The sequence below is a fragment of the Niveispirillum sp. FG156 genome, assembly GCF_057809555.1.
On the sequence record NZ_JBMDKE010000008.1, the window covers coordinates 57,672 to 115,342 of the forward strand.

General features: G+C 64.1%; 50 protein-coding genes (2 of these 50 cut by a window edge). 24 read left to right on the forward strand and 26 right to left on the reverse strand.

What is annotated here, in order from left to right; translation table 11 throughout:
• The 4 genes from ACODSP_RS06720 to ACODSP_RS06735 all read left to right on the forward strand — a co-directional run.
• Window positions 1-363 carry the 3' end of an SDR family NAD(P)-dependent oxidoreductase gene (locus ACODSP_RS06720; RefSeq protein WP_488964850.1) on the forward strand. It extends 423 nt beyond the left edge of the window, so the window shows 363 of its 786 coding nt (coding positions 424-786); its start codon lies beyond the left edge, outside the window; it ends in the stop codon at window positions 361-363.
• 20 nt (window positions 364-383) lie between these two features.
• The gene (locus ACODSP_RS06725; RefSeq protein WP_488964851.1) at window positions 384-1,295 is read left to right on the forward strand and encodes an NAD-dependent epimerase/dehydratase family protein; all 912 of its coding nucleotides are present in this window, start codon (window positions 384-386) and stop codon (window positions 1,293-1,295) included.
• Between the two features lie 85 nt (window positions 1,296-1,380).
• Window positions 1,381-2,553 carry a family 43 glycosylhydrolase gene (locus tag ACODSP_RS06730; protein ID WP_488964852.1) on the forward strand — a complete coding sequence of 391 codons (1,173 nt, stop codon included), beginning with the start codon at window positions 1,381-1,383 and terminating at the stop codon, window positions 2,551-2,553.
• A complete protein-coding gene (locus ACODSP_RS06735; RefSeq protein ID WP_488964853.1) occupies window positions 2,531-2,965 on the forward strand; it encodes a beta-xylosidase family glycoside hydrolase in 435 nt (144 codons plus the stop codon). The genes ACODSP_RS06730 and ACODSP_RS06735 overlap by 23 nt, the downstream gene beginning before the upstream one ends.
• A 66-nt stretch (window positions 2,966-3,031) precedes the next feature.
• On the opposite strand, the gene ACODSP_RS06740 is transcribed toward ACODSP_RS06735, so the two are convergent.
• From ACODSP_RS06740 to ACODSP_RS06765, 6 genes are all read right to left on the reverse strand, one after another.
• Window positions 3,032-3,805, reverse strand: coding sequence for a cyclase family protein (locus ACODSP_RS06740; protein WP_488964854.1), 774 nt, complete (start codon window positions 3,803-3,805; stop codon window positions 3,032-3,034).
• 5 nt (window positions 3,806-3,810) lie between these two features.
• Entirely contained in the window at window positions 3,811-4,218 is a 408-nt protein-coding gene (locus ACODSP_RS06745) for a 2Fe-2S iron-sulfur cluster-binding protein (protein WP_488964855.1), read from the reverse strand.
• The gene (locus tag ACODSP_RS06750; protein ID WP_488964856.1) at window positions 4,215-5,378 is read right to left on the reverse strand and encodes an alpha/beta hydrolase family protein; all 1,164 of its coding nucleotides are present in this window, start codon (window positions 5,376-5,378) and stop codon (window positions 4,215-4,217) included. Before ACODSP_RS06750 ends, ACODSP_RS06745 begins: the two co-directional genes overlap by 4 nt.
• 3 nt (window positions 5,379-5,381) lie before the next feature.
• The gene (locus ACODSP_RS06755; RefSeq protein ID WP_488964857.1) at window positions 5,382-6,284 is read right to left on the reverse strand and encodes a VOC family protein; all 903 of its coding nucleotides are present in this window, start codon (window positions 6,282-6,284) and stop codon (window positions 5,382-5,384) included.
• 20 nt (window positions 6,285-6,304) lie between these two features.
• Complete coding sequence (locus ACODSP_RS06760; RefSeq protein WP_488964858.1) at window positions 6,305-7,420, reverse strand: FAD-dependent oxidoreductase; 1,116 nt, start codon at window positions 7,418-7,420, stop codon at window positions 6,305-6,307.
• 195 nt (window positions 7,421-7,615) lie between these two features.
• Entirely contained in the window at window positions 7,616-8,587 is a 972-nt protein-coding gene (locus ACODSP_RS06765) for a fumarylacetoacetate hydrolase family protein (protein ID WP_488964859.1), read from the reverse strand.
• A gap of 248 nt (window positions 8,588-8,835) precedes the next feature.
• Between ACODSP_RS06765 and ACODSP_RS06770 the strand changes: the two genes are divergently transcribed.
• The 3 genes from ACODSP_RS06770 (at window position 8,836) to ACODSP_RS06780 (ending at window position 12,623) form a co-directional block, all read left to right on the forward strand.
• A complete protein-coding gene (locus ACODSP_RS06770) occupies window positions 8,836-10,176 on the forward strand; it encodes an MFS transporter (protein ID WP_054166481.1) in 1,341 nt (446 codons plus the stop codon).
• Between the two features lie 35 nt (window positions 10,177-10,211).
• The gene (locus tag ACODSP_RS06775; RefSeq protein ID WP_488964860.1) at window positions 10,212-12,194 is read left to right on the forward strand and encodes a serine hydrolase domain-containing protein; all 1,983 of its coding nucleotides are present in this window, start codon (window positions 10,212-10,214) and stop codon (window positions 12,192-12,194) included.
• A 78-nt stretch (window positions 12,195-12,272) separates the two neighbouring features.
• Complete coding sequence (locus tag ACODSP_RS06780) at window positions 12,273-12,623, forward strand: RidA family protein (RefSeq protein ID WP_488964861.1); 351 nt, start codon at window positions 12,273-12,275, stop codon at window positions 12,621-12,623.
• A 484-nt stretch (window positions 12,624-13,107) separates the two neighbouring features.
• Here the strand turns inward: ACODSP_RS06780 and ACODSP_RS06785 are convergent, their stop codons facing one another.
• Window positions 13,108-14,586 (reverse strand): M81 family metallopeptidase, encoded by a 1,479-nt coding sequence (locus ACODSP_RS06785; RefSeq protein WP_488964862.1) that lies wholly within the window; start codon window positions 14,584-14,586, stop codon window positions 13,108-13,110.
• Window positions 14,587-14,589: 3 nt separating this feature from the next.
• A complete protein-coding gene (locus ACODSP_RS06790; protein WP_488964863.1) occupies window positions 14,590-15,729 on the reverse strand; it encodes an NAD(P)/FAD-dependent oxidoreductase in 1,140 nt (379 codons plus the stop codon).
• 542 nt (window positions 15,730-16,271) lie between these two features.
• Between ACODSP_RS06790 and ACODSP_RS06795 the strand changes: the two genes are divergently transcribed.
• The 3 genes from ACODSP_RS06795 to arsC all read left to right on the forward strand — a co-directional run bounded on the left by ACODSP_RS06795 (window position 16,272) and on the right by arsC (window position 19,771).
• Complete coding sequence (locus ACODSP_RS06795) at window positions 16,272-18,491, forward strand: TonB-dependent receptor (RefSeq protein WP_488964864.1); 2,220 nt, start codon at window positions 16,272-16,274, stop codon at window positions 18,489-18,491.
• Between the two features lie 156 nt (window positions 18,492-18,647).
• Window positions 18,648-19,319 (forward strand): helix-turn-helix domain-containing protein, encoded by a 672-nt coding sequence (locus ACODSP_RS06800; RefSeq protein ID WP_488964865.1) that lies wholly within the window; start codon window positions 18,648-18,650, stop codon window positions 19,317-19,319.
• Between the two features lie 23 nt (window positions 19,320-19,342).
• Entirely contained in the window at window positions 19,343-19,771 is a 429-nt protein-coding gene (arsC, locus tag ACODSP_RS06805) for an arsenate reductase (glutaredoxin) (protein ID WP_488964866.1), read from the forward strand.
• A gap of 44 nt (window positions 19,772-19,815) precedes the next feature.
• On the opposite strand, the gene ACODSP_RS06810 is transcribed toward arsC, so the two are convergent.
• The 4 genes from ACODSP_RS06810 to ACODSP_RS06825 all read right to left on the reverse strand — a co-directional run bounded on the left by ACODSP_RS06810 (window position 19,816) and on the right by ACODSP_RS06825 (window position 22,918).
• Entirely contained in the window at window positions 19,816-20,238 is a 423-nt protein-coding gene (locus tag ACODSP_RS06810; protein WP_488964867.1) for a putative quinol monooxygenase, read from the reverse strand.
• A gap of 81 nt (window positions 20,239-20,319) precedes the next feature.
• Window positions 20,320-21,171, reverse strand: a complete 852-nt coding sequence (locus tag ACODSP_RS06815; RefSeq protein WP_488964868.1) for a VOC family protein — start codon at window positions 21,169-21,171, stop codon at window positions 20,320-20,322.
• Between the two features lie 41 nt (window positions 21,172-21,212).
• A complete protein-coding gene (locus ACODSP_RS06820) occupies window positions 21,213-22,226 on the reverse strand; it encodes an aldo/keto reductase (protein WP_488964869.1) in 1,014 nt (337 codons plus the stop codon).
• Window positions 22,227-22,261: 35 nt separating this feature from the next.
• Entirely contained in the window at window positions 22,262-22,918 is a 657-nt protein-coding gene (locus ACODSP_RS06825; RefSeq protein ID WP_488964870.1) for a type 1 glutamine amidotransferase domain-containing protein, read from the reverse strand.
• Window positions 22,919-23,020: 102 nt separating this feature from the next.
• On the opposite strand from ACODSP_RS06825, the gene ACODSP_RS06830 reads away from it, so the two are divergent.
• Entirely contained in the window at window positions 23,021-23,926 is a 906-nt protein-coding gene (locus tag ACODSP_RS06830; RefSeq protein WP_488964871.1) for a LysR family transcriptional regulator, read from the forward strand.
• A gap of 194 nt (window positions 23,927-24,120) precedes the next feature.
• On the opposite strand, the gene ACODSP_RS06835 is transcribed toward ACODSP_RS06830, so the two are convergent.
• Entirely contained in the window at window positions 24,121-24,828 is a 708-nt protein-coding gene (locus ACODSP_RS06835; protein WP_488964872.1) for a cyclic nucleotide-binding domain-containing protein, read from the reverse strand.
• Window positions 24,829-25,071: 243 nt separating this feature from the next.
• Here ACODSP_RS06835 and ACODSP_RS06840 point away from each other — a divergent pair, with 243 nt between their 5' ends.
• The 9 genes from ACODSP_RS06840 to ACODSP_RS06880 all read left to right on the forward strand — a co-directional run bounded on the left by ACODSP_RS06840 (window position 25,072) and on the right by ACODSP_RS06880 (window position 37,042).
• Window positions 25,072-26,652 carry a sodium/sugar symporter gene (locus ACODSP_RS06840; protein ID WP_488964873.1) on the forward strand — a complete coding sequence of 527 codons (1,581 nt, stop codon included), beginning with the start codon at window positions 25,072-25,074 and terminating at the stop codon, window positions 26,650-26,652.
• A 164-nt stretch (window positions 26,653-26,816) separates the two neighbouring features.
• Entirely contained in the window at window positions 26,817-28,232 is a 1,416-nt protein-coding gene (locus tag ACODSP_RS06845) for an amino acid permease (protein ID WP_488964874.1), read from the forward strand.
• 79 nt (window positions 28,233-28,311) lie between these two features.
• Complete coding sequence (locus ACODSP_RS06850) at window positions 28,312-28,962, forward strand: TetR/AcrR family transcriptional regulator (RefSeq protein ID WP_488964875.1); 651 nt, start codon at window positions 28,312-28,314, stop codon at window positions 28,960-28,962.
• Between the two features lie 142 nt (window positions 28,963-29,104).
• Entirely contained in the window at window positions 29,105-29,476 is a 372-nt protein-coding gene (locus ACODSP_RS06855; protein WP_488964876.1) for a c-type cytochrome, read from the forward strand.
• 8 nt (window positions 29,477-29,484) lie between these two features.
• Entirely contained in the window at window positions 29,485-30,894 is a 1,410-nt protein-coding gene (locus tag ACODSP_RS06860) for a D-arabinono-1,4-lactone oxidase (RefSeq protein WP_488964877.1), read from the forward strand.
• On the forward strand, window positions 30,887-32,044 hold the full coding sequence (locus ACODSP_RS06865; protein WP_488964878.1) for an alanine racemase: 1,158 nt from the start codon (window positions 30,887-30,889) through the stop codon (window positions 32,042-32,044). Before ACODSP_RS06860 ends, ACODSP_RS06865 begins: the two co-directional genes overlap by 8 nt.
• Before the next feature lie 56 nt (window positions 32,045-32,100).
• Window positions 32,101-34,338, forward strand: a complete 2,238-nt coding sequence (locus ACODSP_RS06870; protein ID WP_488964879.1) for a TonB-dependent receptor — start codon at window positions 32,101-32,103, stop codon at window positions 34,336-34,338.
• 17 nt (window positions 34,339-34,355) lie between these two features.
• The gene (locus ACODSP_RS06875; RefSeq protein WP_488964880.1) at window positions 34,356-35,708 is read left to right on the forward strand and encodes an aldehyde dehydrogenase family protein; all 1,353 of its coding nucleotides are present in this window, start codon (window positions 34,356-34,358) and stop codon (window positions 35,706-35,708) included.
• Window positions 35,709-35,728: 20 nt separating this feature from the next.
• Window positions 35,729-37,042, forward strand: a complete 1,314-nt coding sequence (locus ACODSP_RS06880) for an MFS transporter (protein ID WP_488964881.1) — start codon at window positions 35,729-35,731, stop codon at window positions 37,040-37,042.
• A 1-nt stretch (window position 37,043) separates the two neighbouring features.
• On the opposite strand, the gene ACODSP_RS06885 is transcribed toward ACODSP_RS06880, so the two are convergent.
• The 7 genes from ACODSP_RS06885 to ACODSP_RS06915 form a co-directional block, all read right to left on the reverse strand.
• Window positions 37,044-38,678: a glycoside hydrolase family 43 protein gene (locus ACODSP_RS06885; RefSeq protein ID WP_488964882.1), complete on the reverse strand. Its 1,635-nt coding sequence runs from the start codon at window positions 38,676-38,678 to the stop codon at window positions 37,044-37,046.
• 4 nt (window positions 38,679-38,682) lie between these two features.
• Entirely contained in the window at window positions 38,683-39,927 is a 1,245-nt protein-coding gene (locus ACODSP_RS06890) for an MFS transporter (RefSeq protein ID WP_488964883.1), read from the reverse strand.
• A gap of 26 nt (window positions 39,928-39,953) precedes the next feature.
• On the reverse strand, window positions 39,954-42,560 hold the full coding sequence (locus ACODSP_RS06895) for a glycosyl hydrolase 115 family protein (RefSeq protein ID WP_488964884.1): 2,607 nt from the start codon (window positions 42,558-42,560) through the stop codon (window positions 39,954-39,956).
• A gap of 261 nt (window positions 42,561-42,821) precedes the next feature.
• A complete protein-coding gene (locus ACODSP_RS06900) occupies window positions 42,822-45,188 on the reverse strand; it encodes a beta-glucosidase H (protein ID WP_488964885.1) in 2,367 nt (788 codons plus the stop codon).
• Between the two features lie 211 nt (window positions 45,189-45,399).
• Window positions 45,400-45,960, reverse strand: a complete 561-nt coding sequence (locus ACODSP_RS06905) for an NADPH-dependent FMN reductase (protein WP_488964886.1) — start codon at window positions 45,958-45,960, stop codon at window positions 45,400-45,402.
• A complete protein-coding gene (locus ACODSP_RS06910) occupies window positions 45,960-47,066 on the reverse strand; it encodes an LLM class flavin-dependent oxidoreductase (protein WP_488964887.1) in 1,107 nt (368 codons plus the stop codon). Before ACODSP_RS06910 ends, ACODSP_RS06905 begins: the two co-directional genes overlap by 1 nt.
• A complete protein-coding gene (locus ACODSP_RS06915; protein ID WP_488964888.1) occupies window positions 47,026-47,295 on the reverse strand; it encodes a hypothetical protein in 270 nt (89 codons plus the stop codon). Before ACODSP_RS06915 ends, ACODSP_RS06910 begins: the two co-directional genes overlap by 41 nt.
• 54 nt (window positions 47,296-47,349) lie before the next feature.
• Here ACODSP_RS06915 and ACODSP_RS06920 point away from each other — a divergent pair, with 54 nt between their 5' ends.
• The 3 genes from ACODSP_RS06920 to ACODSP_RS06930 all read left to right on the forward strand — a co-directional run bounded on the left by ACODSP_RS06920 (window position 47,350) and on the right by ACODSP_RS06930 (window position 50,815).
• A complete protein-coding gene (locus ACODSP_RS06920; protein WP_488964889.1) occupies window positions 47,350-48,585 on the forward strand; it encodes an MFS transporter in 1,236 nt (411 codons plus the stop codon).
• A 98-nt stretch (window positions 48,586-48,683) separates the two neighbouring features.
• Complete coding sequence (locus ACODSP_RS06925; protein ID WP_488964890.1) at window positions 48,684-49,472, forward strand: hydroxypyruvate isomerase family protein; 789 nt, start codon at window positions 48,684-48,686, stop codon at window positions 49,470-49,472.
• A 20-nt stretch (window positions 49,473-49,492) separates the two neighbouring features.
• Window positions 49,493-50,815, forward strand: a complete 1,323-nt coding sequence (locus ACODSP_RS06930; RefSeq protein ID WP_488964891.1) for an MFS transporter — start codon at window positions 49,493-49,495, stop codon at window positions 50,813-50,815.
• Window positions 50,816-50,890: 75 nt separating this feature from the next.
• On the opposite strand, the gene ACODSP_RS06935 is transcribed toward ACODSP_RS06930, so the two are convergent.
• The 6 genes from ACODSP_RS06935 to ACODSP_RS06960 form a co-directional block, all read right to left on the reverse strand.
• Window positions 50,891-51,283: a C-glycoside deglycosidase beta subunit domain-containing protein gene (locus tag ACODSP_RS06935; protein ID WP_054166456.1), complete on the reverse strand. Its 393-nt coding sequence runs from the start codon at window positions 51,281-51,283 to the stop codon at window positions 50,891-50,893.
• A 12-nt stretch (window positions 51,284-51,295) separates the two neighbouring features.
• The gene (locus ACODSP_RS06940) at window positions 51,296-52,300 is read right to left on the reverse strand and encodes a sugar phosphate isomerase/epimerase family protein (RefSeq protein ID WP_488964892.1); all 1,005 of its coding nucleotides are present in this window, start codon (window positions 52,298-52,300) and stop codon (window positions 51,296-51,298) included.
• 289 nt (window positions 52,301-52,589) lie between these two features.
• Window positions 52,590-53,642 (reverse strand): sugar phosphate isomerase/epimerase family protein, encoded by a 1,053-nt coding sequence (locus tag ACODSP_RS06945; RefSeq protein WP_488964893.1) that lies wholly within the window; start codon window positions 53,640-53,642, stop codon window positions 52,590-52,592.
• 106 nt (window positions 53,643-53,748) lie between these two features.
• On the reverse strand, window positions 53,749-54,900 hold the full coding sequence (locus ACODSP_RS06950) for a Gfo/Idh/MocA family protein (protein ID WP_488964894.1): 1,152 nt from the start codon (window positions 54,898-54,900) through the stop codon (window positions 53,749-53,751).
• Between the two features lie 12 nt (window positions 54,901-54,912).
• Window positions 54,913-56,379: an MFS transporter gene (locus ACODSP_RS06955; protein ID WP_488964895.1), complete on the reverse strand. Its 1,467-nt coding sequence runs from the start codon at window positions 56,377-56,379 to the stop codon at window positions 54,913-54,915.
• A gap of 90 nt (window positions 56,380-56,469) precedes the next feature.
• Window positions 56,470-57,150, reverse strand: a complete 681-nt coding sequence (locus ACODSP_RS06960; RefSeq protein WP_488964896.1) for a TetR/AcrR family transcriptional regulator — start codon at window positions 57,148-57,150, stop codon at window positions 56,470-56,472.
• Window positions 57,151-57,434: 284 nt separating this feature from the next.
• Between ACODSP_RS06960 and ACODSP_RS06965 the strand changes: the two genes are divergently transcribed.
• Window positions 57,435-57,671 carry the start of a TonB-dependent receptor gene (locus tag ACODSP_RS06965; protein WP_488964897.1) on the forward strand. 2,046 nt of this gene lie beyond the right edge of the window, so 237 of the gene's 2,283 nt are visible here — the first part of the coding sequence; the start codon lies at window positions 57,435-57,437; the stop codon falls past the right edge of the window.

A 57,671-nucleotide genomic window follows, 5' to 3' on the forward strand; every position in this document is an offset into this window, starting at 1 on the left:
GGCGGCATCATGATCATCATGTCCTCCATCGCCGGTCTGCGCGGCAACAAGGCGCTGGGGCTGTACGGTCTGACCAAGGCAGCCAATGCCCAGTTGGCCCGCAATCTGGCCGTGGAATGGGGGCCAGCCAACATCCGGGTCAATGCCATCTCCCCCGGTTTCATCCGCACCGATCTGGCGCGCGACCTGTTGTCCAACCCGGCCTTCATGGAACGGCGCATGGCCATGACGCCCTTGCGCCGACCGGGCGAGGTGACGGAGGTGGCGGGTGTCGCTGTGATGCTGGCATCTGCCGCCGGGGCCTTCATCACGGGACAGAATATCGTCGTCGATGGCGGCACCCTGATCACCGACGGCAGCTGAAGAATAACCGGAGGAACGCCATGCATATCCTGATCACCGGCGCCGACGGCTTTGTCGGGCGCGCGCTTGTCCGCCGTCTGCTGTCGGGCACCGATCTGGCCTTTACCCGTCTTACCCTTGTGGATCAGCGGTTTGGGGATCTGTCCGCTGACGCGCGCCTGTTCCCTGTCGCCGGCAACATTGCCGACAGCGCCCTATGGACCGATGCCTTGTCGCTTCCTGCCGATGTCGTCTTTCATCTGGCCAGCGTGCCGGGTGGGTTGGCGGAGCGGGAGTTCGACCTGGGCATGGCCGTAAACCTTCAAGGGACGCTGGGCCTGCTGGACGCGCTGCGGGCGCAGGGGCGGACGGCGAGGTTCGTCTTCGCCAGCAGCGTCGCCGTCTATGGCGACCCGTTGCCCGATACGGTCGATGATACCACCCCTCCCCGCCCCACCCTGTCCTATGGCGGACAAAAGCTGGCGGCAGAGGTGATGGTCGCGGACTATAGCCGGCGTGGCTTCATCGACGGGTGCAGCCTGCGCCTGCCCGGTATCGTGGCCCGCCCGCCTGCCCCATCCGGCCTGATCTCTGCCTTCATGAGCGAGGTGATGTGGGCGGCGGCGGAACGCCGGCCCGTGACCCTGCCGGTCGGCCCCGACGCTGTCTGTTGGTGGATGTCGGTGGCGTCCGCCGTGGATGCGCTGCTTCATGCCGCCAGCCTGCCCGGACAGGGCCGCGTCTGGCTGCCCCCAGTGCTGCGCCTGACCATTGCTGAACTGGTAGGCGCCCTGGCCGACCGCTTCGGGCCCGTCGATGTCACCTATACCCCTGATCCAGCGGTGCAAGCACGGTTCGGGCGTCAGCCGCCGCTTCATGCCAATGCGGCCCTGGCGGCGGGTTTCCGCGACGATGGCGATGTGGGTGTACTGATCAAAGCAGCTTTGGGTTGATGGAGAAACACCATCGTCGCCCCACGCGCAGAAAAGGCGGAACTCTGAAAATTCGCCACAAGCAGATTACAATAATGGAGGAAACATGAGCACCAGACGTGACCTGTTCCGCATGGCACTGGCCGGTTCAACGGCCATGCCGGCTTCGGCGCTTGGGCTTTTTGCAGCCAAAGCCGATACGCTGGGTGAAAAGGTGGAGGCCACCAACTGGGCGCGGGGGATTGAGGGGCAACGTCGTGCCGACCTTGGCGACGGAACCTTTCTGAACCCGATCCTGGCCGGTGACCACCCCGATCCCAGCATCCTGAAGGATGGGGATGATTACTATATGACGCATTCGTCCTTCGAAGCGTCACCGGGCCTGCTGATCTGGCATTCACGTGATCTCGTGAATTGGACCCCGCTCTGCACGGCCTTGGAAAGGCCACCTGGAATGGTCTTTGCCGTCGATCTGATCAAACATAAGGACCGGTATTATATCTACATCCCCTTCCTGAAGGTTCCATGGGCCACAACCCTGCCGACGCCGATCAACATTTATGTCATTCATGCGCCCAGCATTACGGGGCCGTGGAGTGCGCCGATTGATCTTGGTCTGCGGGGCATGATCGATCCGGGCCATCTGGTCGGTGAGGATGGGCACCGCTACCTGTTCCTTTCGGGCATCAAGCGTGTTCGCCTGTCCGATGATGGTTTGTCCACCACCGGGCCGGTGGAAAAGGTCTATGACGGCTGGCGCTACCCCGATGACTGGATCACGGAAGCCTATGCGCTGGAGGGGCCGAAACTGCTGCGGCGGGGGGACTGGTTCTATCTGATCAGTGCTGTTGGCGGCACCGCCGGCCCGCCAACAGGCCATATGGTCATCGCTGCGCGCTCCCGGTCCGTCCATGGGCCCTGGGAAAACTGCCCACACAACCCGATTGTCAGAACCACGGACGCCAACGAACGCTGGATGTCGCGCGGGCATGCCACCCTGGTCTGTGGGCCAGGGGACCAATGGTTCATGGTCTATCACGGCTATGAAAACGGCTACCGCACCCTGGGGCGGCAGACGCTGATGGAACCCGTCGAATGGACGGAGGATGGGTGGTTCAAGGCCACGGGTGGCGACCTTGCGCATCCGTTGCGAAAGCCGCTGAATATCCCGTCCGCCCCTCATGGCGTGGCCCGTTCCGACGACTTCTCAAAGTCGTCCTTTGGCTCCCGGTGGAGTTTCTATGCCGGTGGTCCGAATGAAATTGAACGGGCCGCATGATTGCTCCCCCCTGACCCAGATGGCCGGCGACCACGCCTATGAGATTTCGGTCACCGTCGCATTGGACGGCAAGGGTGAGGCGGGCCTGCTGCTGTTCTTCAATGACCGTCTGTTCCTGGGCCTGGGGATCAATGGCGAACGCATGAAGACCTATAATGGCGGCAAGGAAAGCCATTGGCGCGAACCGGCACCGGCAGTCAACCGCCTGCATCTGCGGATCACCAATGACCGCCATATCGTCACTTACTATTACAGCCTGAACGGAACGGACTGGATACGGCATGGTGTCCGGGCAGAGACATCGGGCTATCACGCCAACACGATCGGCGATCTGGCAAGCCTGCGCCCAGCCCTGTTCGCGTCGGGGCAAGGGTCAGCCACTTTCAGTGATTTCCGTTACCGGGCACTCTAAAACCATGACGGGGCACCGGAATCTGTCCGGTGCCCCGTGAGCGTTACAACCGTCCGCTTTTCCCACTCAATCCGGCATGATCGCCACGGCGCGGGTCCAGCCGGCGGATGCCGCCCGCACCTTCACGGGGAAACAGGCCACCGTGAAGCCCGTGGCGGGCAGGCTTTCCAGATTTGTCAGCTTTTCCATGTGGCAGTAACCGACATCCTTGCCGACATAATGCCCTTCCCAGATCAGGGACGCGTCGCCGGTTTCCTTGAACTTGGCGGCGGTGAAGGGGAATGGGGCATCCCAGCTCCAGCCGTCGATACCGGTCACGCGCACGCCGCGTTCAACCAGATACAGTGTTGCTTCCCGGCCCATGCCGCAGCCCTTGGCCAGGAAGTCGGGGCTGCCATAAGCGGCACCGGCGGCGGTATTGACCAGCACGATATCCAGCGGTTGCAGCGTGTGGCCGATGCGGGCCAGTTCAGCCTCCACCTCCGCCGCCGTGACGACATGCCCGTCGGGCAAATGGCGGAAATCCAGCTTCACACCGGGCCGGAAGCACCAGTCCAGCGGCACCTCATCGATGGTGATGGCGCGTTTGCCGCCATCCATCGTGGAATGGTAATGCCAGGGCGCGTCCATATGGGTGCCGTTATGGGTGGTCAGTTCCACCCATTCCGCCGCCGGCCCCTCACCATCGGGCAGTTGTTCGGCCTTCAGGCCGGGGAACATCTGACAATATTCCGCTGCCCCTTCGGCATGGCTGGCGTAACGGATCTTGGGCCGCATGAAGGGCGGGTCGGCAGGCACGTCATTTTCCAGATGCACCGACAGATCGATGATGCGCGGCATGGCGCTTACTCCGGCTGGATGATGTCAACGCGCAGCCCGCAACCGGGCCGCATCTGGCAGGCAAGGCGAATGGCAGGGTCGGTGATGGCAAGCTGCCGGCGCAGATGCGCCTCATCCGGCCCCATGGGGCCGGGGTCGCCTTCCAGAACCCGCACCCGGCAAGTACCACAAATACAGCAACCGCCGCACAGAGCCGTGATCATCTCACGGTCCTGGGCGGCGATGGCCTGGAACAGGGAATGGCCGGGGGGAACCAGAACCGGTACTTCCTCGTCATTCCGGCGAAAGCCGAGACCCAGGGTCACAAGCACGACCGCCGGTTCTGCACCGGTGTCGACCGGCGGACAGGTGGGGCTTGAGGCCCCTGGGTCCCGGCTTTCGCCGGGATGACGGGAAGGGGTGGGCTGGCTCACGCCGTATGTCCGCCCAGCGTATCGGCGAACCAGTCGGCGATATAGTCGCGACCGAACGACATATTGTCGGCCCCGACATGTTCCACCCCGCCCTCACGGTCGGTGAATATTTTCAACTCACGCTTAGGCGAATTCACCAGCTGGTCATAGGTCTGGTGGGCGTAATCGACGGAGATCTGGCGGTCCTTGGCCCCGTGGGTGACCAGGAACGGCACCTTGATCTGGTCCAGCACGCCGTTCAGATGCATGCCTTCCGCCTTGGCGAAGAAATCATCCATATCGGTGGCACCGAACACCCAGCGCACATGGCCCCAGTAATGCGGAACGGGGTTTTCCCCTTCCCGCTTCAGGCGCTTCTGCTGCACTTCCCGCCAGTCATGATTGGCGCCCCAGACGGCACCGCTGGCAAAACGCGGCTCAAACGCCACCGCGCGCGGCGTGAAATAGCCGCCGAGCGAGATGCCGACCATGCCGATCCTATCGGCCAGCACATCGGGACGTGCGGCCAGATAATCAAACACTGGCGTGGCCCAGCGTTCGGTTTCATGCGTGGCGTACAGGTTGTTGGCGCGCAGCGCCTCTCCCGTGCCCGGCTGATCGATACAGAGTGTGGAGATGCCGCGCTTGGCTAGGGCGTGCGGCAGCCAGGACCAGAACAGCAGTTCCTTGCAGCTGTCCAGACCGTTCACATAGAGGACGCACGGGGCGGGACCGTCCACCCCTTCCGCCTTGGTAAACAGGGCGGGAATGAAACTGTCGCCGAAGGGGATTTCCACGCGGGTGCAGTTCTCCCGCGCCAGGGAAGTGCCGCGACGGAAGGCGTCCTGACCCTTGGCGAAGGTCTCTGCCCGGCCCGGATGGCCATGGCCCTGCATACGCTCCGCCGTGATGTAGTAGAGCGAGGCGCGTTGCAGCTTGGCCCCAGCGGAAAGGGCGCGGCCCCGTGCCTCATCCTCACTGGCTAGACCGACCAGCTTGTCCGCCATCGCCACCCATTGTGCCAGGAAGGCGCCGGTGCCGGCATCCTCCCCCCGCGCCGCAGCCTCCAGCAGGGGGCGGCACATATCCTCAATCTCACCCACCCGGCCACCGCTTTCGATGGCGATGTTTACGGACAGGTTCCAGATGTAATTGTTGGGGAAGTACTGGAAAAGCGCCATGGTTCAGACCCCCACAGCCTGGAACAGGCCGGCATCGGGTGCGGGATGCGGCATGGTCTGCGGCCCGCCGCTGCCGGCCCCCCACTGATCCATGGTCTCCGGCGTCGGCTTGTGTACGGTGGCGACCCAGGTGGCGTCATCCACCTTCTCCAGCTCCGCCGTATATTCAACGGCAAAGCCCGAAGGGGTGGTGAAATAGCTGAACGTGTTGTTGCCCGCCGTGTGCCGGCCCGGACCCCAGCGCAGCTCCACCTCCGCCTTTTTCAGCTTGCCCACGCCGCGCATCATCGCGTCCATATCGGCCATATCATAGGCAACATGGTTCAGACAGGGCGGGCCCGGCAGGAAGGCCACCCGGTGGTGCCATTCATTGCAGCGCAGGAAACACATAAAATCGCCCAGCCAGTCCGACACGCGGAAGCCCAGGACATTCACGAAGAAATCCACCGCCCCCTTATGATCGGGTGAATGCATGACAACGTGGCTGATCTTTTCCGGCAGGGCTTCCTTGGCCAGCACGGGCCGCGACGGCCCCCGCTCCACCCCGGCGGAGATCTCAAAGGTCAGCCCGTCCTTGCCGAAGAAGCGGAAACCATAGCCGCCGCCGAAGGAGGCAAGCTCCGTCGGTGCGAAGATCACCCGGCAACCAGCAGCCACCACCTTGTCATGCAGGGCGTCCACATCGGCATTGCTGTCGGCGGCGAAGGCGATGACATCGACCCGCTTCACATCCGCCGCACGCAGGCGGACGACATACAGTTCCGGCGCGCCTTCGGCGGCGAAATAGACCATGCCGTCCTTGGCCGCCACCTCGCGCAGGCCCCACTTGTCGCGGTAGAAGGCGCGTTCGGCCTCCAGATCCGTCACGCCATAGCCGACATAGCGGATATCCGTCACACGGGTCATTTCAGGGTCACTCCCATCAATCAAAGTGGTTGGGCCAGGGCGGCCATGGTCTGGTTCATCAGGCGGGGATGCTCGTCGCTATGGACGCCGCTCAACTCGATCTCGCCCAGCCGGACGGAATTGTTCACCACCATGGCGCAGCGATCATAACGGCGGGCCATGAAGGCGTTCAGCGCGGCGGAGAGGCTGTCGGTGGCGGACAGCACATCGCCCAGCACCACCGCATCCTCCATCGCCATGCCGGCACCAGAGGCCAGATGCGGGGTGGTGGCGTGGGCGGCATCCCCGATCAGCAGGCCGCGCCGCGTATGCCACGGGCCGGGCAGCAGCAGCGTCTCCAGCGGGCGGAAATTCACCACCGAGCGGTCGCTGATCTGATCACGGACAAAGCCGATGGACCCGCCAAACCCCGCCAGCCGCTCGCGCAGAAGACCGGGCAGGTCCGCCTCGGCATAGCGGGTGTTGGGGGCAATGGCCTCCAGCGCGAACAGATACATCTGATCGGGGGAACAGGGGTTCACACCCGCCTTGATCGGTGCGCCCAGGAACATCTCGACCCCCGTCACCCCCTCTGGCCGGGGGGCAGTGACGCGCCAGCAGGCCTGACCCGTGAAGCGCGGCTTTGGCGCATCGGGGAACAGCAGGCCGCGTGTGCGGGAATGGATACCGTCGGCCCCGATCACCAGATCATAACGCCCCGTGCGGCCATCGCTGAACGTCACGTCCGCGCCGTCCGCATCTTCGGCATAGTGATCGATGGTGATGCCCAGCCGGATATCAGCAGCGGCCTTGCGGGTGCGGCTGGACAGGATTTCATGCAGGATGGGCCGCATGATGCCGCCGCCCGACGGCAGGTCGGCAGCCAGCGGCGGGATCGCCACCTCCCCAATCGGGTGGCCGGTGGGCGTGAACAGGCGCGTGCTGGCCGCGCAATAGCCGTGCTGACGGAAATCATCCAGGATGTCCAGCCGCTGAAACGCGCGCAGCGTCGGGCCGGTGATGGAGATGCCCGCGCCATAAACACGCCAGGCCGGGTCCTGGTCGATCACATCAACCGACACACCCAGACGCGACAGCACCAAAGTGGCCGACATGCCGGCGATGCCGCCGCCAACGACAAGCGCATTACGGATCAAGGACACATGCTCCTCCCAGGCCCCTCGCCCAGGGGGCGGCAGCCGGACATGCCCGCCAGTTCGGCGGGTCTTTATGGTGGATTGGGGTGGGGGCCGCCGTCGCGGACCTCCATGACACCAACCATAAGCCCGCCGAACAAATCACTAAAGCCGTTTATACCGATACAATGCATCGGCTACGGCGATAGGTCCCGTTCAGCCCTTCACGACCTCCTGGTCGATCGCACCGAAGACGCTTTGTCCGTCGCGCAGCACCTCCATCCGCACCCGGTCACCGAAACGCAGGAAGCCGGTACGGGCCGTACCTTCATCCAGCATCTCGATCCCGCGCCGTTCAGCGATGCAGCTGGACCCGACCTGCCGGTAATTCTCGTTCGATACCGTGCCCGAGCCAATGATGGTGCCGGCGCACAGGTCGCGGGTGCGGGCGGCATGGGCGATCAGCTGCCCGAAGCAGAAACCCATGGCCCCGCCATTGGCCGCCCCGAAGCGCGCCCCGTTCCAGTCGACCAGCAGGTTCAGATGGATACGTCCATCGGCCCAGTTTTCCCCCAGCTCATCCGGCGTTACGGCAATGGGGGCCGCCGAACAGGCGGGTTTTGCCTGGACCCAGCCGAAGCCGGTCTCCATTTCCGCCCGACCCGGGATACGAAGCGACCAGTCATTGACCAGCATGACCAGACGGATATGGCTGCGTGCGGCATCAGCATTGGTTCCCATGGGGACATCACCGGTCACCACCGCAAATTCCCCCTCGAAATCGATGCCGTCGGCTTCGGTGGGAAAGGGCACAGGTGCGGCAGGGGCGATGAAGCGGTGGGACATGCCCTGATACATCAGGGGCTTGCCATGCTGCGGGTTGGTGATACCGAACACCTTCGCCATCAGTTCACCATGCGCATGGAAGGCCGATCCATCCAGCCATTGCCAGGCACGCGGCAGCGGTGCCAGGGCCTTTGCGGGGTCAAAGGCAAAGGCATCCGGGGCCGTTCCGGCCTCCAGCGCTGCCGACAGGGCCAGTAGCCTGGGTTCCGCCACCGCCCAATCGTCAAGGGCGGCCTGCAGGGTTTCCGCGATGCCCGTCGCGGCGACGGCGCGGCCCAGATCGCGGGAAACCACCACCAGCCGTCCGTCACGGCCACCAAGGTCAAGGCTTGCGAGCTTCATCTTCAATCCCATGGTGTTCAGCGTTGAACGGCGACATAGGCATGGGCTGTCCCATCCGTTAAGTCGGGATTGCCGATCCATCCTATCGGCGCCAGCGATAGATGGGCCGACAACGTTTTCGTATGATCAATATTGTTTCAAGACAGAATGTAAACCCCACACCCAATCCCTGATCAAGCCCATATAAAGTGGCACTATCTTTTCGGAAAAATTTTTCATATAAGAAAAGAACAACAGGGAGAGCTGGGATGTCCTTATCATCGCCGCCCGATCCGGGACCCAAGCGGGAAGCCGATGCCCGCGCCTGGTACGCCATCGTCATCTTCGCATTGGCCGCCGTTCTGTCATATACCGACCGCCTGATCCTGAACCTGCTGGTTGCTCCGATCCGGTCTGAAATGGCGATCACCGATACCCAGGTGAGTTTCCTTCAAGGCGCCGCTTTTGCCATCATCTATGCTTTTGCCGGCTTGCCCATGGGCCGGCATGCCGACCGGCACGGGCGTCGTAATCTGATCCTGGCCGGCATCGGCCTTTGGAGCCTGGCCACCGCGCTGTGCGGTCTGGCGCAGTCCTATGGGCAGCTGTTCGGCGCCCGCATCCTGGTGGGGATCGGGGAGGCGGCATTGGCACCTGCGGTGCTGTCCATGGTGCCCGACCTGTTCCCGCCGCATCGGCGCGGCACGGCGGTTGCCATCTTTATCGGAGGCATGGTGATGGGGGCCGGCATGGCCACGCTGGTCGGCGGTATCCTGATCGATGTGTTCAGCCTGGGTGCCCTGTCCGGTCTGGCACAGTCCGCCGGGGTCGCGCCCTGGCGTGCCGTGCTGCTGACCCTGGGGCTCGCCGGTGTCGTCCTGGCCCTGCTGGTCGCCACCATCCGTGAACCGGTACGGCAGGAAAGCCTGGGCGGTGATGTGAAGCCGGGGCTGGATACGCTGCGCCGCTATCTGGTTGATAATCGTTGGGCATTCGGTCTGCTGCTGGGCGGACTGACCCTAACCCAGATTGTCGATTACGGGGCCAATAGCTGGACACCGTCGCTGCTGATGCGGGTACATGACTTCACCCCGTCTGAGACGGGAACGGCGCTGGGCTCCATCCTGATCGGGGTGGCGGGGCTGGGCACCATTGTCGGCGGGCTGCTGGCCGATTTCCTGGAGGCACGCGGCCACTCCACCGCCAAGCCGATGGTTGCCGCCGCCGCCGTCAGCCTGGGCGTGCCCTGCCTGCTGTTCGGGGTCATGCCGGGGGTCGGCCTGACGCTGGTCCTGTTCACGGCCTATGCCTTCCTGCTGGCCATCGGCGCCGGGGTCGGCATCGCGGCCATCCTGGATCTGGTGCCGTCAGAACTGCGCGGCATGACGACGGCGGTGCAGGCCTTTGCCTATACGGCCTTCGGGTTGGGCCTGGGGCCGACGCTGGTGGCGGTGACCACCGACCATGTCTTTGCCGATCCGCTGGCGGTCGGCCTGTCGATCAGCGTGACCGGCATTCCGCTGCTGGCGCTGTCAGCGCTCGCCATGTGGCGGTCGCTGCCCCATTACCGCGACGTGCGCCAACGGTTGGCCCGCGCGGCAAATACTTGAACCAAAACAGAAACCAACGAACAGGGAACCAATCCATGACACTGCGCAAAAGCCTGATCATCCCGCTTCTGGCCGCAACCTGGCTGTCCGCCGTACCAGCGGTGATGGCCCAGGACCCGGCCCCCACCGTCGGCGCCGCGTCCGCAACTCAGATGACCGCCCCCATCGCCCATCCCCTGATCCGGGAAGATGTGGAACTGATGGTCGATGGCTTCCTGCCCTACGCCCTGAAACGCGGGGACATCGCGGGTGCCGTGGTGACCGTGGTCAAGGATGGGCAGATCCTGTTTGCCAAGGGCTACGGCGTCGCCGACCGGGAAACGAATGAGCCGGTGGACCCCGAAAAGCACCTGTTCCGGCCCGGTTCCATCTCCAAGCTGTTCACCTGGATCGCGGTGATGCAGCAGGTGGAGGCGGGGCGCATCGACCTGGATGCCGATATCAACCAGTATCTGGACTTCAAGATCCCCAATAGCTGGCCCGAACCCATCACCATGCGCCATGTCATGACGCATACGGCGGGCTTTGCCGAGACGGTGCGCGACCTGATCGTGCGCGGTCAGGATCACCCGCTGGAGCTGGAAAAACTGCTGTCGCGCTGGGTCCCGGAACGGTCCTATAAGCCGGGCACCGTGCCCGCCTACTCGAACTATGCCACGGCCCTGGCCGGTCTGATCGTGCAGCGGGTCAGCGGGGAGAGGTTCGAGGATTATATCGACAAGCATATCCTGGCGCCCGCCAACATGAAGCATTCCAGCATGGCGCAGCCGCTGCCCGCCCATCTGGCCCCGCTGATGTCCAAGGGCTATGTCTCCTCGCGCGAGCCGGCGCAGGCGTTCGAGGTGGTGAACCATGCCCCGGCGGGTTCGTTGTCGGCAAGCGGGGCCGATATGGGCCGGTTCATGATCGCCCTGCTGAACCAGGGGGAGGGGCCGGGTGGCCGCATCCTGACCCCGGAAAGCCTGGCACAGATGTGGAAGCCGCAATACCGCCCCCTGCCCGGCCAGGAACTGGCGATGGGCCTGGGCTTCTATGAGCAGAACCGCAACGGTTACCGCATCATGGGCCATGGCGGCGACACGACCCTGTTCCACAGCGATCTGGCCATGTGGCTGGACGAAGGGGTGGGCCTGTACATCTCCTTCAACAGCACCGGCGATGACATGTCGCGCGGGCCCATCCGCAACGAACTGCACCGTATGTTCGCCGACCGTTACTTCCCCGCCAAGGCCGCCCCGGCGCCTGCCAAGGCCGAGCCGGTGACACGCAAGGTGCCGGTGGGTGGCACCTTCTACATGTCGCGCAAGGCCGAGGGCACGCTGGTCAGCATGATCAACCTGTTCGGCCAGGGCGACCTGATCACCAATGAGGATGGGACCGCCACATTCACCCTGTTCCGGGATTATGCCGGCATTCCAAAGCGCTGGCGCGAGGTGGCGCCCGACCGCTGGCAGGAGGTGGGCACCGACAGCCTGATGCACACCAAGACCGATGAGAATGGCCGCGTTACCGGCATCACCACCGATGACTACCCCGCCATCTTCATCGCCCAGCCGGTGCCGACGGGCATCAACAAGGGCTGGAACCTGCCGGCCCTGGGCATCGCCATGGCCATCGCCCTGTTTGCCGTCATCTGGTGGCCCGTGGCCGCCCTGGTTCGCCGCCGCTATGGCCGGCCCCACCCGCTGACGGGCCAGCATCTGCTGGCTGACCGGCTGGTGCGGGGATCGGCGCTGATGATGGTGAGCTGCCTGACAGGCTTTGCGCTGGTCATGACGCTGGCCATCGATCCGCTGATGTTTGGGGAGATCGATCTGGTCCTGCGGTTGCTGCAACTGGCGGGGCTGCTGGGTGTGCTGGGCCTGCTGCCGGCGGGGTGGCGCGCCTGGAAACTGTGGACCGATCCGGCAGCCGGATGGTGGGCGCGTATCCGGGCCAGCCTGATGATCCTGGTCTTCGCCTATTTCCTTTATCTGGTCGAACGGTTCCACCTGATCAGTTTCGCGCTGGATTACTGAGCCGTTTCAATCGCTCCCGCCCCCGGATGGCCCATGCCGTCCGGGGTTTTTCTTTGCCTCTTGCGGAGATTTGAACCCATGTCTGTCGCCCCTGCCCTTTCCCCCGCCTTGCCTGCCGGGGATCTGATTTTCCTGTCGGGCCAGCTGGCCTTTGCTGCCGATGGCGCCATCGTGGCACCCGATGACGTGGCCCGGCAGACCGAACAGGTCCTGGCCAATCTGAACCGCGTACTAGCCAGCTTCGCGCTGGACCTGTCGGACGTGGTGAAGACCACGGTCTGGCTGACCGATACCGCCGATTTTCCGGCGTTCAACGCCGCCTATGCCGCCAGTTTCGGCAGTCATCGCCCAGCCCGGTCCACGGTGCGGGCCGACCTGATGCTGCCCGGCGCCAGGGTGGAGATCGAGGCGGTGGCCAAGCGGCGGTGACCGGGTCGCAAACCCCCTCATTCGGAGGTGATGGCGTGTCCACTCCGACCGAAAATCGGCTTCGTGCAACCAGATGGAACAGAAAATAAAGGTGTGTTTCGCCGTTCACGCCCCGACCGCGCCCCCAAATGGGGGCGTTGGATGGAGCGGGCACACGGGTGGCGTTGATGGCGTGGATCATAGCAAGGATTGGTCAGGAAGTCAGCAATCGCACCCCCGTCCCGCTACTCCAGCCCCTTAGAGCGGACTTCTTCTGACTGGAAACGCGTTTTCTTCGTCATCCCGGCGCAAGCCGGGACCCAGCGTGAGGCGCGGTCAGCGCCGAAATGACTCTTATCGCGGCAGACGCCGCTCTACGCTGGGTCCCGGCTTGTCGCCGGGATGACGATAAGGGGTGCTTCCAGTCACCGTACACCCGATTTAAAGAAAAACCCCGGACGGCGGGCCATCCGGGGTCAAGTCCCTCAACTGGAGCGAACTGCCGTCAGGTATCCAGACCCAACGGATCGGCTACGCGTGGCCAGAAATCCAGCGCGCGCGTGCGATAGGGGATGGTGGTGAATTCCGGGGCGATGGCGCCGGGCGTGGAGACATATTGGACCATAGAGGCCATGGGACCGAAGCCGGCATAGAAATGCTGGGTCGATTTCACCACGATCAGGTCCAGACCCGACAGGTCGATACCCAGGCCCGTGAAGGCATCGGACTGGAATACCTGGCTGCGCTGGCTGGCCAGCACGATATGCAGGCCGCCCGGCCCTTCCAGCCATACCGACAGGCCGAGTGCGGTCGGTTCCTTGTCGAGACCCGTCTGGACATGATTGTTCACGATATTGCGGACAGTGACGGGCAGATCGACGGGATCGCCCGAGGCCAGGCCGCATTTGCCGCCCAACCGCAGATCGAAATGCGAACCGATACCGGCATTCACGCAAATATTGATGGCGCCCAGATCCCAGAAACAGCCGATGGCGGCATTACCGATGCCCCGGTCCAGCAGGCGACGCAGGATGAAAGTGCTGTCGCCCGCCGCCCCACCACCGGGATTATCGGCAACATCGGCCAGTACCGCCGGACGACCCGGCACCTTGGTTGCGGCCAGCACCTTGTCCAGGGCGGTGTCGATACTGGTGACATTGGGGCGCAGGCTTTCCCGCTGCCGATAAAGCCGTTCACCGAAGGCGCGGGCGGTGGATGCGGCCTTTACCGCATCGCCATCGGCCACCACCCACATGCGCGTGCCGGTCCAGGGCGTGTCGCCCCAGGGGAAACCATGGGCGAGCGATACCGACAGGATACCGTCATGACCCTCCGCCGCCTTCATATCGGCGACGAAGCTTTTCATCGGCTCCACCGTCGTGGGGTAGAGCGTGATCATGCGGCAGTCGAAATCGCGCATCACAGGGCGGATTTCACGACGCGCCGTCGCCAGGCACAGGTCGAACAGTTCATCGGCGCGTTCGACACCGTCGGTATGCGGATATTCCTTCATGGCGATCAGGATATCGGCACTGTCCAGCATGGCAGGTGACAAGTGGCAATGCGGGTCCAGTTCGGCCCCGATCACCACGTCCGGCCCCACCTGTGCCCGGATGGCGGCCAGAAGGTCGCCCTCGCAATCATCCTGGCCCACGGCCATCATGGCGCCGTGCAGCAGCAGCAGGACCATATCGACGGGGCCGGCCTTGGCGATGCCGTCCAGCACCTCTGCCTTGAACCCGTCCCATACGGGGGCCAGGGTGCGGCCCGCAGGCTGGGCATAGGCACAAAGCCCCTCCACCACCTCGATACCCGCCGCTTCGGCCCGGCGGTGCCAGTGGCGCAGGAAGGCTCCACCCTCCGTATCCGGCCGGCGCGAGGCGTCGCCATGATAGATGCCATATTCCTGGAAACTGCCCAGGCCGGTCGGCATGGGCGCGAAGCTGTTGGTTTCGGTGGCCACGACGGCCATGAACAGGCGCATGGGTCAATCCCCCTGGCAGCGGTCGGGCGACAGGTCGGCGATGGTGACGCCGGCATCGGCAATATCAGGCGGCAGCACGCCATGGTCCAGCAGGCTGGCCCCCACACGCGCCAGGGCCGGTGCCATCTGGATACCGTACCCACCCTGGGCCGCAAACCAGAAGAAGGCAGGATGGAGGGCGGGCGAACCCACCACGGGGCTGCGGTCGGCCACAAAGCTGCGTAGGCCGGCCCAGCTGCGCGAGACGCGGCGCACCGGCAGGTCGGCGGCGTTCTGCACCCGGTCGATGCAGACGGCGATGTCCCATTCATCGGCCTGCGCGTCACAGGGCGGTGACGGCGTTTCATCGGCGGGAGAGGCCAGGATCATCCCGGCATCCGGCTTGAAATAGAAGGAGCCGCCCGCATCAATGACGGCGGGCCAGCGGTGAATGTCAAAGCCGGCGGGCGGGTCCAGCATCATGGCGGTCCGCCGCAGCGGCATCAGGCCCACGGTCGGCACGCCGGCCATGCGGGCCACATCATCCGCCCAGGCACCGGCGGCATTCACCAGCTTGCCGGCACGCACCGGCCCGCCGGGAAAGGTCAGGGTCCAGGCGGAACCATCCCAGGATGCCGCCTGCAACGGGGCGTCACTGCGCAGTTCCACCCCACCGGCCTTGGCCCGGCGCAGAAAACCCTGATGGATGGCATGGACATCCATATCCATGGCGTCGGGTTCCAGCAGCGCGTCGCGCAACGGGCCGGGCTGCAGGATGGGCACCATGTCGCGCGCTTGGCCCGGGGTCAGCGGCAGGGCGCGGGTGCCGGTACGGGCCGCGGATTCCCTCACCTCCCGCACGGCATCGCTATCCACCTGATCGCTGATATACAGCACGCCGCGCGGGGTCAGCAGCGGGTGTTCGGCAAAACCCGGCGGCGGATCGTTGAAAAAGGCGCGGCTGGCCGCCGTCAGGACACAGACGGTGCTGTTTCCATAAAGGACCGAATACAGCGCCGCCGACCGGCCCGTGGTGTGATAGCCGGGGAAACCCTCCCGTTCCGCCAGCAGCACGCGCCGGCCCGGAACCGCATCCGCCAGCATGGCGGCCAGCGAAGCGCCGCCAATACCGGCACCGATGATCGCGATGTCGAATTCCTGCATCTGGAACCTCCCTTGCCCGCCATGGTCGGCATTCTTGGCGGATATGTCAAATATTTTTCGTATAGTGAATGTCGCGGGTGGTGAGCACGGCGCCATAATGGCTGATTGCTTACCTGCATGATGTTGGAGGCACCCTCTGGAGCAGCCTTCTTTTGATTGGAAACATGTTTTCTTCGTCATCCCGGCGGAAGCCGGGACCCAGCGTAAGGCGCGGTTAGCGCCGATATGGCCCATGTCGCCGCGGACGCCGCTCTACACTGGGTCCCGGCTTCCGCCGGGATGACGATGGGGGTGCCTACAGTCACCGTAAACGCGATCCAAAGAGGGATTACCTCGCAAACGCCTGACATCATCATAAAATTTTCGCATAGGAATAATCCTTGTTGACCACTGTACGGAACCCTGTTTTAATTTTCTGGTAATCAATCAAACGTGCCTCCGCGACCGCCCCCCCCCTGTGGGCAGGGCCGGAACCGGTTCGTGCGTCCCAACGCAAAGGGGCCGGCCAACGGCCCCAGCCTCGGACAGGAAAGGCAATTTCAATGGTTTTCAGGTGTGAGACGCGGCGTCGGCAGGCGCACAAGGGACTTCTGGCCGGCATCACCCTGTCGGTGCTGCCAATGCTGCCAGCAGCGGCGCAGGCGACCAGCACGGAGCCGCTGCTGCTGGAAGAGATCATCGTGACGGCGCAGAAACGTCTGGAAAACCTCCAGACCGTGCCGGCCTCCGTTTCGGTGTTGAGCGGCGAGCGGATTGCACGGTCAAGCCCGACGGGCGTCGCTGACTACGCCGCCTATATGCCGGGCCTGGCCATCAGCAGCGGCGGCACGCCGGGACAGGTGTCGCTGGCGCTGCGCGGTGTCGCACCCGTGGGGCCGGGTGCGACGGTCGGCACCTATATCGACGATACGCCGCTGGGTTCCAGTGCCAATTATGCCCGCGCCGCCATCTATGCGCTGGATCTGTTCCCCTATGACATCCAGCAGGTAGAGGTGCTGCGCGGACCACAGGGCACGCTGTATGGCGCCAGCACCATGGGCGGCCTTCTGAAATATGTGACGCGCAAGCCCGACCTGAAGGAAACCCAGATACGGCTGGGCAGCGACATGTCGGGTACCAACGGGGCTGGTGGCGCCAATTGGGGCGTGCGTGGACAGGTCAACCTGCCGCTGATCGAGGACCAACTGGCGGTGCAGGCCAGTCTCTACAAGCAGAAGAACCAGGGCTATATCGGCAATGCCCGCAGCGGCGCCGATGACATCAACGACAACACCCAGAAGGGGGCGCGCGTTGCCCTTCTGTGGCGTCCGGTGGAACCGGTGACGGTCCGCCTGCAGGCCCTGTTCCAGAAGGTCGACAGCCGCAACAATGCCGTCGTCGCCTATGATGCGGCGACCGACCGGCCCATCGCAGGCCGGCTGGACAGCCAGTATTACATGGACCAGCCTTTCGCCAAGGATCTGGATCTCTATACCGCCACCATCGACTGGGATCTGGACTTTGCCAGCCTGACCTCGGCCTCCTCCTACTCCACGGCCAAGGTGGATACGGCCCAGGATGCCAGCGCCATCTATGGCGTCGCTTTCCCGGCCCTGACGGGTGGGGCGGTTCCGGCGGGCCTGTCGCGGTTCGACCTGTTGCTGGATCACGAGAAATTCACGCAGGAGGTGCGGCTGGCATCGCCCAGCGGTGGCGGGTTCGAATGGATGCTGGGCGGGTTCTATACCTGGGAGGACAGCACCAACCTTCAGACGGCCAGCGCCCAGACCATGGGCGGCAGTTCCATTGCGGGACTGGATCCGCTGGCCATCGCCAGCCTGCCCACGACCTATGAGGAGGTGGCGGTGTTCGGCAATGCCACCGTCGCCCTGACCGACCGGTTCGACATCACCGCCGGCCTGCGCTGGGCCCATAATAACCAGGATTTCGCACAGATTTCCGATGGTGCCCTGCTGGGTGGGGCGCAGCGGGTGCCAGGCAAATCGTCGGAAAATGTGCTGACCTTCATGGCCAGCCCGCGCCTGCGCCTGGATGAGGATGTGACGCTTTATGGCCGGGTCGCCAGTTCCTACCGCCCCGGCGGGCCGAACGTTGCTCTGCCGAATGTGCCGCCCAGCGTGGATGCCGATACGTTGGTGAGTTACGAGGCGGGCGTGAAATCCACGCTGCTGGACGGGCGGCTGCAGGCCAATGCGTCGATCTTCTATATCGACTGGAAGGATATCCAGATCGCCGGTTCCAATGGCGGGGTTTCCTTCCTGCAAAATGGCGGCAAGGCGCAGAGCAAGGGGCTGGAATTTGAAACCGTGTTCGTGCCGGCGGAAGGCTGGCGTCTGGGGGCCAATGGCGCCTATACGGACGCCAGTTTCAAAGGCGACATCGCGGAGGTGGGCGCGCAGGATGGGGACCGTCTGCCGCTGATCCCCCGATATTCCTTCGCCCTGACCGCTGATTATGAATGGAGCCTGTCCGGCGAATGGACGGCCAATGCCGGCGGTGGTTATCGCTGGACAGGGGCTGTGCATAGCGATCCCGAAAGCTCCCCCGAATTCGTGCGGACCAAGGCCTATGGCGTGCTGGATATCAATGCGGGGGTGCAGAATGATGTTGTGGCCGTCCGCTTCTATATCCGCAACGCCGCCAATTCCCATGCGACGACCACCGCCGACCTGATCACAAGCGCGCTGGGCAGCCCGGTGCAGATCGACCGGACGGTCGTGCAGCCGCGCACCATCGGGCTGAGTGTCGATTTCACCTACTGATTGATGGGTTTGTAACGCTCCCGCTTCAACTGCTGTGACTTGCCACAGGGAAAGGGGTTTCATTCACCCCCGCCCCTGTGGCATTTTTTATTTTCCGAAGCGCTAACCAAACCCGCAGGAACGGAAAATGCGGCGTGAACCGGGGGTTGTGAGCAGATGACGCGGAGAGCACCGATTGGCAAGGCCCTGCGCCGGCTGCGTCTTCAGAACGACTGGACCCTGGCCGATGTGGCGGAACGGACGGGTCTGGCCGTTTCCACCCTGTCAAAGGTCGAGAATGACCGCATGTCCCTGACCTTCGACAAGATCGTCAGCCTGTGCGAGGGGTTGGGCGTTGATATCGGCACTCTGTTCACGGGCGATCCGGCCCCGGCAAGCGAACCGGCGGCCCCCTCCGCCGCGCCCGTGGCCATGATGACACGGCGCAGCATTGACCGGGGCGGCGGGGAGGATGCGGAGGTTCCCACCAAGAATTACCGCCACCGCTATCTCAACACCGACATCACGCACAAGAAGATGATCCCCATCCTGGTGGAACATCGCGCCCGTACCATGGAGGAATTCGGTTCCCTGGTCCGCCATCCGGGGGAGGAATTCATCTATGTGATGGAGGGTGCCATCGAAGTTCACACCGAATTCTATGCGCCCACCATCGTGAAGGCCGGGGAAAGCATCTATCTGGACAGCACCATGGGCCATGCCTATCTGGCCGCATCCGACGGCCCGTGCCGCACCCTGTCCGTCTGTTCCAGCCCGGAACCGGCGCTGGCCAAGGCCCTGCTGGTGAATGAACCCACCGTCAGCCTGAAGAAGCCGGAAAAGGTGTGAAGGACCAGGGCAGGAGAAGCATCGTGACCGGCATTACCATTTATCACAACCCCGCCTGCGGCACCTCCCGCAACACCCTTGCCATGATCTGCAACAGCGGGGCCGAGCCGGAGGTGATCGAGTATCTGAAGACACCGCCGGCGCGTAAGACGCTGGTGGACCTGATCGCGCGGATGGGTACGCCGGTGCGGGCCGTCCTGCGGGAAAAGGGCACACCCTATGCAGAACTGGGGCTGGATGATCCGTCGCTGCCGGATGATGCCCTGCTGGATGCCATGATGGCGCATCCCATCCTGATCAACCGGCCTATTGTGGTGACGCCGCTGGGCGTGCGCCTCTGCCGGCCATCGGAACTGGTGCTGGACATCCTGCCCGATGCGCAGAAGGCCGCGTTCAGTAAGGAGGATGGGGAGGCGGTGGTGGATGCAGCCGGCCACCGCCTCCCCCGCTGAGCTTCACGCCGAAGGACTGCGGCTGCCATGCGTTCAGGTTCCGGTCACTGCGGATCGGCAAGGATGGTCAGCGGCGTCACCTGCACGCTGCCGTTGGCCAGGCCGGGCAGCCCGGCGAACCATTCCTGGACATGAGGGGCCGCGACATGGGCATCGAAATCGGCCTTGCTGGCGAAGATTTCGTAGAAGGTGAACTGGCCGGGTGCGGTCGGGTCTTCATGAAGGAAATAGACCAGATTGTTGGGTTCGGCCCGGACCTGCGGGATCAGGCGGCGGGACGCCTCGCGCAGGGCCGCCTCCTTGCCGGGCTTGGCCTGAATGCGGGCCACCACGGCATAGGCGCCGTCGGGTAGACCGGCATAGCGGATCAGGGGCTGTTCGGCGGCCATCACCGGTGTGCCACCGGTCAGAAGGCTGGCCGTCAGGATGGTGCCGGCCAGGGCGCTGCGGATACTGGAATTGAACATGATAGGTCTCCATCCGGCAGCCGGACGGGGCCGGCGCCGTTATTCAGGGTGGGTACAGCAGGGTTGGATCAGGGCAGGCATTCAGCCGGCCACCAGCCGGCGGCGGGCGGCAAGGGCGTCGTCGAAGGTCTTCTTCACGGGGCCAAGCGCCTGGACGAATTCAAGCTGTTCCCCCTCAGGCCCCTTGGCATAGATGAGACGCCAGCCGTTGGACTTGCCCTCGGTGATCGGGTTGGAGTTGGCGTCCAGCGAGGTAGTGCTGCGCTCGGCCTCCGACGTGACGGTGACGACGCGGTTGGCGCGCACCTGATTCATGCCGCGCCGGGCCGCCTCGGCCTCCAGATCGCGGATGAAAAGGTTGAAATCGACATCGTCGCGGATATGGAAACAGATGTGCATCATGCGCGGGAAGGCCGGGCTCATATGATCAAGCGGTTCGGCAAAGCTGTTGCCGCCACCCATGGGCTGTTCGGCGTCGCGATATTGCAGCAGCTCGATCACGACATTGTCGAACTGGATGAAGCGCACATCCAGCCGCTGTGCCCCGCCCTTCAGGTCCGGCACGCCCATGGTGCGGGGATTGACCCTGCGGTCGCGCGCCTCGATCTCCTGATCGGTCAGCAGGGTGTTGTGGATGCGCTCCCCCTGGAAGTCACCGTCGCGCATCACCTCCGTACCACCCAGGACCTGGGTATAGAATTCATAGGCGCGGTCCATGTTCTGGACCGTCAGGCCGAAATGCTGCACGCCTTGCAGACGGGCACCCAAGGGGCCGCTGTTGCGGGCGGCGGCGCTGATGGTGCTGCCTGCGGCCTGCACCGGGGCCGGTGTGGCACCGGCGGCGGCCAGACCCGCCATCATAGCGGCACCGGCACTGCGGATCACATCGCGGCGACCCATGCCTGCCACGTCCTGCACAGATTGATCAGCCATTTTCATCTCCATGGTGAAAAGGATGGAACAAGGGGGATGGTTCAGCCCGCGATGGGCAGCGGGGCGGCCGGATTGACCAGACCGGCGGCGCGCAGATCGCGCCAGAAATCGGCGGGGATGATTTCCGCCAGGGCCGCACTGTCTTCGGCGATGCGGTCCGGACGGCTGGCGCCCGGAATGACGGCGGCGACGGCGGGATTGGCCAGCGCGAACTGAAGCCCTGCGGCCTTCATGCTGATGCCGTGGCGGTCGGCCAGGGCCTTGATGCGCGCCACCTTGTCCAGGATGGCGGGCGTGGCCGGGGCATATTCGAAGTTAGGGCCGCCGACCAGGGCGCCGGAGCTGTAGGGGCCACCGACAATGATCCCCAGACCGCTTTCGGCCACCGTCGGCATCACCCGCTGCAAGGCCTTGTCATGGTCGAGCAGCGTATAGCGACCGGCCAGCAGGAAGCCGTCGGGACGGTTGCCCTCCAGGCCCAGCAGCAGTTCGATCGGTTCCACCCGGTTGACACCCAGGCCCCAGGCCTTGATCACCCCCTCATCCCGCAGCCGGTCCAGGGTCTTGAACGCACCCTTGCGGGCCGTCTCAAAGACATCCAGCCATTCATCGCCATAGAAATCCTGGGCCACGTCATGCACCCAGACAATGTCGATCCGGTCGGTCTTCAACCGCTTCAGGCTATCCTCGATGGAGCGCAGGGTAGCGTCGGCGGAATAATCATTGACGATACGGTTGGGCAGGCCGTGCTTGAACACCTCCCCCTTTTCGCCCAGGTCGCGGGCGGAGACATCCTCCACCTCGTCCAGGATCAGGCGGCCAACCTTGGTGGCGATGACATATTCGTCGCGCGGCTTACCGGCCAGGGCCTGACCCATGCGGATTTCCGCCAGGCCGGCGCCGTAGAAGGGGGCATTGTCGAAGAAGCGGATACCGTCATTCCAGGCCGCCTCCACAGTGGCCAGCGCCTCCTCCTCCGGAATGGCGCGGAACATGTTGCCCAGCGGGGCGGCACCAAAGCCAAGGCGGCTGGTCAGGATATTCTTGAGGCTCATGATCAATTCCTTTCAGGTCTGAAGGTCGGGGGGGCTTACAGCAGGCCCAGAAGCAACGTGGCGGCGGCAGCGGAGGATTGCGGGTTCTGGCCGGTAACCAGATTGCCATCCAGGATGACATTGGAGGTCCAGTCGGGCGCGCCGTGATGGATGGCGCCCAGTTCCTTCAGGCGAGTTTCCAACAGGAAGGGCACCTTTTCCACCCCGTCCACGGCCCGTTCTTCCGCATCGGTGAAGGCGGCGACGGTGCGGCCCGCGATGAAGGGCGTGCCGTCGGGGCGGCGCATGCCGGCGAAGACGGCAGGAGCATGACACAGGGCGGCAATCACCCGGCCCGTAGCATCAAACCGGAACAGCAGGTCGTGCAGCTTCTTGTTGTACGGCATGTCAAAGACCGTGCCATGGCCGCCCGGCATATAGACGGCGTCGAAACCATCGCTATCTAGCGTGTCAAAGGCCGGCGTGTCGGACAGCGTGGCAATCGCCTGTTCCCAGGCATTGGCCTGCTCAACGGTCGGCGCGCTTTTCGGGTCGACCGGAACCTTGCCGCCGGCGATGGAGGTCACGGTGACCTGATGGCCGGCGCGGGTAAAGGCCAGATAGGGAACAGCATGTTCTTCCAGCCAGACGCCCGTCGGCTCGCCATTCAGCATGCGGTCATGGCTGGTCAGGATGAAGAGGATCTTGGACATCGCGTGGGCTCCGTGGCTTGGGATGTCCGGATCATGCCTTCGCCTGATATATTTCGGAAATTTATCCTTTCTATTTCAGACATTCACATGACATTATAACTGATGCGTTACGATCTGAACCTGCTGCCCACCTTCATCGCGCTGATGGAAGAGCGTAACGTGACCCGTGCCGCTGAACGGCTGGGCATGACGCAACCGGCGCTGTCCAACGCGTTGAACCGGCTGCGCGTGATGCTGCGCGATCCGCTGTTCATCCGCGAACGCTATGGCATGCAGCCGACGGAGAAGGCGCAGGAACTGGCGCCCGTGATCGCCGCCGCCCTGGCCACGCTGGACGATATCGTCCTGGGGCAGCAGGATTTCGATCCGGCACAGGCCAACCGCCTGTTCACCATCGCGCCCAACAGCTACGTCGAATATGTGCTGATGCCGGCGGTGGTGACGCGGCTGCGCGAACAGGCACCGGGGATCAAGCTGCGCCTGACGCCGTTCGGCACCGATCTGGCGGAAACCGGCGTCGTGTCGGGCAGTACCGCCATGGTGATCGGCCGCATCACCGATCCGCCCGACAATCTGGTGGTCCAGCACATTATGGATGACGGTCTGGCCTGTGTGGTCCGCGCCGACCATCCCACCATAGGAGACAGCCTGTCGCGCGAACAGTATGAGGCGTTGAAGCATGTGAACATGCTGCCGCCCGGCCGTTTGCGCGCCGGCCTGTTCCAGGCCCTGCAGAAGCAGGCATTGAAGCGGGAGGTGGCGGTGTCCGTCACCCATTTCCTGGCGGTACCGGAACTGGTGGCGGTCACCGACTATTGCTCCACCCTGCCCCGCCTGATCTGCCGGCAACTGGCCCGCGACAAGCGGCTTAAGGTCATGCCAGCGCCTGCTGATCTGGGCACCTTTCCCGTGGAGATGGCCTGGCATGTGCGTTATCGCCACGATCCGGCCCATCGCTGGTTGCGGGGGCTGGTGGCCGATGTGGCGCGGGAGATAGCAGCGGGGTGATGTTCGGGACTATTGAGGCTTAAGCATATCCGCCTCCCTGGCGAAGGCCGGGGCCCAGGGGCCAAACGCCCGACGGCGGTGCAGCGGATAGCGAGGCAGGTGGAAAAGTGAGTGCCTTTGGCCCCTGGGCCCCGGCCTTCGCCAGGGAGGCAATATAAAAGTTTCAAAGGGTTAGGAAGAACGTTCCCTGATTCTCACGTCAGCGACAGCGGCCCCTCTGCCGCGTCGATCAGTGGGTCCGGCTTCGAAAAGGCCACCAGCTTGTCCCGATCCTGGATCAGCAGCCGGTTGCCCTGGACCGACAGGCCATGGTCGCGAAGGGTGGAAAAGGCGCGGGACAGGTTTTCCGCCGTCATGCCAAGGCGAGAGGCCAGGATGCGTTTATCGACAGGCAGCACGACCTCATCACCCTCCCGCGCCAGACCCAGGACGTAGCAGCCCAGACGCTGCACCCCGGTGCGCAGCTTCAAATCCTTGATCTGCCGGACCAGACGGCGGAAATGTTGTGCCAGTTCTGCCATCACCGGGGCGGAAAGGGCGGGATCGGCGGCAACGGCATAGCGGAAAATCTCCGCATCCAGCAGCAGCACCCGTGACGCCAGCAAGGTGCGCGCCGACATCAGATAGGGTGCCCTCGTCAGAGCGGCGGCCAGGATAAAGCTGTCGACGGGAAACAGGGTTTCCACCACGGTTTCACTGCCGGCCTGATCCCTTGCGAACAGTTCCACCCCACCTTCCAGCAGAACCATCAGGAAATCGGCGCGGTCTCCCTCCTGAAACAGCAGGGTTCCGCGCGGATAGCGCTGCAATGATCCCCGTGCGGCCAAGGAGGATAATTGTTCTGTTTCAACCTGCCGGAACATGGGAAGACTGTGTACCAAACTCAGGTCTTCAGGCTTCATGGTCGGATTCCGGCTTATTGGTGGGTTCGGGTTATCCGCGAGATGCTGGCCCTTGGTAAGGGAACCGGCCCATTGGCGTCAATAAACCATGGATATCGTCATGGCGGACCAATGTGACATATTAAGCATATAATAATTCAAATATGGCGTGCCTGCGCGTATGGTGGCCGTCAAGCGGCCCCCGCCATGGTCGGCCAGATGCCGGACGTGGTGGGCGCCAAGGGGAAACGGGGGAGGATATCGATGGAACTGTCCACATTGGACATTGTTATTGTCGTGCTCTATGGCATCGCCATTTTCGGGCTGGCGCAATATGTCTCGCGTGACAAGCCGGGCACCGCGCCCAAGAACACGACAGACTATTTCCTAGCGTCCAAGAACCTTCCCTGGTGGGCCATCGGTGCCTCGCTGATCGCCGCCAACATCTCCGCCGAACAGATCGTGGGCATGTCGGGGTCGGGCTATGCCATCGGGCTGGCCATCGCATCCTATGAATGGATGGCGGCGGCGACGCTGCTGATCGTGGGCAAGTACTTCCTGCCGATCTTCCTGAAGAATGAAATCTATACGATGCCGCAGTTCCTGGAACGGCGGTATGGTCCGTCGATCCGGACCCTGATGGCCATCTTCTGGCTGGTTCTCTATGTCTTCGTGAACCTGACCTCCATCATCTGGCTGGGTTCCATCGCTGTCACCAAGGTGGCGGGCGTGGATCAGAACCTGGCCCTGATCGGCCTGGGCACCTTCGCCCTTTTGTACCAGTTGCGCGGCGGCCTGAAGGCGGTCGCCCTGACCGATATCGTGCAGGTGTCGCTGCTGGTCATGGGTGGCCTGATCATCGCGGCCCTGACGCTGGGGGAGATCGGTGGCGAAGGCGGCATCCTGGCCGGATGGCAGCGTTTGACCACGGAATTGCCGGGTCATTTCCATATGATCCTGAAGGCTGACAACCCGCATTACATGGACCTGCCGGGCCTGTCGGTGTTGATCGGCGGCATGTGGATCGCCAATCTCAGCTATTGGGGCTTCAACCAGTACATCATTCAGCGCGCGTTGGCGGCCAAAAGCCTGGACGAGGCGCAGAAGGGCGTGCTGTTCGCGGCCTTCCTGAAGCTGCTGATGCCGGTCATCATCGTGCTGCCGGGGATCGCCGCTGTCATCCTGGCCCCCAATCTGGCCAAGCCGGATGAAGCCTATCCCTCAATGATGCGGCTGTTGCCCACGGGCCTGCTGGGTCTGGTGTTTGCGGCCCTGATCGCGGCGATCATCGCCTCCACCGCGTCGAAGATCAATTCCATCGCCACCATCTTCACCCTGGACGTGTTCGCCAAGTTCCGCCATGTGCGCGAAGGCGGGGCCGAACAGGAACGCAAGCTGGTGATGGTGGGCCGTATCGCGGCCACGGTTTCCATCCTGCTGGCCATCCTGACCGCCCGCCCGCTGCTGGGTCAGTCGGAGCAGGCGTTCCAGTTCATTCAGGAATTCACGGGCTTCTTCACGCCGGGCATCACCGTGATCTTCCTGCTGGGCCTGTTCTGGAAGCGCGCCAACGAAGCGGGCGCCATCACGGCGGCCATCGCGTCGGTCGCCCTGTCCTGGGCGATGAAGGTCTGGTGGGCCGACCTGCCCTTCATCGACCGGATGGGCATCGTGTTCATCATCTCTCTGGCGCTGGCCGCGGCGGCGTCGCTGGTCATCCCGTCGCGGGCGGGCAGCGACACGATCGATACCGGTACTGTCAGCTATCGCACCGGAACCGGCTTCAATGCGGGCGCCATCGGTGTGGTCCTGGCCCTGGTGGCGCTGTACGCAACCTGGTGGTAACCGCACCCTTCACGGGGACCGGTAAAGGCGGCGGGTCCGGTGGGGCCCGCCGCCTTTTTGCATTTTGGACAAAGCTGTCGCCGGCACATCATGGTAAAGGGAAAATACCAATCCATACAAAGCTGGCAAAAGCCGGCCATATCCGCAGACAGGAGAACAGGGGCATGAGTTTCTGGGGGCGGCGCAAGGCGCTGGACGCGCTGACGCATGTTGACGAGACACGGCAACTGAAACGCACACTCGGCTGGCCGCATCTGGTGGCGCTGGGCATCGGGGCGATCATCGGCACCGGTATCTATACTTTGACCGGCATCGGGGCGGAACGCGCAGGACCCGCCGTGATCCTGGCCTTTGCGGCCTGCGGCATCCTCTGCGTCTTCGCGGCCTTGACCTATACGGAAATGGCGACGCTGATCCCGGCGGCGGGCAGCGCCTATACCTACACCTATTCGGTGCTGGGCGAGGGGCTGGCCTGGCTGGTGGGGTGGAGCCTGATTTTGGAATATGCCGTCACCTGCTCCGCCGTGGCGGTCGGCTGGTCCGGCTATATGGTCGGCCTGCTGGAAAGCCTGGGCGTGCATCTGCCAGCCTGGATGATATCGGGCCCGCATGGTGGGGGTATCATCAACTTGCCCGCCGTCCTGATCACCCTGGCCGTGACGGCGATGCTGGCGCGCGGGGCCAAGGAAAGCGCCACCCTGAACATCGTGCTGGTGGCCATCAAGCTCCTGGCGCTGGCCGTGTTTGTCGGTCTGACGGCGCCGGCCATCATGCCGGAGAATTTTACGCCCTTCATGCCTTATGGCTTTGCCTCGCACAGCGTGGACGGGCAGGTGCGCGGCGTGATGGCGGCGGCGGCCATCGTATTCTTCGCCTTCTTCGGTTTCGACGCCGTCTCCACCTCGGCAGAGGAGGTCAAGAACCCGGAGCGGGACCTGACCATCGGCATCATCGGGTCCATGGTGGTCTGCACCCTGATCTATATGATTGTCGCCGCCTGCGCCGTCGGTGCCTGGCCGTTCGCGGAGTTTGCGGCCAGTGGGGAGCCGCTGGCCTTCATCCTGCGCGGATTGGAGCATCCGGGTGCCGCCTTCGGCATTGGGGCGGCGGCCATCATCGCCCTGCCCTCGGTCATCCTGGTGATGATGTTCGGGCAGACGCGCGTGTTCTTTGTCATGGCGCGCGACGGGCTGCTGCCCCGCTCGCTCAGCCAGTTGGATGCGCAGCGGCGCGGGCCGCTGCGCCTGACCTTCCTGGTCGGCGGGTTCGTGGCGCTGGTGGCCGGCTTCTTCCGGCTGGATCAGATCGCCGAACTGTCGAATGCCGGCACGCTGACGGCCTTTATCGCGGTTTCGGTCTGCGTCATGGTTCTGCGCCGCACGCGGCCCGACCTGCCGCGCCTGTTCCGCTGCCCCGCGGTGTGGATTGTGGCGCCGCTGGCCGTGATCGGCTGTCTTTACTTCATGATCAGCCTGCCGACGGGCACCCTGGTGCGCTTTGCCATCTGGAACCTGATCGGCATCGGCGTCTATCTGGCCTATGGACGGCGACGTAGCCTTCTGGCCCAGGCCGGGAGTTGAATTCCGGCCCGTTCCACCTTATGTCCTGATGCCGGCAGGGGGCATGGCAGACCCCGCCGACAGAAAGATAAAAGGCAGCATGTCCGCGTCATCCCCCTCCCCCGTTCCCGCCGCTGAAACGGAAAGCGGTGCCCTGTCCCCACGGGCGCTGGCCATGCGTCAGCGCCTGATGCAGGCCGGGGCGGAACTGTTGGGGGAGGTCGGGATCGAACGCATCTCCACCAATCTAGTCGCCGCGCGGGCCGGCGTGACACCGCCCGTCTTCTATCGCCATTTCAAGGACAAGTACGACCTGCTGGCCGCCCTGGGCGAGGACCTGATGCTGCGCCAGAATACCGTGCTGGCCGCCTGGCTGGAGGGGCATGGCGACAAGGGGTTCGATGGCCTGATCCAGGCGCATTATCAGTTCCTGCTGTCATCCATCCAGGTCACGGCCACACAGCCGGGGGCGGTGTGGATCATGCGGGCGCTGCGGGCGGTGCCGTCCCTGTCCAGCGTGCGTACCCAGTCGCACGAACTGGTGACCGACCGGATCATGGAGGTGATCTTGTCGCTGCTGCCCGATGCCAATCCCGCCGAATTGCGCCTGCGGGCCCGCATCGCGGTTGAGGCCGGGTACAGCATCATCGAACTGGCCCTGGAAGACCCGGACCAGTCGCCGGAAGCCCTTTGCCATGGCCTAACCGCCATGTGGCAGGGCGGTCTGCGCAACGGCCTGGAACAGGCCTGACCCCACCCGCATCACCATCATCGTCATTTCTGAACGGGCACCCGCGGTGACCCGCATTATCCGCTTGCGTCGGGCACAAGGATTAGTTATCACTAACTTCATCAGTTAGCGATCACTACAAGCCATCATTGATAGGGGTGCCATGACGACGCCGTTGAGCGTGCGGGCGCTGCGGGGATTGCTTTGCCTTGCGTTCCTGTGCCTGGGGGCCTGCGGACAGAAGGAAGCACCGCCGCCTGACGCCGCCACCATTGCTGCCCTGCGCCCCGCCGATCCCCGATTGGCGGAGATCTATGCCGCGTCCTGCCTTGCCTGCCACACGATGGCGGATAGCGGGGCGCCACTGACGGGTGTCGTGGAGCAGTGGAAACCACGTCTGAACAAGGGGATGCCGGTACTTCTTAAGAATATTGTTGAGGGTGTGAACGGTATGCCGGCGGGGGGGCAATGCTTTGCCTGCACGCCGGAGGATTACACCGCCCTGATCCTGTTCATGAGCCAGCCGCCGCGCTGAAAGGGGAAATGATGGTTTCACGGCGTTCACTTTTCCTTGGCATGGCGGGTGTGGCAGCGGTGGCCGGTACCGGCGGGTGGGCTGCCAGCCGGGTGGGCGTGCAGCCCGAACCACCCGCACCGCCGGGCCAGGATGAGGCGGGCCGGCTGCTATGGCGCAACTGGTCCGGCATTCAGTCCGCCTATCCGGCACAGCGCGCGGCACCCGGCAGCGAGGACGAGTTGGCAGCGCTGGTGCGCACGGCACCGGGTCCCCTGCGCACGGTGGGATCGGGCCATTCCTTCATGCCCCTGGTGCCCACGCCCGGCACACTGGTCACGCTGGACCGGATGACGGGCCTGATCATCCATGACAAGGCCACCAGCACAGCGGTGGCCTGGGGGGGTACAAGGCTGGCCGATCTGGGCGCCGCATTGGCCGGGATCGGGCAGGAAATGCCGAACCTGCCCGACATCAACAAGCAATCGCTGGCCGGCGCCACAGCCACGGGCACCCATGGCACCGGCGCCACCCTGCCCGCCCTGCACGGCAATATCACGGCCCTGCGTCTGGTCACCGGGCGCGGCGACATTCTTGATTGCGATGTCGCACGTAACACGGAGTTGTTCCACGCGGCGCGCATGGGCCTGGGTGCCTTCGGCATTGTCACGCAGGTGACCTTGCAGAACAGCCCGTTGAAGCGGGTGGAACGGAATGTCTGGCTGCAGCCGCTGGAACGGACATTGGCCGACTGGCCCCGCCTGCGCCAGGCCCACCGCAATATCGAATTCTACTACCTGCCCTTCACCGACATGACCGCCGTCATCACCCATGACGAAACGGACGCGCCGGCCACGGTACGTCCGCCCGCACAGGATAATGAGGCCCTGCTGGACCTGAAGAAGCTGCGCGACTGGCTGGGCTGGTCGCCGGCCCTGCGCCGCCGAGTGGCACGGCAGGTGATGTCGGGGCTGGAGCCGGAACGGGTCGTGGATGAAAGCTGGCGGCTGCTGTCCAACGAACGGCCCGTGCGCTTCAACGAGATGGAATTCCATCTGCCGCTGGAGGCGCAGGCCGATGCCTTGAAGCAGGTGATCGCCGCCATTGAGGGGCAGCGCAACGATGTGTTCTTCCCCATCGAGGCGCGGGTCGTCGCCCCCGATGACGCGTGGCTGTCACCCTTTCAGGGCCGGATGACGGGGTCCATCGCCGTCCATGCCTATTACAAGGATCAGTATGATTTCCTGTATCAGCTGGTGGAACCGATCCTGCGCCGGCATGGCGGGCGACCGCATTGGGGCAAGCTGAACAGCCTGAAACGCGCCGATTTCGCCGCCCTTTACGCAAGGTTCAACGATGCCGCCGACCTGCGCCGGCAGATGGACCCGGAGGGGCGGTTCCTGAATGATTATCTGCGCGGGGTGTTCACTGATGCCTGACACGCCCGCCGCCTATTTCGCGTCACTGTCCGCCGCCTTGGACCGTGCCCGGATCGCCGAACCGGTGCTGATCCTGGACCGGTCCCGGCTGGATGCGAATATCAGGGCGGTGGCCGATATGTTGCGTGGTGGGGCGGCGGTGCGGCTGGTGGTGAAGTCCCTGCCCTGCGCGCCGCTGCTGCGCCACCTGTCCGCGGCACTGAACAGCAACCGCACTATGGTCTTCAACCGGGCCATGCTGCTGTCGATGCGGGATGTTGATCCGACGTCGGATATCCTGCTGGGCAAGCCGCTGCCGGTGGGCGCCGCCCGTGCCTATTACGACGAAGCCGGGATCGAAAGGCCCGGCCCGCGCTGGCTGATCGATAATGTGGAGCGGCTGGACCAGTACGCCGCCCTTGCCCGCAGCCTGGGGATTACGTTGGATGCGGCGGTGGAGGTGGATGTCGGCCTGCATCGCGGCGGGGTGGCGGGACCGGCGGCCCTGGCCGCCCTTCTGGACCGGGCCGGACGGGAAATCCGCCTTACCGGCCTGATGGGCTATGATCCGCATCTGGCCAAACTGCCCCCGGCAATGGGCATCCGGTCACGGGCCTTTGCCGGCATGTGCCGGGATTATGCGGCGATGGCCGCACTGCTGCGGTCGCGCGGGGTGGCGGACCCGCTGCTGAACAGTGCCGGCAGCCCGACCTATGCCCTGCATGCCATGGGCAGCCCGGCCAACGATCTGGCCATCGGATCGGCCTTTGTGAAGCCATCGGATTTCGACATTGGCACGCTGTCGCACCATGTGCCGGCCTGTTTCATCGCCACGCCCATTTTGAAGGTCGCGCATCCCGCCCGCGTACCCGGCCTGGGCAGCCTGCCCGCAAGGCTGTTTCCGGGGCAGGCACAGGCGCATTTCATCCATGGCGGCAACTGGCTGGCAGACCCCGTCTGGCCCGCCGGTCTGCGGCGCAGCGCCATCTTTGGACCGTCCAGCAACCAGGAATGCTGGCTGGGGTCCCACGCCCCGGCCCGGCAGCCCGGTGACTGGCTGTTTTTGCGTCCCCGACAGTCGGAGGCGCTTTTCCTGCAGTTCGGCTCCCTCACCGTTTTTGACGGGGGGGAGATCACACAGGCCTGGCCGGTCTTTCCGGCATCGGCCTGAACAAAGCGGCGAATGCCGCATGCGATGAACAGGGTTGTCTGAACAGGGGAAATGCCATGAAGAACAACGGGTTGAAACTCTTGCTGCTGTCCGGTGCCGTTATCGCCGCCCTGCCCGCCACAGCACAGGAACTGGTGGTGCTGGAGGAGATTGTTGTCACCGCCCAGAAGCGGCAGCAGAACATGCAGGATGTACCCGTCAGCGTCACCGCCCTGTCGGGTGCGGCGCTGCTGGACCAGGGTGTGCGCGACGTGCAGGACCTGGGCAAACTGGCGCCCGGCCTGATGATCCAGAGCACCGATGCGTCGGCCAATCCGAAAATCTTCATCCGGGGTGTCGGCCTGTCGGACTTCAACGCCAATGCAGCGGGGGCAGTCGGCATCTATGTCGATGGTGCCTATGTCGCCTCCCCCCTGGCACAGACGGGACAGTTCTTCGATCTGGCGCAGGTGGAGGTGCTGAAAGGGCCCCAGGGCACGCTGTATGGCCGCAACACCACGGGCGGCACCATCAATGTCACCACCCGCCGCCCGGATTTCACCGTCGGCGGCGACGGGCGCATCGATTATGGCCGTTACAACGCCATCACGGCACAGGCCGCCACCAACGCGCCCCTGGTGGAAGACAAGGCCGCGATGCGCATCGCCGGCATCTGGGAACGCGATGATGGCCGCACCCTGAACCGGGTCACGGGACGCCATGTCAATGATACCGACCGCTGGGCTGGGCGTGGCAGCCTGCTGCTGACCCCGTCCGACGGGTTCGAGGCGCTGTTGCAGGTGCATGGCGGGCGCAACCGGGGGGACAGTATCCATGCCCAGTCGCGTCCCCTGCTGCCCGGCATTCCCGCCGCCGCCGGCCCGGACGGGCTGTGTGCCACCGGGCTGTATGCGTCGGGCGGCTGTACCGACGCGCTGGGCTATGCCGACACGGATGGCGATCCCTATAAGGGCGATTACAATCTGGCTGGCAAGGACCGCGTCGACCTGATCGGCGCCACCTTGAACCTTCGCTTGGATTTGTCGGGCGTCACGCTCTACTCCATCACCGCCTGGGACCATGCCAAGCGCAATGATGTGGAGGATACGGATGCCAGTCCGGGCCGCCTGATCGAAACGACCTATCTGGCCAAACAGCGCGATTTCTCCCAGGAACTGCGCCTGGAAACCGCCCCCACCGACAAGGTGAAGGCTGTCGCGGGCCTTTACTACCTGCATGATTATCTGGATACGGACAGCCAGTATGACGTGCTGCGCGACCTGCGCCCCCTGTTCACCACGCCTGACAATCCAACCGGCCTGTCGATTGAAAATAATGTGGCCATGGTCGGCTTTCCCTATCGCCAGACCACGGACGGCTATGCCGCCTTCGGGCAGGTGGATTTCAGCGCCACGGAGCGCCTGACCCTGACGGCGGGCCTGCGCTATTCCAAGGACAAGAAGGATTTCCATTATGCCAGCACGGTGGAGCAGGCGGTGGAACTGTTCGACCTGTCCGCCGACAAGTCCTTTGACAGCGTGTCAGGCCGGCTGGCCGCAGCATTGACCCTATCCGACGATGCCATGGCCTATGCCAGCTATAATCGCGGTTATAAAAGCGGCGGATTCTTCGGCGGATACACCCGTGATCCGGCGGACCTGGAACCCTATGATGACGAGACGGTGGACGCGTTCGAAGTGGGTACCAAGACCGAATGGCTGAACCGGCGTCTGCGCCTCAACCTGTCGGGCTTCTATTACGACTATCAGGATTTGCAGGTTTTCCAGTTGGTTGAGCGCGACGGTCTGACCGTTCAGACCTTCGACAATGCCGCCAGCGCCCGCATCCTGGGCCTGGAATTCGAGATGACGGCCCTGCCGGTTGCCGGGCTGGAACTGGGACTGTCCGGGTCGCTGATCGATGCGGAATATAAGGATTTCGTGTCGCGGGGGGAGGATTTGAACGGCAACCGCCTGCCCTCCACCCCGCGCTGGTCGCTGACGGGTACCGTGTCGCACAGCCAGCGGCTGGACGGGATCGGGGAGATCGGTCTGACGGCCAACCTCTCCTATCGCTCCAGGGTCTATTTCGACAGCCGCAATCTGGAACGCCTGTCGCAGTCCGGTTACTGGCTGGCCGATGTCACCCTGGGCTGGACCAGTGATGATGGCGCCATCGGGGCAGGTATCACCGTGGCCAACCTGTTCGACAAGGATTATGTCGTGGACATCAACAACCTGGAAAGCTTTGGCCTGGACGCCGTCAATTACGGTCGCCCCCGGCGCATCGGCGGCTATTTCCGCTGGCAATACTGACCGGCAGGATGATGTCCATGGATGATCAACTGAATGAAGCCTTCACCCGGCTTCGCGACGCCGTGATGGCCGATCCCAACCCCGACGCGGCAACGCGGCGGGGCTGGCTTCACGCCCTTGCCGACGGGCTTGCCCGCCGGCAGGGGGATTTCGTGGCCGCCATTGATGCGGATTTCGGGGGACGGCTGGCGCATGAGACGCTGTTCGCGGAACTGTTCGTAACGGTTTCGGCCCTGCGGCACAGCGCGTCACGCCTGAAAGGCTGGATGAAGCGGCGGCGGCGGTCGGTGCCGCTGCCGCTGCAACCGGGCCGCGCCTGGGTACAGCCGCAGCCGCTGGGCGTGGTGGGGGTCATCGCACCCTGGAACTACCCGTTGCAACTGGCGCTGTGTCCCTTGGCCTGCATTCTGGCGGCGGGCAACCGGGTTCTTCTGAAACCCTCGGAACTGACGCCCCGGACCACGGCCCTGATCGCCGCGCTGGTGGCGGATGTGCTGCCGCCCGGTGTGGTTACCGTGGTTACGGGCGGGCCGGACATGGGGGAACGGTTCAGCCGCCTGCCCTTCGACCATCTGCTGTTCACCGGCTCCTCCCGTGTGGGGCGGATGGTGATGATGGCGGCGGCGGAGAATTTGACGCCTGTCACCCTGGAACTGGGCGGGAAATCACCGGCCATCATCCTGCCGGGTGCCGATCTGGCCGGTGCGGCGGCGGACATTGCCTATGGCAAATTCACCAATGCCGGACAGACCTGTGTCGCGCCCGACCATGTGCTGCTGCCGCGCACGGAGATGGAGCCGTTCGTTGCGGCCCTGAAGGCCAAGGTGCAGGCCTATTTCCCGACGGAGATGAGCAATGTTTTCGGCGAACGCGGGCGGCAGCGGGCGGGTGCGCTGCTGAGCGAAGCTGTTGAACGCGGCGTGCGGGTGGAAAGTCTGGCGGCCAGTGCCCATGCCCTGATCGATCCGCCCGACGATCTTGCGGTCATGCGTGAGGAAATCTTCGCCCCGCTGCTGCCCATCATCCCCTATGACCGGGTGGAGGATGCGCTGGATCGGGTCCGGCGGGGGGAAAGGCCGCTGGCCATGTATCTGTTCGGACGCGACCGCGCCCTGATCGACCGGGCGTTGGACCAGAGCTGGGCCGGCGGCGTCACGGTCAATGACACGCTGATCCATGTCGCGATCGACAGCCTGCCCTTCGGCGGCGTCGGGCGCAGCGGGATGGGCCGGTATCACGGCCAGGACGGTTTCGACAATTTCAGCCACCTGAAGCCGGTGTTCCAACGGGGCTGGCCGCGCACCGACCGCATCATCCGCCCGCCGCTGAACGATCTGCACCGCCGCCTGCTGCGCTGGCTGGTGGGATAAACGGCCCTGGAGGCCCCCTGATGTCCGCTTCACCCATCACGCATGGCCGCGCCCTGGCCTATGGCACCGGGTCCATTGCGGCGGCCAGTTTCGTGGTCGCACCGCAATTGCTGCTGCTGTTCTTCCTGACGGAGACATTGTCGGTGCCGCCGGCCTGGGCGGGGCTGGCGGTGCTGGTGCCCAAGGTGTGGGAGTTTCTGTTCGATCCCGCCGTGGGCATGCTGTCGGACCGCACCAAGCGGCGGTCGGGTCGGCGCTGGCCCTGGCTGCTGGCCGGTGCCCTGCTGCTGCCGCCCTGTTTCATGATGCTGTTCGCGCCGCCGGTGCTGGATGATTGGCGCCTGACGTTGGGCTTCGTGACGCTGGCCTTTCTGGTGTCCACCAGCGCCTATTCGATCTTCGCCATTCCCTTCGTCACCCTGCCGGGGGAGGTGTCGGACGATCCGGCGCAGCGTACGCGGGTGGTCGCCTGGCGCATGGCGTTTGTCGGCGTCGGTGTGCTGGCGGCGGGCGGGCTGGCCCCGGCGCTGGTACAGGCGGGCGGTGGCGGACGGGCCGGCTTCGCCCAGATGGGGATGGTGTTGGCCCTGCTGTGCGGGGCGGTCATGCTGCTGGCGGCCTTTGCCGCGCGCGGGTTCCGGCAGGATAGGCCACCGCCGGCCATCACGGCGGAAAGCCCGCTGCGCCATCTGCTGGCCAACCGTCCCTATCGCTGGCTCTGGATCACCTATGTGGTGCAGATGGTGGCCATTGCCGTGACGGCGGCCCTGCTGCCCTATGCGGTGCAGCATGTCATGAAGGCGCCGGGCGATATGGTGGCCGTACTGTTCGTGTCGCTGACGGCGGGGTCGATCCTGACCATGCCGCTCTGGGTTCGCATCCGGGCGCGATTGGGCAGCCTGCCCGCCTATCTTCTGGCCACGCTGGTCTGTGCGGGCGGGACCGCCACGCTGTATGCCGTCACGGCGCAGGATGTGGTCCTGGCCTGCATCGCCACCTTCCTGGCCGGTGTGGGACAGGCGGGGCAGCAATTGCTGCCCCTCACCCTGTTGCCCGCCGCGACGGAGGCAGCGGAGGGTCAGGCCGGGGTGCGGCATGCCGGCCTGTTCGCCGGAGTCTGGGTGGCGGGGGAAAAGCTGGGTATGGCGCTGGGCGGGGCGCTGGCGGCCCTGATGCTGGGCATGGCGGGATATGTGGAGGGGGGCGGGGCACAGGCGGCAGGCACGGTGGCGATCATCCCCGTGCTGTTCGCCCTGCTACCCGCCGCCATCCTGCTGTTCAGCCTGCTGCCCCTGCGCCACCTGACCCGGCACAGTCCGGGGCTGGGCGGATAGATCAGGCCGGTCGGGCCGGGTCCGGCAGATAATCGCGGTCGGTATAGTCGAACCAGTCGAAATCCGCCGGATGGCCGGTGCCGGCTATATCCTGACAGGCCATGCCCACGAAGGCCCCCGTGAAGTTCGGCGCACCGGGGCTGGTCGCTTCGTCCGACAGGATACTGGCGTCGAAGATCTGCGGCAGCCAGACCCAGTCCCCACCGTCCAGCCGGTAGGCAAAGCGCAGCCGTTCCTGATCCAGTTCGGCGCGCAGGCTGATGGGGCCGGAGGGCAGCGGGATGGGATCAGTGAAGGCGTCGGCCTGGGTACTGTCCGGCAGGGCCGACATGACGCGCAGATGCTTTCCCACCCCATCCTCATGGCTGACATGGAGATAGTGGAATTTCGTTCCGCCATAGTAACAGACAAGGCCTGCCGCCTGCTGGAAATGGCTGGGTTCGAAATCCAGATGGGTGGAGACGCTGACACAGAAGGATTGCAGGCGGCGGGCGACAAGCGCCTGCCGATAAAGGCTGCCAATCGTTTCACGACCGAAAAGACGCAGCCAGCCGGGGCGGATGGTCAGGCTGAACAAATCATCGGGATAGGGACTGCGCAGCCATTGGAAATCGACGGGCAATGACGGACCGTCGAAATCCGTGCGGGCCGGGGTGGTGGGAAATGGATGCGATGGCAGGCCGGGCGATGGCGTGGTCAGGCTGGGCAGCCCCTGCCCGTCCACGGTCCGCAGCCAGCCATCCTCCCCCCAGACCATGCGCTGGATCGCCGTTTCGCGGCCAAGGATGCAGCGGCCCCGGTTGGGCAAGGGCCGGCCACAGAGATAGACGGCATAGGTATCGCCATCCGCCGTTTCCACCAGATCGGCATGGCCCGCCCGCTGCAACGGTGCGTCGGGACGGGTGCGGGAACTGAGGATATAGGTTTCGGGGTGCAGTTCATAGGGGCCGGTGAGGTGGCGCGACCGGGCCATGGTGACGGCATGGTTCCAGCCGGTCCCCCCCTCCGCCGTCAGCAGATAGTACCAGCCATCGCGTTTATAGAGATGCGGTGCCTCCGTCAGGCCCAGGGCTGTGCCCTTGAAGATCATCTGCCGCTCCCCGATCAGGGTGCGGGTCTTTGGGCAATATTCCTGGGCCACGATGCCGGCAAAGCGGTTGCGGCCAGGCCGGTGGTCCCACAGCATGTTCAGCAGGTACTTGCGCCCGTCATCATCATGAAACAGCGAGGGGTCGAAACCGCTGCTGTTCAGATGCACGGGATCGGACCATTCACCATCGATCCGGTCGCAGGTGACCAGATAATTGTGGAAATCACGCAGTGAGGCGCCCGACGCCCCGCCCACCGTCGTGCGACCATACCGCTTCACGTCGGTGTAGATCAGATAGAACAGGCCATCGGCATGGGTCAGGCACGGCGCCCAGACACCACAGCTGTCGGGCGCGCCCAGCATGTTCAACTGGCTGGGCCGGGTCAGGGGCCGGGACAGCAGGCGCCAATGCACCAGATCGCGGGAATGATGGATCTGCACCCCCGGAAACCATTCAAAGGTGGAGGTGGCAATATAATAATCGGCCCCCACCCGCACGATGGACGGGTCCGGGTTGAAGCCGGGCAGGATCGGGTTGCGGATCATGGCCTTATCTTTCCCGTACCAGGGTCCAGAGCAGAACAGCGCCCAGCAGGTCAAGCACGCCCAGTGCCAGAAAGAACGGATCATAGCCGACCGTGGCAACCAGCCCGCCGATCAGCAGGGAGAAGATCAGCACGCCGAGATTGCCCATGGTCCCCGCCATGCCGGCCACGGTCGCCACCTCATTCCGGCGGAACAGGTCAGAGGCCATGGTGATGACGGTGACCGACAGCGTCTGATGCGCGAACCCGCCCAGGCATAGCAACGCGATGGCCAGATAGGCACTTTCCACCCGGCCCACAAAGGCCATCCCCACCATCAGCACCGCCCCCACGGTAAAGGCCCCGCGCCGCGCGTTCAAAAGACTGAGGCCGCGCCGGTGCAGGAAGGCAGCCACGGTGGGGCCGAACATGCAGCCCAGGTCAGCCGCGACAAAGGGCAGCCACGCAAACATGGCGATAGCCGTCAGGTCGAAGCCGCGTACCGTCGTCAGGTATAGCGGCACCCAGAAGGCCAAGGTGCCCCAGGTCGGGTCGGCCAGGAACCGCGGCAGGGCAATGCCCCAGAAATTGCGCTGTTTCAGCAATTGCCGGAAATCGGGTCGGGCACCATCGCCGGTCAGGTGGCTTTCCTGACCCGCGGCAATATGGGCGCGTTCTTCATCGGACAAAGCCGGGTGCGTGGCCGGCGACTGATAGAATTTCAGCCAGGCCGCGACCCAGACCAGACCCAGGACGCCGGCCAGGACAAAGGCCATCTGCCAGTTCCAGAACAGGATGGCCCAGGCCACCAGCGGCGGAGCCAGCATGGACCCGACCGAGGCGCCGATATTATAGACACCGCCCGCGTGCCCCCGTTCGCGCGCCGGGAACCATTCCGCCACCGCCTTCATGCCGGCGGGATTGGCCGAGCCTTCGGCCAGCCCCAGCAGCCCGCGCAACCCCATCAGCATGGGCCAGTTATGGGCAAACCCATGCGCGATGGTCAGCAGCGACCAGGCCGTGGCGAAGATGGCGAACCCCATCTTCAGCCCGATCACGTCCAGCACATAGCCGCAGAGCGGCTGCATCATCACGCCCAGTTGAAAGGCAGCGGTGATCCAGCCATATTCCTCCGACGTGATGTTCAGGTCGGTCAGAACGGTCGGGGCCGCCACGCCCAGGGTCGCCCGTGTCAGATAGTTGATGACAGCGCCCAGCATGATCAGACCGATCATCCACCAGCGCAGCGCCTTGATTGTCCGCGAAGCCATCGGTCCCTCCCCCCCTTGGTTCGCCTTTAGCGCTGGCTGATCGTCAGTGCTTCAATCACGGCATTGTCATCGATACGCCAGAGTTTCACGGTGTGGCGGCCCGCCTTGATGCCGTCGAACCGGGCTTCCACATGGTGGGCATGGTTCTTCACCGCTTCCACCCAGGCGGCCTGTTCAGGGCTGTTGACAGCACCCGGTGTGGGGATCAGGTGGGAGGTAACGGTCTGCACCTGCCCATCATCAATCGAAATGCCGATGCGGATACCCTGCCCGCCCGTGGTGTCCAGGGTTGGGGCCAGCCGCAGCGAGACAATGGCCGTGCCGTCGGACGGCAAGGTGATGCCGTAATCAAGCCGCACGCCGTCCGCCGGGGTTGTGGCGGCCCGCCCCTGCGGCAGGGCGACGACCGCGTCGCCACGGCCCAGATAGGGCACCACCTGCCAGGACAGGCCCTTGCCCGCCACAGCCTTGTCGAACTTCGACGCCGGCAGGGTGATGACCGCCGGATCGGATTTCCGGTCGGTCGTGAACTTGATCTGTGCGGCCAGACGGTCGGGCGGGGTATCGGCGGAAACGCGGCTGATGCTGGGCATGGATTGCGTGGTGGGCGTCTGCCAGATCACATAGCTCATATGGACCTGATTCATCATGCCGGCCCATTTGCCGCCATTGATGCTGTGATACTGCGCCGTCAGGTCAGCATCGCGCTTGAAGGTCCGTTCCACCTCGTTCGCGAAATAGTCGGCACGCGGATCGTTGCGGGTCATCAGCCGCTTGTTCCAGGCCGCCGCGTAATACATCTCATAGAGGTTCGACAGGGCCAGAACCGGATGTTCAACCAGCTGGAAATAGGCGTCCTGCTGGTCGGGGCGCAGGCGGGCCTTGATGCCCTCCATCTTCGCCACCAGGGCGCGCCAGTCCGTTACCATCTGGCCAAACGCCCCCCCATCCAGGACCGGCCCCATGCCTTCGCCCAGGGGGAATGTGTCCTGGTCGATCAGTTCCGGCTTCCGGCGTGAGGCATAGGCGGCGTAGGTTTCCATCACCTGCGCGATCTCCGGCCCCAGCGCGTCGCCAAACATCTGCGATGACCATTGGGTGGGCCATTTGGACAGGGCGTCCAGCGTCATCGCCTCCGGATTCCAGGCCATGTCCAGGAAGAAATCGAGCGGATATTCCACCGGTTTGATATCGCCGACATTGACGATCCAGATGTTCCGCGCCCCAGATTCATAGGCTAGGTCCATCTGCTGCCAGGTCTTGGAAATCTGATTGGTGTTCAGCCATTTATAGTTCCGGGGTGCCCCGACATAGTCAAAATGGTAATAGACACCATAGCCGCCGGCCCGGTTCACCGGGTCGCGCCCGGCCACCGGCAGGCGGCGGATCTGGCCCCAATTATCGTCGGCGAACAGCAGGGTGACATCGTCGGGCACCCGCATGCCATGCTCGTAATAATCCTGCACTTCCTTATACAGCGCCCAGAGCTGCGGCGTCTGTTCGGGGGGCTTTCCCGTCACGTCGGCAATGATCTTGCGCTGATCGGCCACGACGGTTTCCAGCATCTGGGTGGCCGTTTCCTCCGACATCGGCTCGTCCCCGTCGCCGCGCATGCCGACGGTCAGCAGGGATTCATAGCCCTTGCCATCACCCTTCGACATCATGCGTTCGATGCCGCCGCGCCAGAAGGCGCGCAGATTGTCGGCATTGGTGGCGTAATCCCAGCGGCCGCCGGTAATGCCCTTGTCCTTGTTGCGGTGCCATTCATGCTGCGCACGGGTCAGCGGCTCATGATGGGAGGTGCCCATGACCACCCCCATCTCATCAGCCAGCACCATGTTGCGCGGATCATCATCGTTGAAGGCCTTGGGCGCCCACATGGCGGGCCATAGATAATTGCCCTTCAGCCGCAGCAGCAATTCAAAGACATGGCCATAGAGATCGGCATTGATGCCGCCGAATTTCGCCTTGGCCCAGCCGCTGAAGGCCGGGTCTTCATCATTGATGAAGAAGCCGCGATATTTGACGCGCGGATGATCCGCGCGGGAGCCGGGTAGCAGATACAGGTCGCGCTGGCGCACCACCGGCACATCGGCCCACCAGACCCAGGGCGAAACCCCGATCCGTTCCGATAAGTCATAGGTGCCGTACACAGCACCCCGGCGGTCGGCACCGACAATGACCAGCGCCTTGGAAATGCCGGGTGCCGGGCGGTCAACCACCACCTGCCGGTACCCCTCCCACTGCCCCGCCAGCCCATCCAGGGTCAGCTTGCCATCCCGCAGCAGACCATCGATGGTCGGGCTGTTGCCCAGCACGCCGATGATGATCACCGGTCCCTTGGCATCCGCCAGGGATGACAGTGCCGCCGGCGCCTGCCCCGCGACACGGCCAAAATCGGCGCGCAGATCATCCGCCGCGTGTTTCACCGCCGGGTCTGCGCCGGCATCGATGAAGACCGGGACGGCCTGCCCGCCACGGATCAGGGGGAGGCTGCCCGGCTTCGCCTTCGTGCATGTGCTGATCGGCGCGTCGCAGGCCCATGCCGCCGTGACCGGGGTCAGTGACAGCAGGGCGGCCAGAACGAAGGTGCGGAGCCCCGGACGGACGGGGGAAAGGCTGTTCGTATCCACCAAGACGTTTCCTCGACAAAGCCGCCGATGTTTGCCACCGGTCACGGGTTTCCAGAGGGGCGAACCAACACCAGAATGATAGCGCTACCATTTTTGGCTAAAGGGACGACCCGACTGGTATGGTAGTATGTGAACACCCGATGGGCAACCGGCATTGTCATTTCAACGAACGAAAAAGAACAGGGCGGCGGATTGGATATCCGCCGCCCTGTTCTGGGATGCATCAACGCGGGAATGGTAAACGCTGATCCTGTCCCCTAATCACCCAACTGGCAGTTGGATGGGCAAATCACGGCTGTTCCAACCGATCAGGATATGGTGCGGCCCCGTGGCATTGGTCCAGCCGCCGTCCCATGTCTGGAACGCGCGGGCCGGGACCGAAAGGGTAAAGGAACGGGTTTCACCCGCCGCAAGCGTAACGGCGGCAAACGCCCACAGGTGGCGCACATTGTCCGCCCCGGCGACATAGAGCTGGGGCACAGCCTTGCCAGGCCGGTCAGAGAGATTGCGTATCTGGCCTGACACGGTAACGCCATGGGCAATGTCCCCCGCAACCGCCGCTTCCAACAGGTCGAAGCGCGCATAGCCGAAACCGGTGCCGAAGGCATGCAGCGGATCGGTGCCCGCCGTCTGCATGCCCTTGTAGCCGATCAGGTGCCCCTCGCGGTACGGCACGGCACCACCGGCCTGCGGCTTCAGGTCGAAGGCGGGGTAATCGGCGTCGCGGGCGGCGATGCTGATGGGCAGGCGCCCGCCCGGTTCACGGTCGCCGGCCAGGACCTGGGCCAGGGCCGGGCCATATTGCTCCCCCGGATACCAGGTGATCATCAGGCCGCGCACCTTGTCCTGCCAGGACAGGTCGAAGGCATGGGCGACATTGCAGATGGCGACGATGTTGGTGTTCACATGCCGGATACGGTCGATCAGATCAATCTGCGCGGATGGCAGGGCCGTGCCCGCCCGATCCTTGCTTTCCACACCGGCATCCGCCGTCTCACCCAGCATCAGCAGGACCAGATCGGCCTTGGCGGCGGCGGCAACGGCGCGGGCCAGCATGGCGTCGGGCAGGTCCGGACCACGCACCCCGTACCACAGGCCCTGCGCGCGGGCGGGGCTGTAGGTCAGTTCGAAACACAGCAGCACCGGCTGCCCCGCCTTCAGGTCGACGACCACCGACTGGCTGTCGCCGCCCTTGAGGATACCCATCAGGTCCGATGGCGACACCGGGCCACCGCCGGCAAAGACCTGTTCGCCATCAACCGACAGCGTGACCGTGCCGGTGCCACCAACATGCAGGCGATGCGGGCCGCTGCGTTCCGGGGTGATCCATCCGGTGGCGCGGATACGCCCCGGCTGTTTCAGGGCGTCGGTGCCCGGCAGCCCCACGAACCAGGTCAGGGAATTGGTGTCGCGGGTTTCGGCATGGACAGGCGTTTCGCCATCCGCCGGCAGCCATTCCACCGTCAGGCCGCGCGTGGCCCCGTCGCCCAAATCGCGGGCGGGTGTGGCGCTGATCGGCGGCAGGCGGTATTCCGGCTCCACCCCCTGTTCATAGAGCACTTCGCACTTGTCGCCGAACCGGTCACGGATGGCCTGCAAGGGCGTGACGAAATCGGGACGGACGGCGATCTTGGCGAAGGTGCCGCCCTGCAGGCAGGGGCTGGCGGCATTGGGGCCGATGATGGCGATGCGGCGCACCCGCTTGGGCAGAACCGGCAAAACGTCGCCGTCATTCTTCAAAAGGACACAGCCAGCCGCCGCCGCCTCCACCAATGTGGCATCGGGATCGGCGATGGGCGCCTGACGCGGCAGGGCGTCGATACGGGCAACGGCGTTGGCGACGCGGCCCGTGGCATCGGCCAGCCGTTCCAACGGCACCTGTCCATCGCGCACCGCCGCTGCGAACTTGATGCCCAGCACCCGGTCCGGACCCGGCATGTCCAGGTCCAGCCCGGCATGGGCCGACCGCAAAGTGTCGCGCCCACCGAACCAGTCCGACACGATAAAGCCGGTGAAGCCCCAGCCGCCCTTCACGATGTCAGTCAGAAGTTCCTTATGCTCCACGCAATAATCGCCATTCAGGCGGTTATAGGCGGCCAGCATGCCCACACATCCCGCTGCCGCCGCCATTTCGAAGGGCAGCAGATAGCCTTCATGCAGGGCGCGGTCGCTGGCCACCGCATTCATGCTGTCGCGGTCGGTCTCGCTGTCATTGCAGACCAGATGCTTGGCGACGGAACCGACACCCTGGCCCTGCAAACCGCTGATCCAGGCGGCACCCAGGTGCCCCGCCAGAAACGGGTCTTCGCCATAAAGCTCAAACGCCCGACCGCAGAGCGGGCTGCGCTGCAGGTTCAGATTGGGGGCCAGCACGGCATCGACGTCCAGGCGCCGCGCCTCCATGCCCACAATCGCCCCCACCCGCGCCACCAGATCGGCATCGAAACTGGCGCCCAGCGCCGTGCCACAGGGCGTCAGCACCGCAACATCGCGTTCATCGACGCGACCCGACGCGATCCCCATGGGCCCATCGGCCATCATGATCGAACGGATGCCCGGCAGCGCGGCAGTGGACCACATGTCGCGGCCACTGGTCAGCGCCGCGAGATCAAGCGGATGGGTGGACATGGGTTCTTCCCCGATAGGAGCTTATTGTTGCTTGGAAAGGCATTGCGTTGACTGGAAACACATTTTCTTCGTCATCCCGGCGGAAGCCGGGCCCCAGCGAGAGGCGCGGTCAGCGCCGATATGGTCCATGTCGCGGCGGACGCCGCTCTACGCTGGGTCCCGGCTTCCGCCGGGATGACGACAGGGGGCTTCCAGTCAACCTAAAAACGCTCTATCGCCGCGCCAGCGTCATGACCTGCGCGGCCTGGGCGTTCACCTGCGCGATGATATCGGCATCGACCAGACGGCCATCGGCATCAAACGGCTTTTGCGCGATGGTGTTGATGGCGATACCCAGCGGCGTGGGCCAGCCGCGCATGGCATGGGTGATGCCGCGCAGCGCCGACAGGGTCACCCCGCCCGCCTGCCACCCCGCCGCCGTCACGATCAGCCCCACGGCGCGTCCGTCAAAATAGACGCGGGCGTCGGTGCGCAGATCCTCCAGCAGGTCGATGGCATTCTTCACCAGACCCGATACGCCGCCATGATAGCCGGGCGAACCGATGATGATGCCGTCGGCGGCGCGCACCGCCTCCACGAACTCAATCTGCTCCACCGTGCGGCCCGGATTCTCCGGTGCGAAATGCGGCATGGCGGCCAGCGCCGTTCCACCGAACAGGCGGGTTTCAGCGCCCAGTTGCTCGGTGGCCGCCAGAACGGCCGCCACCATACGCTCCCCGGACGAGCCGGGCCGGGTGGTGCCCCCGAACCCGACGATCAGCGGTTTGGCCATCACGCACCCCCCTTCAGGGCGGGCATGACGATGCGCGACAGGTAATCCATGGTCTGGTTCGCATACGCTTTGCGCTTTGGCGTCAGCGGACCGGTCAGCAGGCCGCAGAGCACATTGCCGATGCCCAGCTCCTGATAGGGCTTCAGATGCTCGATCACCGTTTCCGGGCTGCCATACAGGCACCAAGTGCCGATCCAGTCGTCGGTCAGGGCGTTGGGCGTGCGGTCGGTCTTCTTGTTGGCCTCCGTCGCCTCTGCCTTGGCGTTGAAGGCGGCCTCACGCTCCACGGCGGCCTGATAATCGGTCAGGATGTCTTCCAGTTCGGCGCGGGCCTGTTCATCCGTCTCTGCGATATGCACGCACTGATAGGTATGCGTGGTCCAGGACAAGGCATCGGCGACGCGTTCGGCGGAATGGCCGGCAGCCAGCAGCAGGTCACGATAGATCGTAAAGAATTTCTGCACATGCTTGAACGGCTCGGTCCCGCCGATCTGCGGCGGGGTGAATGCCGGGATGAAGGCGGGCCAGCCGAACTGTGCGGCGCGCCGCGCGCTGCTTTCCTTCATCGCCACCGGCATCAGCCGGGCATGGCCGGGCGTATAGGCGACTGGGGCGATGCGCTGCACCACCTCACCCTTGTAATGGCCATTGTCGAAGGTGACGGGCGCATCTTCCGGCTTCTTGGCCCAAAGCTGTTCGGCAATGGCCAGGTTTTCTTCCGCTAGACGCGAGGCGTCCTTATAGTTCACGCCGAAGCCGATCATCTCCTCCGGTGTCGTGCCGCTGCCGACACCGACCAGAAGGCGGCCTTCCGTCAACTGATCCAGGATGTTCACGCGCTCAACAAACCGTACGGGATGGTGCAGCGGAACCGTGGTTACGGAGAAGCCGAAATGCATGCGCTTGACCCGCGCGGCCAGATACGCGGCGAACATCATCGGGTCGGATGCCATGGGCATGTAGCCGGTAAAATGATGGTCGGGCAGGAAGACAGCGTCGAAGCCCGCCGCCTCTGCCTTTTCCACATGCTCCACCAGATCCAGCAACAGGTCGCGGTCCTGTTCCTCACCCATGCAGCGGGCATTCAGAAAGGTCGAAAAACGCATGGTTTCCTCCTGTGCGGCCATCGGTGCGTTCCGGCAGCGCCCCGGTCAGGGGTACGGTCAGGGCGTCCATGGCTTTCGAATTAGAATTGCTATTCTGAATAGCTAGCGGAGCAAACAGCTTGGTGTCAACCGAAACCAGCGGCGGATGGCTGCATTTTTTTCCGTGCCTTATGGCACCATCGGCGTTGCAATTACCGCATTGACAAAACAGTTCCGCAGCCAGCATCATTATTGGAATCATAATTCTGTTATGGTGCTCGTTGCGCCATCTGGGAGGAAATCCATGGCTGATCAGGCCATCACGGCGCCAGCATCCGGCGACGTGCGCAAAGCGGGCATTGCCCAAGCCATCATTCTGGTGATCAGCGGCTTTCTGCCGATTCTGGCCATTGTGTCGCTGACGCCGGCGGTGCCCACCATTCTTGACCATTTCAAGGATGTGGCGAATGCCTCCCTGCTGGTGCCGGTGCTGGTTTCGGCTCCGGGTCTCGCCATCGCGATCCTGGCGCCGTTCGCCGGCATGCTGGTGGACCGGTTCGGTCGCCGGCCCCTGCTGGTCTGGGCGACCTTCTTCTATGCGATTGCCGGTTCCCTGCCCTATTTCCTGGACAGCCTGCATGCGGTCATCGCCTCGCGCCTGCTGCTGGGCGTGACGGAAGCGGCGATCCTGACCATCGTCAACACCCTGATCGCTGATTATTATGATGCAAAGGGGCGTCGGCGGGTTCTGATGATCCAAGGGCTGGCCGGACCGGCCATGGCATCCGGCGTAATCGCCCTGTCGGGTGTGCTGACGGGCATCAGCTGGAACGGTGTGTTCCTGATCTATCTGATCGCGTTGCCGATCTTTGTCGGCATGTATTTCATGATCTTCGAACCCGCCAAGGTGGCGACACCGACGACGGCCAGGACGGACGCGGAAACAGCCGAAGCGACGGCGTTCCCTGTGCGCGCTGTGATGGTGTATGGCGCCGTGACGCTGTTCGCCTCCTCCCTCTATTACGTCTTCATCATCCAGGGTGGCCTGGCCTTCCGCGAGGTTGGCATCGACACGCCGGCCCGCACCGGTGCCCTGATCTCCATGGCCAGTCTGGCGGTGCCGGTCGGCGCGCTGATCTTCGGCTGGATGGGCATGCGCAACACGTCTTTGCAGCTGCTGTGCGTCTTCGGCATGCTGGGGATCGGTCTTGCCGGTATCGGCATGGCCCCGGACTATAAATGGATGATGGCGTTCCTGGTCATTCAGCAGGCCGCCGCCGGCGTCACCGTCCCCACCCTGATCTCCTGGGCACAGAGCAAGCTGCCCTTTGCCCATCGCGGGCGCGGCATGGGTGTCTGGGCCTCCTGCTTCTTCCTGGGACAGTTCACCAGCCCGTTCTTTGTCGCCGGTGCCAAGTCGATGACAAACGGAACGGTCCAGGCCGCCTTCCTGGTCATGGGTATCATCGCCCTGGTCGGCGCCGCCGTATCCCTGGCCGCACTGTTGAAGGGCACACGGGATACCGGCCCGACCTACTGACCGTACCCGGCCTCCGGGGACCTCTGTTTCAGCGCTTTGGCGCCAGGTTCGCACGCGCGGGCCGCCGGTAACCGCCCTTTGGCGGTTGCCGGTCAAACATGTCCCATCTGGAGGACATCATGCATCTCGCCGCCTGTATCGAGTGGCTGTTCGCTGCCGAACACCCGACCTTTGTTGACCGTATCCGCGCCGCCAAGGCAGCCGGCCTTGACGCGGTGGAGTTCCATCTGTGGCGGGAAAAGCCGCTGGCGGAAATCCGCCAGACCCTGGAAGAGACCGGGGTGAAGCTGGCCAGTTTCGTGGTCGAACCGCGCCGTTCCATTGTTGATCCGGCCCAGCATGGCGAATTCCTTGCCGCCGTCCGTGACAGCCTGATCGCGGCCAAGCAAGCCGGTGCGCCGGCGCTGGTCGTCGCATCCGGCTTCACCCGGCCCGATGTGCCGCGTCAGGATCATTTCGATGCCGCCGTCACGGCCCTGCGTCAGGCGGCGAAACTGGCGGAAGAAGCCGGCATCCTGCTGCTGCTGGAGCCGCTGAACGATCGGGTCGAACATCCCGGCATGTATCTGGTCAGCACGACCGAAGGGCTGGACATGGTGGAAACCGTGAACAGCCCCAATCTGCGCCTGCTGTACGACATGTACCATTCCACCGTGATGGGGGAAGACCCGGCCACGGTGCTGGCGGGACGGTTCCATCTGGTCGGGCATGTGCAGGTGGCCGATGTGCCGGGCCGGCACCAGCCGGGCAGCGGCACCATCGACTGGCCCCACTATATCGGCATCCTGCGTGACCTGGGCTACCAGGGGGCCATCGGCCTGGAATACAAGCCGACAGGCCCGACACTGGAAGGCCTTACCCAGACGCGCAAGACGCTGGGCCTGTAAAAAACACGGAGGAAACGGCGATGTCGATCAACCAAGAGGGGGGCGGCATCGCCGCCCCGCCGCTTTCCTGGCGCGCCAAGCTGAGCTATGGCGCGGGGGATTTCGGTTTCGGCCTGACCTGGAACATGGTCGGGGCGTTTTTGCTGTACTTTTATACCGATGTGGCGCTGCTGCCCGTGGGCGTAGTGGGGACGCTATTCCTGCTGTCACGCCTGCTGGATGCGGCGTTCGACCCGCTGGTCGGGCTGGCCGTGGACCGGACCCGCAGCCGCTGGGGCCGGGTGCGGCCCTATTTTCTGTTCGGGGCGGTTCCGTTCGGCCTGTTCTGTGTAGCCAGTTTCTATGTTCCGCCGCTGGATGGGACAGGCAAGCTGCTCTGGGCCTGTGTCAGCTTTGTGGTGCTGGGGCTGCTCTATTCCATCGTCAACATCCCCTATGGCGCCCTGATGCCGATGATGACGGTGCGGCAGGATGAATGGGTGCAGCTGGGCAGCCTGCGCGCCGCCGGCACCGCCCTGTCGGTGATCGTGGCGACAGCGGCCACCATGCCGCTGGTCCAGGCGCTGGGCAGCGGGGATCAGGCCCAGGGCTTCCTGTGGGTCGCGATCCTGATGGCGGCGGTTACGGTACTGCTGACGCTCAACCTGTTCGCCAGTTGCCGGGAGGTGGTACCCCCGCCCACAGGCCAGCAGGAAACCAGCCTGTCCTCCATCCGCGACATGCTGCGCAACCGGGCCTGGCTAGTGGTGTTCGGCTTTGCCAGCCTGAATTTCATCCGCTTCGGGGCGGTTTTGTCAGTCACCGCCTACTTCGCCATCAACATCCTGAAGCAACCCTGGATGATCTCCATCCTGCTGCCGGCGGTGTCGGGCACCTTGCTGATCGGATCGGCCATCGCCCCGCCCTTCCTGAAACGGCTGGGCATGCGCAACGGCAACCGGGTGGCACTGGCGGCGGCCCTGGTCCTGTATGCCGCCCTGCCCTTCACCGAAGCCGTGCCGGCACTGTTCCTGACCGTCTATATCCTGTCCTCGATCCTGATCAGCATCTCCATGACCGCCATCTTTGCCATGGCGGCAGAGGTCGTGGATTACCACGAGGCGCAGTTCGGCACCCGCAATGAGGGTCTGCTGGCCGCCGGCGTCAATCTGTCCATCAAGATCGGCATGGCACTGGGCGGGGCGATTGTGGCCTTCGGTCTGGCGCAGGCGGGATACGACCCGGCCAATGTCGGCGATGACGCGCGCCGGATGGTCCATATCCTTTATTACGCACCAGCCATGCTGGCCATCGCGGCCCAGATCGTCTGCATCGGCTTCTGGCCGGAACGGCGGGGGCAGTAATCAGCAAGAAAACGGGGCACGGCGATGATCGCCGTGCCCCGCAGTTTACCGAACCTGATGGATATGGAGGGGAGATCAGGCCGGGATCACCAATTCCTTCGTGTCACGCGTGGTGGGCACGAAGGGCAGATAGGAGACGCGGATACGTTCGGAAAGCTGGACCTTGTGCCGGCCCGGTGTCAGACCGCCATCGCGCAGCACGGTGACCAGCGCCTTCTCCGCGAAATTCCAGCGGTCGGTATATTCCGTTTCCATCTCATCCAGGGTCCAGGTGCGGCCCCGGACGGAGAAGCGGATATCCTGGCGGGCCACCGGTTCGCCATCAATGATGACGCCGATATCCTCGACCATGGACAGGCCGATGCCCCGGTAATAGGGCAGACGGGCCTGAAAAGCGAAACCGACGGTACGGCCATCCTGCTGGACATTGCCGAAGCCATCTTCACAGATCATGTATTTATCGAACATGGGTAAGGCTCCTCAGGCGGCGGTGGCGGCGGGTTCGCCGATCAGCTTCTTGAACATTTCCTGCTGACGGCGGACCTGTTCGATGCTGTCCACGGGGAACGCATCCTGGATCCAGCGGTTGCCTTCATACTCGGAGCAGATATAGCCCTTGTAGCCGCCCTTCTTCAGCACCCGGATGATCTCGTCATAAGGGATGCAGGGCTCCACCAGATTTTCATCCATCTGATAGAACTTGGCATGGATGTTCCAGATGCGGTCCATATGGTCCAGCATGCGCTTGGGCTCAAACGCCGCATTGTGGCGCAGCGTGGTTGCCATGCCGATGGCCGGACCGACGCCGCCCATCTTCTCCACTTCCAGGATCACATATTCGCTCAGCGTGCGATCCTCGTACGCCTTGCAGATATAGTCGGCGATATGCTGCGGCACGCCGTCACGGATGAATTTCTCCTTCCAGACGGGCGGGAACTTGAACAGGAACATGCCCATGTCGGGCAGGAAGCCCAGATATTTCGACCCCGACTTCTCAAACGCCTCGGCATGGCGGATGATCCAGGGATGGTCGAAATGCAGCGGTGCATGCACCTCGATCAGGATGCGGACATTCTTGCTTTCCGCATAATCGGCGCAAGCGACCAGCACGTTCGGATCGATGGAGACCAGCGCACGCGTATAGGGGCAACCCAGGCGGGCGGCATGGTCGATATCGACCTTGCAGCTTGCCACCTGTTCTTCGAACGGCATGGGCCGGTTCTTGTACTTCTTATAATCCAGCATGAAATCATGGCAGACCGGGGTCGTGCCATATTTTGCCATCAGGGCATGCCAATTGTCGTAAACGGACGGGTCCAGCGGGTTGGGATAGTTGGGGAAGGTCTGCTCGCTGATCAGCTCAATCCCATTGGCACCCATCTCGGCGGAGACCTTGATCAGGTCCTCCAGAGACTTGGTACCCAGGAAAAATTCCTCCTGATAACTGTAAAGGCTTACGCCCCTTTTGATGTCATAGTTCGACATGGAACCGGTCCTGTCAGGTGCGGCCCCGCCGGGGGCCAAGGATGGCGGCGGTCTCAGGCAAAGCCCGATGGGGGAAGAGCGCAACCGGCCCGCCCTGGAAAAATCATCAGGAGAGGGAGCCGGCGATGCTCAATATTAGTATAAGAATTATCATTCTTTTTTTGGCAAATCAATCGCCGACCGATCAAGATCAGCGATTGTCGTGATTTTATGTAACTGATTGATACAAAATATGAAGCCGCCCTCAAGCCCCTTGTTTGGGGTCGAAGGGCGGCTTTGGAAGCATGGATCAGAGGCCCAGCAGGCGGCGGTTCAGATCGTCATCCACCCCGCTAGCCGCGAAATCATCGAACGCGTGTTCGGTGACGCGGATGATATGATCGCGGATAAAGGTGGCCCCTTCCCGCGCGCCATCTTCGGGATGCTTCAAGGCACATTCCCATTCCAGAACGGCCCAGCCGGCATAGTCGTAGGCTGTGAGCTTGGAGAAGATCGCCTTGAAATCCACCTGTCCATCCCCCAATGACCGGAAACGACCGGGACGGTCCACCCAGCCCTGGTAGCCACCATACACGCCCGATTTGCCATTGGGCCGGAACTCCGCATCCTTCACATGGAAGGCGCGGATTCGCGTGTGGTAATGGTCTATGAAGGCCAGATAATCCAACTGCTGCAACACAAAATGGCTGGGGTCGAACAGGATGTTGGCGCGCGGGTGATCCTCCACCGCACCCAGGAACCGCTCAAACGTGACGCCATCATGCAGGTCTTCACCGGGGTGAAGTTCGAAACAGACATCCACCCCGGCCTCGTCAAACGCGTCCAGGATGGGGCGCCAGCGGCGGCCCAGCTCGGCAAACGCCTCTTCAATCAGGCCCGCCGGGCGCTGCGGCCAGGGATAGACATAGGGCCAAGCCAGCGCGCCGGAGAAGCTGGCATGCGCCGCCAGCCCCAGATTGGCGCTTGCCCGCGCCGCCAGCCGCATCTGTTCCACGGCCCAGGCCTGACGTGCAGCCGGATTGCCGCGCACCGACGGGTCCGCAAAGGCATCGAACTGCGCATCATAGGCCGGATGGACGGCCACCAACTGTCCCTGCAAATGCGTGGACAGTTCCGTCACGGCCAAGCCCTTGGCCGCCAGCTTGCCCGTCACTTCCTGCGCGTAGGTCTTGCTTTCCGCTGCCAGACGCAGGTCGAACAGGCGTCCATCCCAGGACGGGATCTGGATGCCCTTATAGCCCAGGCCTGATGCCCAGTCGGCGATGCTATCCAGGCTGTTGAACGGGGCGGCATCGCCCGCGAACTGTGCCAGGAAGATGCCCGGTCCCTTGATCGTGCGCATTTTTCCTCCCTTTCGTAGGTCAGGTCGAGGGCATAAGCCCGAGCCCTGACATTCATTGGCAACGTTGCTTGTCAGGGCTCGCCTGCGGCTCGACCTGACCTACGGCTCAAATCTCCAGCCGGACCCACCCGGCGCGGGCGGCGGAGTTGGCGACTGCTGTTTCGATGAAACCCATGCCGCGCAGGCCCGCCTCCAGCCCCGGCAGGCTGCCATCAGCCGGCATGGCGCCGGCACGGATGGCTGAGGCAAAGTCGCGGTAGAGATTGGCGAAAGCCTCAATGTAGCCCTCCGGATGACCGGTGGGCAGGCGCGTCGCGTTGCGGGCGGCAAGACCCAGATTGCCGGCGCCGGCATGCAGCACTTCCGTCCTTCCATCCAGGCCATGGATGGTCAGGGTGTTGGGCGTTTCCTGCGACCAGTCCAGGCCCGCCTCCGTCCCATAGACGCGCAGGCGCAGGCCATTGCGGTCACCCGCCGCGATCTGCGACGCGTGCAGCACGCCCGGTACGCCGGGTACGCTGCCATCGTCGAACCGCAGCAGGATGTTGCAATCATCATCCAGCCGGCGACCGGGCACCATGATGGACAGGTCAGCGCACAGTTCCCGCACGGGGGCGCCGCTGACATATTCCGCCAGATTGAAGGCGTGCACGCCGATATCACCGATACAGCCACCCACCCCGGATTTGGCGGGATCGGTGCGCCAGCCGGCCTGCTTGCTGCCCGTATCCTCCAGCGGGGTGGACAGCCAGCCCTGGCTATATTCCACCACCACCTTGCGCAGCCGTCCGATCCGGCCCGACGCCACCAGCGCCCGCGCCTCCCGCACCAGCGGATAGCCGGTATAGGTGTGGGTCAGGGCATAGAGCCCCTTCGACCCGGATGTCGCGGTTGCCAACTGCTTCAGTTCGGCCAGCGACAGGGCCGCGGGCTTGTCGCACATCACATGCAGGCCGGCTTTCAGCGCGTCGATGCTGGCCGGCACATGCAGATGGTTGGGGGTGACGATGGCGACAAGGTCGATGCCGTCGGGCCGCGCGCCCTCCGCCGTGATCATGGCCTGATGGCTGGCATAGGCGCGGGCGGGATCAATACCGTAACCGGCGCCGGCCTGTCGCGACCGCTCCGCATCGCTGCTGAAGGCGCCGGCGACCAGCCGGATCTTCCCGTCCAGTTCCGCCGCCATGCGGTGAACCGGACCGATGAAGCTGCCGGGACCACCGCCGATCATGCCCAGGCGCAGAACAGGCTCACTCATCTCACCCTCCCGTTATTTCTTGAACAGCCGCAGATCGCGCGGCAACCGCGTGATCAGAAAACCAACCATCATCAGCAGCAGGACCAGCAACGGCATGGTGGTGAGGAAGGCGTTGCGCGCCGCCTCTGCCGTCAAACCCTGGGCCAGGGTGAAATAGGTGCCGCCGATCAGGGCCGCACCCGATGCCGCACCCAACTGCTGCACCGCCTTCAGTGTCCCGGACGCCGATCCGGCATGGATCAGTTCCACATCCGACAGGGTGATCGGCCCCGTCGGCCCGCCAACAAGGCCCATGCCTGTGCCGGTGATCAACAGGGCAACACCCACCAGCACCAACCCGCCCTGCCCCCAGATCAGTGCGGCCAGCGCCAGCATGCCAGACAGCATCACCGCCACGCCCAGCAGGGGCAGGCGCAGCCCCATGCGCGGCAGGGCCCGCCGGGCCACGCCACCGATGGCGACCGACGCGCCCAGCGCGTAGGGGACATGGACCAAGGCGGTTTCCAACGGTGTGCAGCCCAACCCATATTGCAGCGTCAGGGTCAGGATGAACAACAAACCCGCCGTCGTCGCCTGGAAACAGAGCGACATGCCCAGCCCGATGGAGAAGCCGCGATTGACGAACAGGACAGGATCGACCAGCCCGGTCCCCGCCCCCGCCCGCATCCTGATATGGCGGATGAACAGCAGCGCCAGCAGCGGGGCGCAGGCCAGCAGGATCAGGCACCAGAGCGGCCATCCCGCCTCCCGCCCCTGCAGCAGCGGCAGCATCAGGGCCAGAAGGGTGGCCGCGATCAGGGCGGTTCCGGGCAGGTCGACACCGCCGCCATGCGGCGACCGGCCCGAAGGCAGCAAACGCCAGGCCGCATAAAGACCGATCACGCCCAGCGGCCCGTTGATCAGGAAGATGGGCCGCCAGCCCAGCCCGAACAGGTTGGCCTCGATCAGCAGTCCGCCGATCACCGGCCCCAATACGGCAGCGACACCACCCAGCACGCCGAACACCGACAGGGCGGCGATCCGTTCGGCGGGCGGATACATGACCTGGATCAGGGACATGACCTGCGGCAGCATCAGCGCCGCCGTCGCCCCCTGCGCCAGCCGCGCCACCACCAGCATCGGCCCGCTGACCGACAGGCCGCAAAGCAGGGAGGTCAGGGTGAACCCGGCCATGCCGATCATGAACAGTCGGCGGTAGCCATGGGTATCGCCCAGCCGCCCGCCGGTGATCAGCAGGATGGCAAAGGCCACGGCATAGCCGGCGACCAGCCACTGCATCTGGGCCGTATCGGCGGACAGGTCGCGTTGGATCGACGGCAGGGCCACATTGACGATGGTCAGGTCGATCAGGTCCATCATGAAGGCGCCGGCCACCACCACCAGGGCCATCTGACGCCGTTTGGGCGTCAAGGCGGCGGCCTGATCGATGGCGGATAGGGCCGGCCCCCGCTTGCCCCCCGGGCTGGCGGCGGATGCCATGGGATGTGCCTTTCCATTGGGTCTGATCACAGCAGATCAGAACAGAATCGTAATTCTGTTTATAAACGGAACGCCCCATCCGTCAACGGGTCATCGGTTGCCGTTGCGCAGATAGGTGGAGCACATCACACCCACCTCGGTTTTAAGGTTCTTCCAGTCCGCCTTGGTGCCCGTATCGCCAACCGTGCCGAAGCCCAGATAACGGGCAAAGGCCGAATAGGCGATCCGCAAAGTCATTTCGCAGGCCAGTTCCGGCAACTCATGACCAATTTCATCGCGCCGCGACAACAGCGTGACCATGACCTTTTCAACCAAAGAATCATAGCCCTTGCGCCCCATGGCGCGCACCACGGGGTCGGATGACGCGCGCAGCATCATGGGCCGCAGAACCGGCGCATTGCGCTTCAGAAACTCGGCCAGTTCCTCCACGAAGTTGCGGATAAGTACATCCAGGCTAGTGGATTTTTCGGTGAGGCGGCCAATCATCTCCACCTCCTCATCGGCCATTCTCTCCATAACGCGGCGCTGCACCGCCTGGATCAAGTCGTCCTTGCTGTCGAATCGGCAATAGATGGAGCCGATGGAAACCTTGCCGCGCTTGGCCACGTCGGTCAGGGCGAAATCGTCATTTCCGCGTTCGATCAGCAAATCCGTGGCGGCGGCCAGCATCCGTTCGAAGGAGGCACGGCTGCGTCCCTGTTTGGGTTCACGGCCCGTTGGGTTCAGCAACGGTTCGACTTCCTGATCCTCATCCACCATCGACACTTTCACGCCCCATCATTCATGTGATCGCCCGCGGACGGCACGATCTGAAAACAAAGTACTGATTCTATATGGTTTATCATAGGCTGCGCCCCCACATGACGCCAGCGGAAAAACCCCTGCCAGGCAGCAGGCTTCCCGTGCGCATACATTCGTCGCTGAATCCGTCACGGAATGGCTTGACGTCCGAACGATCCTTCGATTACATAGTTTTCAGAATTAGGGTTCTAGTTTTAGAAAAGAACCCAGAGCCTGGCCGGTAAACAGTGCCGGCCACATCGGGAGGAACCAAAATGCGCATCCGTTCGATGCTCCTGCTTGCCGCAGGGGCCACTACTCTTCATGCCGCTTCCGCCATGGCCCAGGCCGAAAGCAACAACGCTTTGGTGCTGGAAGAAATCGTGGTGACCGCGACCAAGCGCGCGACCAACCTGCAGGACACGCCCATCGCCATCCGCGCCTTCACGGGCGATGATCTGGTCAAGTCCGGCGTATCGGACGTCAATGGTCTGGCGCGTCTGGCACCCGAT

What these genes read in the sequence shown, in the direction of transcription:
- ACODSP_RS06770 (WP_054166481.1), top strand. Translation starts at nt 8,836, where the DNA reads ATGTCCTTATCATCGCCGCCCGATCCGGGACCCAAGCGGGAAGCCGAT.
- ACODSP_RS06900 (WP_488964885.1), bottom strand. Translation starts at nt 45,188, where the DNA reads ATGTCCACCCATCCGCTTGATCTCGCGGCGCTGACCAGTGGCCGCGAC.
- ACODSP_RS06725 (WP_488964851.1), top strand. Translation starts at nt 384, where the DNA reads ATGCATATCCTGATCACCGGCGCCGACGGCTTTGTCGGGCGCGCGCTT.
- ACODSP_RS06735 (WP_488964853.1), top strand. Translation starts at nt 2,531, where the DNA reads ATGAAATTGAACGGGCCGCATGATTGCTCCCCCCTGACCCAGATGGCC.
- ACODSP_RS06935 (WP_054166456.1), bottom strand. Translation starts at nt 51,283, where the DNA reads ATGTTCGATAAATACATGATCTGTGAAGATGGCTTCGGCAATGTCCAG.
- ACODSP_RS06910 (WP_488964887.1), bottom strand. Translation starts at nt 47,066, where the DNA reads ATGCGTTTTTCGACCTTTCTGAATGCCCGCTGCATGGGTGAGGAACAG.
- ACODSP_RS06780 (WP_488964861.1), top strand. Translation starts at nt 12,273, where the DNA reads ATGTCTGTCGCCCCTGCCCTTTCCCCCGCCTTGCCTGCCGGGGATCTG.
- ACODSP_RS06790 (WP_488964863.1), bottom strand. Translation starts at nt 15,729, where the DNA reads ATGCAGGAATTCGACATCGCGATCATCGGTGCCGGTATTGGCGGCGCT.
- ACODSP_RS06755 (WP_488964857.1), bottom strand. Translation starts at nt 6,284, where the DNA reads ATGACCCGTGTGACGGATATCCGCTATGTCGGCTATGGCGTGACGGAT.
- ACODSP_RS06840 (WP_488964873.1), top strand. Translation starts at nt 25,072, where the DNA reads ATGGAACTGTCCACATTGGACATTGTTATTGTCGTGCTCTATGGCATC.
- ACODSP_RS06810 (WP_488964867.1), bottom strand. Translation starts at nt 20,238, where the DNA reads ATGTTCAATTCCAGTATCCGCAGCGCCCTGGCCGGCACCATCCTGACG.
- ACODSP_RS06930 (WP_488964891.1), top strand. Translation starts at nt 49,493, where the DNA reads ATGTCGATCAACCAAGAGGGGGGCGGCATCGCCGCCCCGCCGCTTTCC.
- ACODSP_RS06920 (WP_488964889.1), top strand. Translation starts at nt 47,350, where the DNA reads ATGGCTGATCAGGCCATCACGGCGCCAGCATCCGGCGACGTGCGCAAA.
- ACODSP_RS06875 (WP_488964880.1), top strand. Translation starts at nt 34,356, where the DNA reads ATGGATGATCAACTGAATGAAGCCTTCACCCGGCTTCGCGACGCCGTG.
- ACODSP_RS06925 (WP_488964890.1), top strand. Translation starts at nt 48,684, where the DNA reads ATGTCCCATCTGGAGGACATCATGCATCTCGCCGCCTGTATCGAGTGG.
- ACODSP_RS06775 (WP_488964860.1), top strand. Translation starts at nt 10,212, where the DNA reads ATGACACTGCGCAAAAGCCTGATCATCCCGCTTCTGGCCGCAACCTGG.
- ACODSP_RS06730 (WP_488964852.1), top strand. Translation starts at nt 1,381, where the DNA reads ATGAGCACCAGACGTGACCTGTTCCGCATGGCACTGGCCGGTTCAACG.
- ACODSP_RS06905 (WP_488964886.1), bottom strand. Translation starts at nt 45,960, where the DNA reads ATGGCCAAACCGCTGATCGTCGGGTTCGGGGGCACCACCCGGCCCGGC.
- ACODSP_RS06815 (WP_488964868.1), bottom strand. Translation starts at nt 21,171, where the DNA reads ATGGCTGATCAATCTGTGCAGGACGTGGCAGGCATGGGTCGCCGCGAT.
- ACODSP_RS06955 (WP_488964895.1), bottom strand. Translation starts at nt 56,379, where the DNA reads ATGGCATCCGCCGCCAGCCCGGGGGGCAAGCGGGGGCCGGCCCTATCC.
- ACODSP_RS06765 (WP_488964859.1), bottom strand. Translation starts at nt 8,587, where the DNA reads ATGAAGCTCGCAAGCCTTGACCTTGGTGGCCGTGACGGACGGCTGGTG.
- ACODSP_RS06830 (WP_488964871.1), top strand. Translation starts at nt 23,021, where the DNA reads ATGCGTTACGATCTGAACCTGCTGCCCACCTTCATCGCGCTGATGGAA.
- ACODSP_RS06820 (WP_488964869.1), bottom strand. Translation starts at nt 22,226, where the DNA reads ATGAGCCTCAAGAATATCCTGACCAGCCGCCTTGGCTTTGGTGCCGCC.
- ACODSP_RS06750 (WP_488964856.1), bottom strand. Translation starts at nt 5,378, where the DNA reads ATGGCGCTTTTCCAGTACTTCCCCAACAATTACATCTGGAACCTGTCC.
- ACODSP_RS06880 (WP_488964881.1), top strand. Translation starts at nt 35,729, where the DNA reads ATGTCCGCTTCACCCATCACGCATGGCCGCGCCCTGGCCTATGGCACC.
- ACODSP_RS06945 (WP_488964893.1), bottom strand. Translation starts at nt 53,642, where the DNA reads ATGCGCACGATCAAGGGACCGGGCATCTTCCTGGCACAGTTCGCGGGC.
- ACODSP_RS06850 (WP_488964875.1), top strand. Translation starts at nt 28,312, where the DNA reads ATGTCCGCGTCATCCCCCTCCCCCGTTCCCGCCGCTGAAACGGAAAGC.
- ACODSP_RS06835 (WP_488964872.1), bottom strand. Translation starts at nt 24,828, where the DNA reads ATGAAGCCTGAAGACCTGAGTTTGGTACACAGTCTTCCCATGTTCCGG.
- ACODSP_RS06885 (WP_488964882.1), bottom strand. Translation starts at nt 38,678, where the DNA reads ATGATCCGCAACCCGATCCTGCCCGGCTTCAACCCGGACCCGTCCATC.
- ACODSP_RS06845 (WP_488964874.1), top strand. Translation starts at nt 26,817, where the DNA reads ATGAGTTTCTGGGGGCGGCGCAAGGCGCTGGACGCGCTGACGCATGTT.
- ACODSP_RS06865 (WP_488964878.1), top strand. Translation starts at nt 30,887, where the DNA reads ATGCCTGACACGCCCGCCGCCTATTTCGCGTCACTGTCCGCCGCCTTG.
- ACODSP_RS06740 (WP_488964854.1), bottom strand. Translation starts at nt 3,805, where the DNA reads ATGCCGCGCATCATCGATCTGTCGGTGCATCTGGAAAATGACGTGCCT.
- ACODSP_RS06785 (WP_488964862.1), bottom strand. Translation starts at nt 14,586, where the DNA reads ATGCGCCTGTTCATGGCCGTCGTGGCCACCGAAACCAACAGCTTCGCG.
- ACODSP_RS06795 (WP_488964864.1), top strand. Translation starts at nt 16,272, where the DNA reads ATGGTTTTCAGGTGTGAGACGCGGCGTCGGCAGGCGCACAAGGGACTT.
- ACODSP_RS06860 (WP_488964877.1), top strand. Translation starts at nt 29,485, where the DNA reads ATGATGGTTTCACGGCGTTCACTTTTCCTTGGCATGGCGGGTGTGGCA.
- ACODSP_RS06890 (WP_488964883.1), bottom strand. Translation starts at nt 39,927, where the DNA reads ATGGCTTCGCGGACAATCAAGGCGCTGCGCTGGTGGATGATCGGTCTG.
- ACODSP_RS06915 (WP_488964888.1), bottom strand. Translation starts at nt 47,295, where the DNA reads ATGATGCTGGCTGCGGAACTGTTTTGTCAATGCGGTAATTGCAACGCC.
- ACODSP_RS06825 (WP_488964870.1), bottom strand. Translation starts at nt 22,918, where the DNA reads ATGTCCAAGATCCTCTTCATCCTGACCAGCCATGACCGCATGCTGAAT.
- ACODSP_RS06950 (WP_488964894.1), bottom strand. Translation starts at nt 54,900, where the DNA reads ATGAGTGAGCCTGTTCTGCGCCTGGGCATGATCGGCGGTGGTCCCGGC.
- ACODSP_RS06800 (WP_488964865.1), top strand. Translation starts at nt 18,648, where the DNA reads ATGACGCGGAGAGCACCGATTGGCAAGGCCCTGCGCCGGCTGCGTCTT.
- ACODSP_RS06870 (WP_488964879.1), top strand. Translation starts at nt 32,101, where the DNA reads ATGAAGAACAACGGGTTGAAACTCTTGCTGCTGTCCGGTGCCGTTATC.
- ACODSP_RS06940 (WP_488964892.1), bottom strand. Translation starts at nt 52,300, where the DNA reads ATGTCGAACTATGACATCAAAAGGGGCGTAAGCCTTTACAGTTATCAG.
- ACODSP_RS06855 (WP_488964876.1), top strand. Translation starts at nt 29,105, where the DNA reads ATGACGACGCCGTTGAGCGTGCGGGCGCTGCGGGGATTGCTTTGCCTT.